The 57423-nt window shown below is 54.2% G+C and carries 53 protein-coding genes, 1 tRNA gene and 5 pseudogenes (1 of these 59 only partly in view); 26 read left to right on the forward strand and 33 right to left on the reverse strand.

Annotated elements, in window-relative coordinates; translation table 11 throughout:
- Positions 1–83: 83 nt before the first annotated feature.
- Both ABIB18_RS00005 and ABIB18_RS00010 read right to left on the reverse strand, forming a co-directional pair.
- Positions 84–591 (reverse strand): annotated as a pseudogene (locus ABIB18_RS00005) (DDE-type integrase/transposase/recombinase); the annotation flags it as partial.
- A 141-nt stretch (positions 592–732) separates the two neighbouring features.
- Positions 733–912, reverse strand: a complete 180-nt coding sequence (locus ABIB18_RS00010) for a hypothetical protein (RefSeq protein ID WP_354473421.1) — start codon at positions 910–912, stop codon at positions 733–735.
- Positions 913–1457: 545 nt separating this feature from the next.
- Between ABIB18_RS00010 and ABIB18_RS00015 the strand changes: the two are divergent.
- The 3 genes and pseudogenes from ABIB18_RS00015 to ABIB18_RS00025 all read left to right on the forward strand — a co-directional run bounded on the left by ABIB18_RS00015 (position 1458) and on the right by ABIB18_RS00025 (position 4205).
- Positions 1458–1816, forward strand: a pseudogene (locus ABIB18_RS00015) (GtrA family protein).
- Positions 1813–2730: a glycosyltransferase family 2 protein gene (locus ABIB18_RS00020; RefSeq protein WP_354473422.1), complete on the forward strand. Its 918-nt coding sequence runs from the start codon at positions 1813–1815 to the stop codon at positions 2728–2730. The pseudogene ABIB18_RS00015 and the gene ABIB18_RS00020 overlap by 4 nt, the downstream one beginning before the upstream one ends.
- 2 nt (positions 2731–2732) lie before the next feature.
- Positions 2733–4205: a hypothetical protein gene (locus ABIB18_RS00025; RefSeq protein WP_354473423.1), complete on the forward strand. Its 1473-nt coding sequence runs from the start codon at positions 2733–2735 to the stop codon at positions 4203–4205.
- A 31-nt stretch (positions 4206–4236) separates the two neighbouring features.
- On the opposite strand, the gene ABIB18_RS00030 is transcribed toward ABIB18_RS00025, so the two are convergent.
- Both ABIB18_RS00030 and fliE read right to left on the reverse strand, forming a co-directional pair.
- On the reverse strand, positions 4237–4536 hold the full coding sequence (locus ABIB18_RS00030) for a hypothetical protein (protein WP_354473425.1): 300 nt from the start codon (positions 4534–4536) through the stop codon (positions 4237–4239).
- 1204 nt (positions 4537–5740) lie between these two features.
- Entirely contained in the window at positions 5741–6052 is a 312-nt protein-coding gene (gene fliE / locus ABIB18_RS00040; protein ID WP_069729200.1) for a flagellar hook-basal body complex protein FliE, read from the reverse strand.
- A 232-nt stretch (positions 6053–6284) separates the two neighbouring features.
- Here fliE and fliF point away from each other — a divergent pair, with 232 nt between their 5' ends.
- The 15 genes from fliF to ABIB18_RS00115 all read left to right on the forward strand — a co-directional run bounded on the left by fliF (position 6285) and on the right by ABIB18_RS00115 (position 20150).
- Positions 6285–8018, forward strand: a complete 1734-nt coding sequence (gene fliF, locus ABIB18_RS00045; protein WP_354473427.1) for a flagellar basal-body MS-ring/collar protein FliF — start codon at positions 6285–6287, stop codon at positions 8016–8018.
- Positions 8015–9007: a flagellar motor switch protein FliG gene (gene fliG, locus ABIB18_RS00050; RefSeq protein ID WP_354473429.1), complete on the forward strand. Its 993-nt coding sequence runs from the start codon at positions 8015–8017 to the stop codon at positions 9005–9007. The genes fliF and fliG overlap by 4 nt, the downstream gene beginning before the upstream one ends.
- A complete protein-coding gene (gene fliH / locus ABIB18_RS00055; RefSeq protein ID WP_089562458.1) occupies positions 9000–9692 on the forward strand; it encodes a flagellar assembly protein FliH in 693 nt (230 codons plus the stop codon). Before fliG ends, fliH begins: the two co-directional genes overlap by 8 nt.
- On the forward strand, positions 9692–11053 hold the full coding sequence (fliI, locus tag ABIB18_RS00060) for a flagellar protein export ATPase FliI (RefSeq protein WP_046288251.1): 1362 nt from the start codon (positions 9692–9694) through the stop codon (positions 11051–11053). The genes fliH and fliI overlap by 1 nt, the downstream gene beginning before the upstream one ends.
- A 28-nt stretch (positions 11054–11081) precedes the next feature.
- Positions 11082–11525 (forward strand): flagellar export protein FliJ, encoded by a 444-nt coding sequence (fliJ, locus tag ABIB18_RS00065; protein ID WP_031377089.1) that lies wholly within the window; start codon positions 11082–11084, stop codon positions 11523–11525.
- The gene (locus tag ABIB18_RS00070; RefSeq protein WP_354473431.1) at positions 11522–12802 is read left to right on the forward strand and encodes a flagellar hook-length control protein FliK; all 1281 of its coding nucleotides are present in this window, start codon (positions 11522–11524) and stop codon (positions 12800–12802) included. Before fliJ ends, ABIB18_RS00070 begins: the two co-directional genes overlap by 4 nt.
- A gap of 129 nt (positions 12803–12931) precedes the next feature.
- Positions 12932–13417, forward strand: a complete 486-nt coding sequence (gene fliL / locus ABIB18_RS00075; protein ID WP_031377091.1) for a flagellar basal body-associated protein FliL — start codon at positions 12932–12934, stop codon at positions 13415–13417.
- Between the two features lie 4 nt (positions 13418–13421).
- The gene (fliM, locus tag ABIB18_RS00080; RefSeq protein ID WP_031377092.1) at positions 13422–14429 is read left to right on the forward strand and encodes a flagellar motor switch protein FliM; all 1008 of its coding nucleotides are present in this window, start codon (positions 13422–13424) and stop codon (positions 14427–14429) included.
- The gene (gene fliN / locus ABIB18_RS00085) at positions 14422–14829 is read left to right on the forward strand and encodes a flagellar motor switch protein FliN (protein ID WP_089562455.1); all 408 of its coding nucleotides are present in this window, start codon (positions 14422–14424) and stop codon (positions 14827–14829) included. Before fliM ends, fliN begins: the two co-directional genes overlap by 8 nt.
- Positions 14830–14831: 2 nt before the next feature.
- Positions 14832–15230, forward strand: coding sequence for a flagellar biosynthetic protein FliO (gene fliO, locus ABIB18_RS00090; RefSeq protein WP_031377094.1), 399 nt, complete (start codon positions 14832–14834; stop codon positions 15228–15230).
- On the forward strand, positions 15230–15961 hold the full coding sequence (gene fliP / locus ABIB18_RS00095; protein ID WP_046288520.1) for a flagellar type III secretion system pore protein FliP: 732 nt from the start codon (positions 15230–15232) through the stop codon (positions 15959–15961). The genes fliO and fliP overlap by 1 nt, the downstream gene beginning before the upstream one ends.
- A gap of 24 nt (positions 15962–15985) precedes the next feature.
- A complete protein-coding gene (gene fliQ, locus ABIB18_RS00100) occupies positions 15986–16255 on the forward strand; it encodes a flagellar biosynthesis protein FliQ (protein WP_031377095.1) in 270 nt (89 codons plus the stop codon).
- Entirely contained in the window at positions 16255–17040 is a 786-nt protein-coding gene (gene fliR, locus ABIB18_RS00105) for a flagellar biosynthetic protein FliR (protein ID WP_031377096.1), read from the forward strand. The genes fliQ and fliR overlap by 1 nt, the downstream gene beginning before the upstream one ends.
- A gap of 627 nt (positions 17041–17667) precedes the next feature.
- On the forward strand, positions 17668–18303 hold the full coding sequence (gene rcsA, locus ABIB18_RS00110; RefSeq protein WP_031377097.1) for a transcriptional regulator RcsA: 636 nt from the start codon (positions 17668–17670) through the stop codon (positions 18301–18303).
- A 140-nt stretch (positions 18304–18443) separates the two neighbouring features.
- Positions 18444–20150 carry a methyl-accepting chemotaxis protein gene (locus tag ABIB18_RS00115; RefSeq protein WP_354473433.1) on the forward strand — a complete coding sequence of 569 codons (1707 nt, stop codon included), beginning with the start codon at positions 18444–18446 and terminating at the stop codon, positions 20148–20150.
- A gap of 153 nt (positions 20151–20303) precedes the next feature.
- Here the strand turns inward: ABIB18_RS00115 and dsrB are convergent, their stop codons facing one another.
- The gene (gene dsrB / locus ABIB18_RS00120) at positions 20304–20498 is read right to left on the reverse strand and encodes a protein DsrB (protein ID WP_031377099.1); all 195 of its coding nucleotides are present in this window, start codon (positions 20496–20498) and stop codon (positions 20304–20306) included.
- 63 nt (positions 20499–20561) lie between these two features.
- Positions 20562–20720 carry a YqaE/Pmp3 family membrane protein gene (locus ABIB18_RS00125; RefSeq protein WP_046288250.1) on the reverse strand — a complete coding sequence of 53 codons (159 nt, stop codon included), beginning with the start codon at positions 20718–20720 and terminating at the stop codon, positions 20562–20564.
- Positions 20721–21034: 314 nt separating this feature from the next.
- On the opposite strand from ABIB18_RS00125, the gene ABIB18_RS00130 reads away from it, so the two are divergent.
- The 3 genes and pseudogenes from ABIB18_RS00130 (at position 21035) to ABIB18_RS00140 (ending at position 23656) form a co-directional block, all read left to right on the forward strand.
- Positions 21035–21268, forward strand: coding sequence for a DUF2525 domain-containing protein (locus tag ABIB18_RS00130; protein ID WP_354473435.1), 234 nt, complete (start codon positions 21035–21037; stop codon positions 21266–21268).
- Between the two features lie 349 nt (positions 21269–21617).
- Positions 21618–22406 carry a mannosyl-3-phosphoglycerate phosphatase-related protein gene (locus tag ABIB18_RS00135; protein WP_031377101.1) on the forward strand — a complete coding sequence of 263 codons (789 nt, stop codon included), beginning with the start codon at positions 21618–21620 and terminating at the stop codon, positions 22404–22406.
- Between the two features lie 30 nt (positions 22407–22436).
- Positions 22437–23656 (forward strand): annotated as a pseudogene (locus tag ABIB18_RS00140) (glycosyltransferase family protein).
- Between the two features lie 99 nt (positions 23657–23755).
- Here ABIB18_RS00140 and ABIB18_RS00145 read toward each other — a convergent pair.
- From ABIB18_RS00145 to ABIB18_RS00165, 5 genes are all read right to left on the reverse strand, one after another.
- Positions 23756–23935: a YodC family protein gene (locus ABIB18_RS00145; RefSeq protein ID WP_031377103.1), complete on the reverse strand. Its 180-nt coding sequence runs from the start codon at positions 23933–23935 to the stop codon at positions 23756–23758.
- A gap of 179 nt (positions 23936–24114) precedes the next feature.
- Positions 24115–24246: a hypothetical protein gene (locus ABIB18_RS00150; protein ID WP_255352405.1), complete on the reverse strand. Its 132-nt coding sequence runs from the start codon at positions 24244–24246 to the stop codon at positions 24115–24117.
- A gap of 32 nt (positions 24247–24278) precedes the next feature.
- Positions 24279–25190, reverse strand: a complete 912-nt coding sequence (locus ABIB18_RS00155) for a DUF808 domain-containing protein (RefSeq protein ID WP_031377104.1) — start codon at positions 25188–25190, stop codon at positions 24279–24281.
- Positions 25191–25200: 10 nt separating this feature from the next.
- The gene (locus ABIB18_RS00160) at positions 25201–25476 is read right to left on the reverse strand and encodes a hypothetical protein (RefSeq protein WP_279810306.1); all 276 of its coding nucleotides are present in this window, start codon (positions 25474–25476) and stop codon (positions 25201–25203) included.
- A gap of 62 nt (positions 25477–25538) precedes the next feature.
- Positions 25539–26015, reverse strand: a complete 477-nt coding sequence (locus ABIB18_RS00165) for a very short patch repair endonuclease (RefSeq protein ID WP_069729192.1) — start codon at positions 26013–26015, stop codon at positions 25539–25541.
- Positions 26016–26204: 189 nt separating this feature from the next.
- Here ABIB18_RS00165 and dcm point away from each other — a divergent pair, with 189 nt between their 5' ends.
- Both dcm and ABIB18_RS00175 read left to right on the forward strand, forming a co-directional pair.
- Positions 26205–27587 carry a DNA (cytosine-5-)-methyltransferase gene (gene dcm / locus ABIB18_RS00170; protein ID WP_031377107.1) on the forward strand — a complete coding sequence of 461 codons (1383 nt, stop codon included), beginning with the start codon at positions 26205–26207 and terminating at the stop codon, positions 27585–27587.
- A gap of 118 nt (positions 27588–27705) precedes the next feature.
- A complete protein-coding gene (locus tag ABIB18_RS00175) occupies positions 27706–29310 on the forward strand; it encodes a methyl-accepting chemotaxis protein (RefSeq protein WP_354473436.1) in 1605 nt (534 codons plus the stop codon).
- A 33-nt stretch (positions 29311–29343) separates the two neighbouring features.
- On the opposite strand, the gene ABIB18_RS00180 is transcribed toward ABIB18_RS00175, so the two are convergent.
- Together ABIB18_RS00180 and ABIB18_RS00185 are read right to left on the reverse strand one after the other, a co-directional pair.
- A complete protein-coding gene (locus ABIB18_RS00180; protein WP_031377109.1) occupies positions 29344–29595 on the reverse strand; it encodes a hypothetical protein in 252 nt (83 codons plus the stop codon).
- 72 nt (positions 29596–29667) lie between these two features.
- Positions 29668–30372, reverse strand: a complete 705-nt coding sequence (locus tag ABIB18_RS00185; protein ID WP_159223433.1) for a phosphohydrolase — start codon at positions 30370–30372, stop codon at positions 29668–29670.
- A 610-nt stretch (positions 30373–30982) separates the two neighbouring features.
- Here ABIB18_RS00185 and ABIB18_RS00190 point away from each other — a divergent pair.
- The 3 genes from ABIB18_RS00190 (at position 30983) to ABIB18_RS00200 (ending at position 32795) form a co-directional block, all read left to right on the forward strand.
- Complete coding sequence (locus tag ABIB18_RS00190) at positions 30983–31660, forward strand: ASCH domain-containing protein (RefSeq protein WP_031377111.1); 678 nt, start codon at positions 30983–30985, stop codon at positions 31658–31660.
- Positions 31661–31839: 179 nt separating this feature from the next.
- A complete protein-coding gene (gene mtfA, locus ABIB18_RS00195; protein ID WP_236566385.1) occupies positions 31840–32616 on the forward strand; it encodes a DgsA anti-repressor MtfA in 777 nt (258 codons plus the stop codon).
- 103 nt (positions 32617–32719) lie between these two features.
- Positions 32720–32795, forward strand: a tRNA-Asn gene (locus tag ABIB18_RS00200).
- A 143-nt stretch (positions 32796–32938) separates the two neighbouring features.
- Here ABIB18_RS00200 and ABIB18_RS00205 read toward each other — a convergent pair.
- The 20 genes and pseudogenes from ABIB18_RS00205 to tagH all read right to left on the reverse strand — a co-directional run.
- Positions 32939–34015, reverse strand: a pseudogene (locus ABIB18_RS00205) (RHS repeat domain-containing protein); the annotation flags it as partial.
- Between the two features lie 149 nt (positions 34016–34164).
- Positions 34165–34392, reverse strand: coding sequence for a hypothetical protein (locus ABIB18_RS00210; RefSeq protein ID WP_354473437.1), 228 nt, complete (start codon positions 34390–34392; stop codon positions 34165–34167).
- 28 nt (positions 34393–34420) lie between these two features.
- Positions 34421–34879, reverse strand: a pseudogene (locus ABIB18_RS00215) (glycohydrolase toxin TNT-related protein); the annotation flags it as partial.
- 752 nt (positions 34880–35631) lie between these two features.
- Positions 35632–36003, reverse strand: coding sequence for a hypothetical protein (locus ABIB18_RS00225; RefSeq protein WP_354473439.1), 372 nt, complete (start codon positions 36001–36003; stop codon positions 35632–35634).
- 5 nt (positions 36004–36008) lie between these two features.
- Positions 36009–40460 carry a glycohydrolase toxin TNT-related protein gene (locus ABIB18_RS00230; RefSeq protein WP_354473441.1) on the reverse strand — a complete coding sequence of 1484 codons (4452 nt, stop codon included), beginning with the start codon at positions 40458–40460 and terminating at the stop codon, positions 36009–36011.
- A 3-nt stretch (positions 40461–40463) separates the two neighbouring features.
- Complete coding sequence (locus ABIB18_RS00235) at positions 40464–40904, reverse strand: DcrB-related protein (protein ID WP_354473443.1); 441 nt, start codon at positions 40902–40904, stop codon at positions 40464–40466.
- Positions 40905–40962: 58 nt separating this feature from the next.
- The gene (locus ABIB18_RS00240) at positions 40963–41325 is read right to left on the reverse strand and encodes a hypothetical protein (protein ID WP_354473444.1); all 363 of its coding nucleotides are present in this window, start codon (positions 41323–41325) and stop codon (positions 40963–40965) included.
- Positions 41326–41412: 87 nt separating this feature from the next.
- The gene (locus ABIB18_RS00245) at positions 41413–41973 is read right to left on the reverse strand and encodes a hypothetical protein (protein ID WP_346555486.1); all 561 of its coding nucleotides are present in this window, start codon (positions 41971–41973) and stop codon (positions 41413–41415) included.
- 84 nt (positions 41974–42057) lie between these two features.
- Positions 42058–42837, reverse strand: coding sequence for a hypothetical protein (locus ABIB18_RS00250; protein ID WP_346555487.1), 780 nt, complete (start codon positions 42835–42837; stop codon positions 42058–42060).
- A gap of 597 nt (positions 42838–43434) precedes the next feature.
- Positions 43435–44151: a hypothetical protein gene (locus tag ABIB18_RS00255; RefSeq protein WP_354473445.1), complete on the reverse strand. Its 717-nt coding sequence runs from the start codon at positions 44149–44151 to the stop codon at positions 43435–43437.
- Between the two features lie 4 nt (positions 44152–44155).
- Entirely contained in the window at positions 44156–46699 is a 2544-nt protein-coding gene (gene tssI, locus ABIB18_RS00260; protein WP_354473447.1) for a type VI secretion system tip protein TssI/VgrG, read from the reverse strand.
- A 16-nt stretch (positions 46700–46715) separates the two neighbouring features.
- On the reverse strand, positions 46716–48218 hold the full coding sequence (locus ABIB18_RS00265) for a serine/threonine protein kinase (RefSeq protein WP_354473448.1): 1503 nt from the start codon (positions 48216–48218) through the stop codon (positions 46716–46718).
- Positions 48219–48245: 27 nt separating this feature from the next.
- Positions 48246–50855, reverse strand: coding sequence for a type VI secretion system ATPase TssH (gene tssH / locus ABIB18_RS00270; RefSeq protein WP_354473449.1), 2610 nt, complete (start codon positions 50853–50855; stop codon positions 48246–48248).
- Positions 50856–50909: 54 nt separating this feature from the next.
- Positions 50910–51956 carry a type VI secretion system baseplate subunit TssG gene (tssG, locus tag ABIB18_RS00275; RefSeq protein ID WP_354473450.1) on the reverse strand — a complete coding sequence of 349 codons (1047 nt, stop codon included), beginning with the start codon at positions 51954–51956 and terminating at the stop codon, positions 50910–50912.
- The gene (tssF, locus tag ABIB18_RS00280) at positions 51953–53824 is read right to left on the reverse strand and encodes a type VI secretion system baseplate subunit TssF (protein ID WP_354473451.1); all 1872 of its coding nucleotides are present in this window, start codon (positions 53822–53824) and stop codon (positions 51953–51955) included. The genes tssG and tssF overlap by 4 nt, the downstream gene beginning before the upstream one ends.
- A gap of 2 nt (positions 53825–53826) precedes the next feature.
- A complete protein-coding gene (gene tssE, locus ABIB18_RS00285) occupies positions 53827–54402 on the reverse strand; it encodes a type VI secretion system baseplate subunit TssE (RefSeq protein WP_354473452.1) in 576 nt (191 codons plus the stop codon).
- Positions 54392–55219 (reverse strand): type VI secretion system accessory protein TagJ, encoded by an 828-nt coding sequence (locus tag ABIB18_RS00290; protein ID WP_354473453.1) that lies wholly within the window; start codon positions 55217–55219, stop codon positions 54392–54394. The genes tssE and ABIB18_RS00290 overlap by 11 nt, the downstream gene beginning before the upstream one ends.
- 16 nt (positions 55220–55235) lie before the next feature.
- On the reverse strand, positions 55236–56210 hold the full coding sequence (locus ABIB18_RS00295) for a hypothetical protein (RefSeq protein ID WP_354473454.1): 975 nt from the start codon (positions 56208–56210) through the stop codon (positions 55236–55238).
- A 10-nt stretch (positions 56211–56220) separates the two neighbouring features.
- The gene (locus ABIB18_RS00300) at positions 56221–57012 is read right to left on the reverse strand and encodes a PP2C family protein-serine/threonine phosphatase (RefSeq protein ID WP_354473455.1); all 792 of its coding nucleotides are present in this window, start codon (positions 57010–57012) and stop codon (positions 56221–56223) included.
- On the reverse strand, positions 57009–57423 hold the end of the coding sequence (tagH, locus tag ABIB18_RS00305) for a type VI secretion system-associated FHA domain protein TagH (RefSeq protein ID WP_354473457.1). The gene runs 1466 nt beyond the window's last position; the window shows 415 of its 1881 coding nt (coding positions 1467–1881); its start codon lies off the right edge, out of view — the gene reads right to left on this strand; the stop codon is at positions 57009–57011. Before tagH ends, ABIB18_RS00300 begins: the two co-directional genes overlap by 4 nt.

Genomic DNA, 57423 nt, shown 5'->3' on the forward strand with positions numbered 1-57423 from the left:
ATGCGGGAAGGTCTTCACTGCATCAGTAATCACACCAATCAGGTTAAACGGCAAACTGAGTGATGATAAAAACTGACACTGGCATTATTACTATCGCTGTGGAACATCACGCCGTCTGGCTTGCTGCAAGCTTCCCTTGCCATTTTCAGCGCTTTAGCCGTCATTTTGCTATCCGGAGAGAACGATATTGCCCAGCCCACCGGTTTCCTCGCGAACAGGTCGAGAACAACTGCAAGGTATGCCCAGCGCTTACCTTTCCAGATATAAGTCACGTCACCGCACCTGATTTGGTTCTGTCACTGCGAACTGCCGCTCAGGATGATTCGGGATGGCGAGGTGTTCATGACAGTCACGTTTATATCGATGAGTCAGCTGCTGGCAACTGACCAGCCCCAGCTCTTTCATCAGTCTGCCAGCAAGCCAGCATCACATCCGATAGCCTCTCTGGATTGCCATTATGGCGATGCTCCTTGGTCCGGCAGAACCATGGCTGATGTTATTCAGTTCCATCACCTGGCTTGGTAATACAGCCCGCCTGCCGACTGGTTTTTCAGGACGGTTTTGCCAGTATTTGTGCGAAGAGGAGCTCACCTTTGTATTCAACCCGACAGTAAACGCGATCAACAATATTAGCGACAGCTATTACGCGGGGTCGTCACTGCCACAAACATGGAGAGCAGCAATTAGGAATGCCGGCCTGACTTACCCTAAGCCATACCATTCCCGGCACACTTATATATGCTGGTCATTTTCTGCCGGCGCAAATCCAGATTTCATCCGGGCAGAACGGTCAATCAGCGTGCCCCCCTCCAGCGTTTCAATACGCATCATATTGGCCGGGTTCGGCATCAGAAGATCGTTCAGGTTAAGCCGCTGCTCAACATAGTCCTGCACAAGAGATGGAAAGCCCATAGTTACCTCACATATCCCATGTTAATCAGTGCGTAAGTGCGGTTATCGCCGCCAATAGTTACCAGCTCTCTGAAGATGTGCTGTTCGCGCCGTATCCACTGATTGCACTGTTGCAGCATCCATATGTGGCTGAACGCCTCAAGTTTTCGCAGGAATGTTCCGGTGGTTACTACCTGCCGGCCCCTGCCGTCTCTGCTTATAGCCTGTAAAAAGGCACCTTTGATTTCGTAGTCGCGTGGCATGCTAAATCCTACCTTAACAAACACTGTATGGATAAGCAGCAATATCGGTGGGGGCGTTTGATCAAGCCGAAACGGCTAGCGGATTTGTAAATGCACGGTTGTGAAAGGGATTTTGGTTGGGCATCTGCGCTGAGGAGTGACTAATCTCAAATTATACCCCGCAGCCTGCTGAGACAGGAGCGGCTGAGTCATTGCCCGGTCGCCGGGCTTTTTTATACAAAATTGTCGGGCGATATATAATCGATTCCTTGATCATATCTTTAAGCAATGAGAAAATTCCGCATCTTTTTTGGGGAGCATAACATGGCTCAGTTGTTTGCCAAGTATATGACCATTGGTGTTTTGAACACGCTGATACATTGGTGTGTATTTGTAATTTGTGTGAAAAATGGTCAGTCACACTCGCTATCAAATTCCATTGCATTCTCTGTTGCGGTTACGTTTTCTTTTTTTGCTAACGCTAAGTGGACTTTTAGCGCTGAGGCAACAACTATCAGATATATGATGTGCGTTTTTTTATGGAATCGATAGCGACTCTAGTAGGTTATTATGGCGATAAAATGAGCATAAATCCTTTGGCCACACTGGTGGTTTTCTCATTCATAAGCCTTGTATGCGGCTTCATTTATTCTAAATATGTTATTTTCAGGGAGAGAAAATGAAAATATCTCTAGTGGTCCCCGTATTCAACGAGGCAGATGCGATTACCATTTTCTATCGTCATGTGAGGTGCTTTAAGCTCTTTGAAAAACATGACATTGAGATTGTATTTGTTGACGACGGCAGCACAGACTTCACTCCTTTTCTTATGGAAGAAATGGAGAAGGAGGACCCATTAGTAAAAAATGTTTTCTTCACTCGTAATTTTGGTAAAGAGCCAGCCTTATTTGCCGGATTAGAAAAATCCACTGGTGAAGTTGTTATTCCTATCGATGTAGATCTGCAGGACCCTCTTGATGTCATACCGCTGATGATTGATAAATGGCGAGATGGTGCGGATGTGGTACTAGCTAAGCGCATGGATAGATCTTCAGATAGCCGTCTCAAAAGGAAAAGTGCTGAGTGGTTCTATCATCTGCACAACCTCATAAGCAAGCCCAAAATTGAAGAAAATGTTGGCGATTTCCGACTAATGTCACGCGACGTTGTTGAGAACATAAAACTGATACAGGAAAGAAATCTATTCATGAAAGGCGTCTTATCCTGGGTGGGAGGCAAGACTGACGTTGTTGAATATGTAAGAGCAGAGCGCATCGCGGGGTCAACTAAATTCAACGGCTGGAAACTCTGGAACCTTGCGCTGGAGGGCATTACATCTTTTTCGACGTTCCCCCTCAGGGTATGGACATACCTCGGGGTATTCGCTGCAGGCCTGTCTTTCATTTACGCCGCTTATATGGTGGCTGACACGTTGATTTTTGGTAACCCTCTAAGGGGCTATCCATCAATCATAACATCAATACTATTCCTAGGAGGGGTTCAGCTAATTGGCATAGGCGTTCTAGGAGAATATATTGGAAGGATATATATCGAGACGAAAAACAGGCCTCGGTATATCATAAAGAAAAAGGATTGACCGTGAATACGAAAAGCTACTTGTATTTAATATCATCGCTGATTGTCGGCTATGTAATAACCTTTATCATTGTAGATAGATATTTCTCTGCCAATGCAGACATGGTTAACTCTGCATTGGCATGGAAGGAGGTCGGTGAGCATGGCCTATCAGTTCTAAAGCTGTGGCAGCCAACGGTGGATAACTGGTATCTTGCTATTTATCCTGTTCACTTTTTGATATTCTATGTTTGTGGTGATCCAAGCATTTTTATGCTAAAGGTGATGTCTGTATCACAAACAGTGCTTACGTCACTAGTCGCATCTTTGATTGTTTATCAAGTTACGAAGAAAAAATCTTCATTCTTGCTGATAATATACCTATCATGCTTATCATATTTCGCTTATGTGATAGGGTTCGTGCATCATCTTTTCTCTCACAATGCCATAAACTTGTATGGTCTTATTTGTGTTTTAATATATATTCGATGGCAAAAAAGTTTCATTGCAACGACTGTAATTTGCGTAATTTCACTTGCTGCAGCAGTTTCTGACCCATGGTATGTCGTTGCTTATTTGCTGCCTCTAGCTCTCTATTCTATATATGCGCAGATAAAGAAGGAGTTAGGCGGATTGACTGCTGTCATTCAGTTTTCAATGTTCATCATAACAATAGTTGTATTCTTTAGTGGGATCGTTCAGAAGTTAATGTATGTCCCCGTAACTCATTTTGAATTAGCCAGTTTAGACGTAATCAAAAATAATATAAAGTGGTTCTTTTGGGATTATGGAAGAATTGTTAATTTATTCTTCGTAGAGAAAAATGCGGCTTATGTAATTTCCGCTATTTTGTTTATAATGCTAACCATATTCGTACTGATAAAAAACTTAGATCGCAGTATAAACATACTCCTGTTATTATCAATTCTTGGCATATCATCTACGTTTATCATTGGAAATCCAGGAAAGGCTCAATATTCTGCAAGATTTTTGGCAAATGTAATTTACCTTGTCCCTGCTATTATTCTCATCAACTATAAAAGGAACATATTAGTAGTTTTAATTCCTGCTTTAATTCTTTCTTTGCTTTCATCTGCATGGTCACACTTTTCTCATGGTAGAAACAATGCTGATAGTGATTCATTGCAGATGATACAGTTTATGAGGGATAACAGTCTTAATTTTGGGTATGGGGATTACTGGGGGCTTAGAGCCAACGATGCGACTTGGAGATCTGGAGGGGATGTTGTAATCAGGCCTGTAATTTTTGATAAAGATACAGGAATGATTAAGTGGAGAAGGAAGCACTCACAGTCATTTAGTACGTGGTATGGACCTTACCAGGGTAAAGCTTTTATCGCTATGACTGAAGTTGGCGAAACATGCCACGATATAAAAAAATGCTTTGAAGGGGTTCAAAAGCAGTATGGTAAACCAGATGTGATTTTGAAGTACAAAAAAATAACATTCTTTGTGTATGATAAATTTAATAAATAAGGATAAGGCCAGTGTATTACTGGCCTTATTTTCAATCCCCAAGCAAAATCGAGATAAAGCGTTTAGATGCTCCAGTCCTGTTTTCAATATAGTAATTTCCATTAATTGCTGCTGATATAGTAAGATTTCCAACAGTTCCGGTTGTTCCTGTCAGTATCCCCGTTGTGTTTGACACATTGATTGTTGTGCTCAATGAAACAGTCGCAGCAGATGGCGATGAGCTGGCTCGTAACCATACTGCTCCTGCAGGATTTCCTGCCGCTGGAACTGCAGTGGGTGTGATATGTATATTAGCAATATAGTCACCTGTTGGCGCTGCTACTAGTGCCACACTATCATCTGTAATAGTAACCTTACGACTATAAAACCTAGCGGGGACACAGCAGAACCAGTCAAATCGTACGCAATCGGGAAAGTGATTGAGCTCACGGAATCCTTAGAATAATAGAGGCCATTACCCGTAGTCAGTTGAGCAGTATTACCTAGTCGTATCGTTCCTCCTCCTGTAACCTTTATAGCATAGGAGCCCGTGGTTACGAATGCCTACCCATTAAGACAAGTCGCCGTAATATAAAGTTGATGTGCCGCGCCAGTGACTAGAAAGGCTTCAGCAGGTGATCGGTTTGAGCGCATCCCCAGTTTAATATTTGATGCAATAACATCCGCCAGAGTAAACGCTGCGCCGTCAGTACCATTGCCACTCACATCAGAATTAAATATGTACGACTCGATAGTTCCGTAAGCAGAATAACAGTTTGAGTTTATTTCGATTCCACCGTCGCCGATGTCAGCATACATGTTTCTCAGGTGGAAATTGGCAAGCCCTGATCCGTCACCGGTAACGTCAGATGCGTAAAAACACGCTTGTAAAAAATGCCAAACGCGCTGTCTACCATCAAGCCATCAGGGTTTACATCACGGAGAGATGTGCGCCCTGGTATGGGAAGATATTGACCTTGAAGCGAAGAAGCTGACAGTCAGCCGTAACCTCACACCACAGGGTTTGTTCACGCCGACAAAGACGGAAGCGGGAAACCGTGTCATATGCCTGATGAATGCAGCGGTTGATATCCTGCGTGACCAGCGAGAGCTGACCCGAATGTACCCTCAGACCCCTTCACTTTTCATACCAGGGAATATGGTGAGCGAATTGAGGAGCCGAAGACGTTCGTGTTCAATCCCAGCGTGAACGCAAGTCAACGGCCGATCGGGAGCATATTACTCAACAGAGTCACTCGGACAGAAATGGACCGGCGCCCTCAGACGTGCAGGACTTCATTACCGGAAAGCCTATCAGTCCCGTCATACGTTCGCATGCTGGGCACTCTCAGCAGGCGCAAACCCGAACTACGTCGCTTCGCAAATGGGTCACTCCGATGCGCAGATGGTGTACCGGGTTTATGGCGCCTGGATGTCAGAGAACAACACGGACCAGCTATCACTCATCAACACGAAAATGAGCGATCTTGTGCTACATACGTGCTCCACCAAAGTGGCAGTATGAGAAACCTCAACAGCTTCAGACAGTTACCCGCCTAAACCTGCATATTCATAATATCGCTATACGCCGACACCAGCTTGTTCCTGACCTGAATCCCCATCTGCATAGAAATAGACGATTTCTGCAGATCGACCATCACATCGTTCAGCGCGATACCGGGTTTCCCCATCTCAAAATCCTGCGCCTGGCTACGGGCGGTGGTTTGCGTCTCGCTGATCTTATCCAGCGCAGCTTTCATGGTGGCGCCAAAATCGATCTGGTTAGGGGCTTCGCTGCTGCGGTTGCTCGCCTGCAGCGAGGTGACCTGAAGCTGTTGCAGTACGCCGTCGATTGCCTGAATGGACATTAACGATACCTCATATAAAAGAGTGGGGTTTTTCTGTGTTCAAAAATCTAACACGTTGTCAATGAGACAAAGGCGCTAAATGACAGCAAAAAACCCGGCTTATCCAGCCATCGAATTTTTGGTTTCAACAAATAATGCCTGGCATTGAAGTGGAAATTTTATCTACGCAGGTCAGGGAGTCTGTTTTGCCATCTCAACTAACCCGGTCAATTACGTCAGGCAGGAATCGGTCATGAATGCGAGTGCAGCCGCCACACAAGATCAAGAAAAGAAAGGCTTCGGTGACCTTCTCGCTCGCCTGCGCGCAAATCCGCGTATTCCTTTAGTCGTCGCCGCCGCCGCCGTTATCGCTATCGTGATTGCGATGGTGCTGTGGGCCAAAGCACCCAGCTACAGCGTTCTCTATAACAATCTGTCGAATGAAGATGGCGGTGAAATCGTCACGCAGCTGACGCAGATGAATATCCCCTATCGCTTCGCCGAAAATGGTGGTGCGCTGATGGTGCCGGATGAGAAGGTGCATGAGCTGCGTCTGCGTCTGGCACAACAGGGTCTGCCGAAAGGCGGCTCGGTTGGTTTCGAACTGCTGGATAAAGAGAAGTTCGGTATCAGCCAGTTCAGCGAGCAGGTCAACTATCAGCGCGCGCTGGAAGGCGAGCTGGCTCGCACCATCGAATCGCTGGGTCCGGTAAAAACCGCCCGCGTCCATCTGGCGATGCCTAAACCCACCTTATTTGTCCGTGAGCAGAAAGCACCGTCGGCATCAGTCACCTTAACCCTGCAGCCTGGCCGTGCACTGGATGAAGGTCAGATTCAGGCCATCGCCCACATGGTTTCCAGCAGCGTGGCGGGTTTACCGCCGGGTAACGTTACCGTGGTCGATCAGACCGGTCGCCTGCTGACCCGTTCCGATAGCGTCGGCCGCGATCTGAATGATGCTCAGCTGAAGTATGCCTCTGATGTTGAAACGCGTTATCAGCAACGTATCGAAGCGATCCTGAATCCGATTCTGGGCCAGGGCAACGTGCATGCGCAGGTTACCGCGCAGATCAACTTCGACACCAGCGAGCAGACGGATGAGAAATATCAGCCTAATGCGAATCCATCTGCTACCGCGATTCGCTCGCGTCAGACCAGCACCAGCGATCAATCAGGCAGCCCTTATCCGGGCGGCGTACCGGGCGCATTGTCCAACCAGCCTGCGCCAGCCAACACCGCGCCGGTCAATGCACCCGCAGCTAACGGCCAGAATGCCAACGGTCAGAACGCCAATGGTCAGAATGCTAACGGACAGAATAATGCCGGCCAGACCACCAGCACCACCGCGGCCAGCAGCACGCCGACCAACTCACGCCGTGATGACACGGTTAACTATGAGCTGGACCGCACTATTCGTCATACCAAGCTTAACGTCGGCGATGTCCAGCGTCTGTCGGTGGCGGTGGTGGTCAACTATCGCGAAGACGATAAAGGGAAAGCGGTTGCGCTGAACGAACAGCAACTGAAGCAGATTGAAGACCTGACCCGTGAAGCGATGGGCTACTCCCAGACCCGCGGCGACAGCGTGAACGTGGTGAACTCGCAGTTCAATACCACCGAACCGACGACCGGTGATCTGCCCTTCTGGCAGCAGCAAGCGTTCTTTGATCAGCTGATGAATGCCGGTAAATGGCTGTTGGTTGCTCTGGTTGCCTTCATTCTGTATCGCAAGCTGGTCCGTCCGCATCTGGTGCGTAAGCAGGCTGCGGAGAAAGCCGCTGCAGAAGCTGCTGCTGCCCGTGCCGCTGAACCGGCAGAAGAAGAAGCCTATAGCGTTCAGCTCAGCAAAGATGAGCTGGATCAGGAACGTAAGTCTAACAACCGCATGAGCGCAGAGGTGATGAGTCAACGCATCCGCGACATGTCTGAAAACGATCCGCGCGTTGTTGCGCTGGTGATTCGCGAATGGATGAGTAAAGAGCTATGAGTCTGACCGGAACCGAAAAAAGCGCCATCCTGATGATGACTATCGGCGAAGAGCGCGCAGCGGAAGTTTTCAAACACCTGAACCAGCGTGAAGTGCAGCACCTGAGCGCCGCGATGGCCAATATGCGTCAGGTCTCGCACAAGCAGCTGACGGAAGTGTTACGCGAGTTTGAAGCCGATGCCGAGCAGTTTGCGGCGCTGAGCCTTAACTCCAACGATTATCTGCGTTCGGTGCTGATCAAAGCACTGGGCGAAGAGCGCGCCTCCAGCCTGCTGGAAGATATTCTCGAAACCCGCGAAACCACCAGCGGGATGGAGACGCTCAACTTTATGGAGCCGCAGGCGGCTGCCGACCTGATCCGCGACGAGCATCCACAGATCATCGCCACCATCCTGGTCCACCTCAAGCGTGGTCAGGCGGCGGATATTCTGGCGCTGTTCGACGAGCGTCTGCGTCACGATGTGATGCTGCGTATCGCCACCTTCGGCGGTGTCCAGCCAGCGGCGCTGGCCGAACTGACCGAAGTGCTCAACGGTCTGCTGGACGGTACCAACCTCAAGCGCGCGAAGATGGGCGGCGTGAGAACCGCAGCCGAGATTATCAACCTGATGAAGACGCAGCAGGAAGAAGCGGTTATCGAAGCAGTACGCGACTTCGACGGCGAACTGGCTCAGAAAATTATCGACGAGATGTTCCTGTTCGAAAACCTGGTGGAAGTGGACGACCGCAGTATCCAGCGCCTGTTGCAGGAAGTGGAGTCCGAGCAGCTGCTGGTTGCCCTGAAAGGTGCCGAACAGCCGCTGCGCGAGAAATTCCTCAAAAACATGTCAGCCCGTGCGGCCGATATCATGCGCGACGATCTGGCCAACCGCGGTCCGGTGCGGATGTCGGCGGTGGAAAACGAGCAGAAAGCAATCCTGCTGGTGGTGCGCCGCTTAGCCGAATCGGGCGAGATGGTGATTGGTGGTGGCGAGGAAACCTATGTCTGATGCATTTTCTGCCCGCCCATGGCAACTGTGGCAGCCGGCCGATCTAGGCCGCTTCGACCAGCCTGAACCGGAGCCGCTGCCCGAGATCACCGAATTTGATTCCGGGGTGGACGAGCAGCAGCTGCTGCTTGAGCGTCAGCAACAGCAGATGCGTAAAGAGGCACAGGCCCAGGGCTACAACGAAGGTCAGCAGCAGGGTTTTGCCGAAGGTCAGAAAAGCGGTTATGAAGCCGGTTTTCAGCAGGGTCTGGCAGATGCTCAGCAGCAGCACGCGCCGTTACAGGCGCGGATGCAGCAGCTGGTCACCGAGTTCCAGAACACGCTGGAGTCGCTGGACAGCGTTATCGCCTCGCGACTGATGCAGCTGGCACTTGAAGCCGCCCGCTCGGTAATTGGCCAGGCGACTGCGGTCGATGGCAGCGCCCTGCTGCGTCAGATTCAGGGATTACTGCAGCAGGAACCGATGTTCAACGGCAAGCCGCAGTTGCGGGTGCACCCGGATGATCTGCAACGTATCGAGCAGACGCTCGGCCCGACGCTCGACCTGCACGGCTGGCGTTTACTGGCGGACAGTACCCTGCATCCAGGCGGCTGTAAACTCAGCGCCGAAGATGGCGATCTGGATGCCAGCGTGGCGACGCGCTGGCAGGAACTGTGCCGCCTTGCCGCGCCAGGAGAAGTGTAATGACCACTCGGCTCAATCGCTGGCTGGGCGCGCTCGACGCGTTCGAAAAGCGAATTGCTCAGGTTCAGCCGGTTCGCCGTTACGGGCGACTGACCCGTGCCACCGGCCTGGTGCTGGAAGCGACTGGCCTGCAGTTACCGCTCGGCGCGACCTGCATCATTGAACGTAATGATGGCAAAACCATCAGCGAGATCGAAAGCGAAGTGGTGGGATTCAACGGACAAAAACTGTTGATGATGCCGCTGGAAGAAGTGGATGGCATTTTACCGGGCGCGCGGGTGTACGCACTGCAGAACGGTGAAAACCCGCAGGCCGGTAAGCAAATGCTGCTGGGTCCGCAGCTGCTGGGCCGGGTACTGGACGGCAGCGGACGCCCGCTGGATGGCCTGCCGTCACCGGATACCGGTTACCGCGCGCCGCTGATCACCCCGCCGTTCAACCCGCTGCAGCGTACCCCGATTACCGATGTGCTGGACACCGGCGTTCGCGCCATTAACGCCCTGCTGACGGTAGGACGCGGCCAGCGTATGGGCCTGTTCGCCGGTTCGGGCGTCGGTAAAAGCGTACTGCTCGGCATGATGGCGCGCTACACCGAAGCCGACGTGATTGTGGTCGGGCTAATCGGCGAACGTGGTCGCGAAGTAAAAGATTTTATCGAGAACATTCTCGGTGCCGAAGGCCGCGCGCGTTCGGTGGTGATCGCCGCGCCGGCTGACGTTTCGCCGCTGCTGCGTATGCAGGGTGCCGCCTACGCCACCCGCATCGCCGAAGATTTTCGCGATCGCGGCAAACATGTGCTGCTGATCATGGATTCCCTGACCCGCTACGCCATGGCGCAGCGTGAGATCGCGCTGGCGATCGGTGAACCTCCGGCCACCAAAGGCTATCCACCGTCGGTGTTCGCCAAGCTGCCGGCGCTGGTGGAACGCGCCGGTAACGGCATCGACGGCGGCGGTTCAATTACCGCCTTCTATACCGTGCTGACCGAAGGCGACGATCAGCAGGACCCGATTGCTGACTCGGCGCGCGCCATCCTCGACGGTCACATCGTGCTGTCGCGGCGGCTGGCAGAAGCCGGTCACTATCCGGCGATCGATATTGAAGCCTCAATCAGCCGTGCGATGACCTCGCTGATTGATGAAAACCACTATGCGCGCGTACGCCAGTTCAAGCAGTTGCTGTCCAGTTTCCAGCGTAACCGCGATCTGGTCAGCGTGGGCGCCTATGCCGCAGGCAGCGACCCGATGCTGGATAAAGCGATCAAACTCTATCCGCAGATGGAAGCCTTTTTGCAACAGGGCATTTTCGAACGCAGCGATTATGACGACGCCTGCCTGCATCTGCATGCGCTGTTCGGCTAATCGACGCGATTAACGCGAGGTAACGGCAATGAAAACTGCAAATGCCATCGACACGCTACGCGATTTAGCGGAACAGGATCTGGAACGCGCCGCCATCTATCTCGGCGATATGCGTCGCGGTCAGCAGGCTGCCAATGAGCAGCTGACCATGCTGCTCGACTACCAGGACGAATATCGCAACAAGCTGAATGACGATATGTCGACCGGGATTGCCAGCACCCGCTGGACCAACTACCACCAGTTTATTCAGACGCTGGAAAAAGCGATCGATCAGCACCGCAACCAGCTCAATAACTGGAACCAGCGTCTTGAGCAGGCGCTGATCAACTGGCGTGAGAAACAGCAGCGGCTGAACGCCTATCAGACGCTGATCACCCGGGCAGCGGAAAATGCATTACGACAGGAAAACCGTCTCGACCAGAAACGGATGGATGAATTTGCCCAACGGGCCGCTTTGAGGAGAGGCGAATGATTACGCTGCCAAACATTGCCATGAAAGCGGCGGTGAAAACCGACGCGAATACATCAGTTTCAACCGATGCAGCTGCCGGCACCGATGCCCTGCCGCACGACTTTCTGACCGCGCTGGGAAACCAGTTGCTGAGCCTGGCGAAACAGCAGGGAAAAGCGGCGCAATCAGCTGATCTCAAAACAGAAAGCGACACCGATGCGCAGCCTGGCGCACCACTGAATGCCCTGATCGCCGCACTGGATAATCCGGCGGCGCTAAGCGCACTGTTTAAGCCGGAAAATATTAAAGCCGGCACAAAATCAGCCGATGATAAAGACAAGCCAGAAGCCGCGCCCTTAAGTGCCAGCGATATGCAAAATGTGCAGGCGCTGTTCGCCATGTTACCGACCACGCCGGCCGCCACCAGCGCAGCCGTCAGCCCGGTCAGTGAGGCGCAGGGTGAACTGGCTGTCCAGAACGACAGCGCGCGCAAAAGCCTGACGTCACTGGCACAGATGCTCACCGGCAGCGATCAGGCGAGCAAAGAACCCGGCGCGGAGAGTTCGCCTGGGGTTAAAACCGCCGCGCTGAATGCGCCCGCGGTGAGTAGCACAGCCAGCCAGAGCAGCACGGCTGCGGTGAACAGTAACAGCCTCAGCCCCGCGCAGACGCTGGATAGCAGTTTTCAGCAGGTGCTGAGCAATTTAACCCGACAGGACGATCAGGCCGCCATCAAAGCCAGTGCCAGCGATAATTCGCTGATCGCCAGCACGCCGATCTCCAGCGCCAGCAGCCTGGCGCCGCCGGTAATGGCGTCGTCGACCACCAGCACGCCCTCGACCCCGATGCTGAATGCGCAGCTGGGCAGCGATGAGTGGCAGCAGGCGTTAAGCCAGCAAATTGTGATGTTCAGCCGCAACGGTCAGCAAAACGCCGAATTGCGCTTACATCCGGCAGACCTGGGCGCCATCCAGATCAGCCTGAAACTGGATAACGACCAGGCACAAATTAATCTGGTTTCCGGCCATAGCCACGTCAGAGCGGCGCTGGAAGCCGCGATTCCGCAGCTGCGCAGTGCGCTGGCAGAGAGCGGAATCCACCTGGGTGAGAGTCAGGTCAGCAGTGACAGTTCCGCGCAAGGCCAGAACTTCCAGCAACAGCAGGAGGCGCGCCGCGATGGACAGTATGGCCGCTTCTCTCTCGCTCAGGATAGTGACACCGACATCACGCCGATTGCCGTTCCCGCCGCTCTTCAGGCACGGGTAAACGGTAATGGCGCGGTCGACACTTTTGCCTGATAGCGACAAACGCTGAAGGTAAGCGTAAAACCCGCGTCTTTTCTTCCCATTGTTTGACTTAAGACGCGGGATAATCTGTCCAGGTGAGCCGAGAGGCTTGCCCATAATTCACAGGAAGTAACTGCAAACATGTCTGATAACGCGAAAGCTAAAGGCCGCAAACGTAAACTCTTAATTCCGGTGTTGCTCATTGTGACTCTGGCCGCTTGCAGCGTGGCAGGCTATGCAGTCTGGCGAATGATGAATAAACATGAGGGCGATAAGCCGGAGGTGGCGAAAGTCGAACCGCCTCCCGCCCCGGTCTTTTTTGCACTTGATACATTTACGGTTAACCTGGTCAATCCCGACAACGATCCTGACCGCGTGCTGTACGTAGGCTTTACCCTGCGTCTGGCCGATGAGGATACACGGCGTCGGTTAAATGACTATCTGCCTGAGGTGCGCAGTCGTCTGCTGCTGCTGCTCTCGCGTCAGAGCGCTGCGGCGCTGGCGACGGAGCAAGGAAAGCAAGCGCTTGTTGAACAAATCAAACAGGCGCTGGCACCACCACTGGTAAAAGGTCAACCTCCGCAGGCCGTGAACGATGTGCTGTTTACTGCCTTCATTTTGAGGTGAATCAATGGGCGATAGCATTCTCTCCCAGGCTGAAATTGACGCCCTATTAAACGGCGACAGTGGCAGCGCGGAAGAAGAAAAGAAACAAAACGGGCCGGAAGGCGATATTCGTCCTTACGACCCGAATACCCAGCGCCGCGTGGTGCGCGAGCGTTTACAGGCGCTGGAGATTATTAACGAGCGTTTTGCCCGTAGTTTCCGTATGGCGCTGTTTAACCTGCTTCGTCGTAGCCCGGATATCAGCGTCGGCGCGATCAAGATTCAGCCGTATCACGAGTTTGCCCGCAACCTGCCGGTGCCGACCAACCTGAACCTGATCCACCTGAAGCCGCTGCGCGGTACGGCGCTGGTAGTGTTTTCACCCAGTCTGGTGTTTATCGCGGTTGATAACCTGTTCGGTGGCGATGGTCGCTTCCCGACCAAAGTAGAAGGTCGCGAGTTTACCCATACTGAGCAGCGCGTTATCCGTCGCATGCTGAAGCTGGCGCTGGACGGTTACAGCGACGCATGGAAAGCCATTTATCCACTGGACGTCGAGTATGTGCGTTCAGAGATGCAGGTGAAATTCACCAACATCACCACTTCACCGAACGACATCGTGGTTAACACGCCGTTCCAGGTGGAGATTGGTAACCTGGTGGGTGAATTTAATATCTGCATTCCGTTTTCAATGATTGAGCCGCTGCGCGAACTGCTGGTCAATCCGCCGCTCGAGAACTCGCGCCAGGAAGATAACCACTGGCGTGACAACCTGGTAAAACAGGTGCAGCACTCAGAGCTGGAACTGATTGCACACTTTGCCGAAACCTCGCTGCGTCTGTCACGGATTTTGCAGCTGAAGCCCGGCGACGTGCTGCCGATTGAGAAACCGGAACGCATTATCGCCCATGTCGATGGCGTGCCGGTCTTAACCAGCCAATATGGCACGATGAATGGCCAGTATGCCCTGCGTGTCGAACACCTGATTAACCCGATTTTGAATTCGCTGAACGAGGAACAGCCCCATGAGTGACAGTAATAAGCCGTCTGACGATATCTCTGCGGACGATCTGTGGGCTGAAGCAATGAATGAGCAGGCCGGCAGCAGCAGCGCCCCGCAAACCGATGACGTGTTTAAGTCATTCGAGAGCGGTAACGTTTCTGGCTCACTGCAGGATATCGATCTGATCATGGATATCCCGGTCAAACTGACCGTGGAACTGGGCCGTACCAAGATGACCATCAAAGAGCTGCTGCGTCTGGCGCAGGGTTCAGTGGTGTCGCTCGACGGCCTGGCAGGCGAACCGCTGGATATTCTGATCAACGGTTACCTGATTGCTCAGGGTGAAGTGGTGGTGGTCAACGACAAATATGGCGTGCGCATCACTGACATTATTACTCCGTCCGAACGTATGCGTCGTCTGAGTCGCTGAGAATGACTAGCCAGAATCAAAGTCTGCAACCTGCTGCGCCACACGCTCAGCCGATTTCCACCGGCTCAATGGTGGTGCAGGTCAGCAGCATGTTAGCGGTGATTATTTTATTGATTCTGGCCTGCGCCTGGCTGGCACGCCGCTTTGGCTTCGCGCCGAAGAAGGTGAGCGGCCAGGAGCTTAAACTGACCGCCAGCGTGCAGGTCGGCCAGCGTGAGCGGGTGGTGATTGTCGATACCGCCGATGCCCGTCTGGTGCTTGGCGTGACCGCACAGCAGATTACCCATCTGCATACGCTACCGCCGGGTGCGCCGCTGGAGAATACGCCAGCGCAGGCTGCCCCACAGGATTTTCGTCAGCTGTTACAGAATCTGGTTAAACGTCCCGGAAAACCCCAATGATGCGTCGACTGCTTCCTTTATTGCCACTGCTGTTGCTGGCACCGGTTGCCCATGCCCAGCTTCCGGGCCTGGTGAGTCATGCGCTGCCAAACGGCGGCCAGAGCTGGTCGCTGCCGGTGCAGACGCTGGTGTTTATCACCGCCCTGACCTTTATTCCGGCGGTGCTGCTGATGATGACCAGCTTTACCCGCATCATCATTGTGTTTGGTTTGCTGCGTAACGCATTGGGTACGCCCTCTGCACCGCCGAACCAGGTTCTGCTGGGGCTGTCGCTGTTTCTGACCTTCTTTATTATGGCGCCGACCTTCGACAAGATTTATCAGGACGCCTACCTGCCGTTCAGCCAGGACAAAATCAGCATGGATGTGGCGATCGAGAAAGGCGCCCAGCCGCTGCGTGAGTTTATGCTGCGTCAGACCCGTGAAGCGGATCTGGCCCTGTTCGCTCGCCTGGCGAATACCGCGCCGATTGCCGGCCCGGAAGCGGTGCCGATGCGCATCCTGCTGCCCGCTTACGTGACCAGCGAGCTGAAGACCGCTTTCCAGATTGGTTTTACCGTGTTTATCCCGTTTCTGATTATTGACCTGGTGGTGGCCAGCGTGCTGATGGCGCTGGGGATGATGATGGTGCCACCGGCGACAATCTCACTGCCGTTTAAGCTGATGCTGTTTGTGCTGGTCGATGGCTGGCAACTGCTGGTCGGCTCACTGGCGCAAAGCTTCTACTCCTGATCCCCCCTATTCCCGGAGCACAACATGACACCCGAATCAGTAATGGTAATGGGCCAGGAAGCGATGCGCGTCGCGCTGATGCTGGCCGCCCCGATGCTGCTGGCCGCGCTGGTCAGTGGATTGCTTATCAGCCTGTTGCAGGCCGCCACTCAGGTCAATGAACAGACCCTGTCGTTCATTCCGAAAATTCTGGCGGTGGCGACCACCGGGATTATTGCCGGCCCGTGGATGCTGAATCTGCTGCTCGACTATATCCGCACCGTCTTTTCCAACCTGCCTTACATCATCGGCTGATGATTACTCTCGACAGCAGCCAGCTGGTACATTGGGTGAGCCAGTTCTTCTGGCCACTGGTGCGTATTCTGGCGCTGCTGGCCTCTGCGCCGCTGCTTAATGAACGATCTATCAGTCACCGGGTCAAAATTGGTCTGGCAGTGATGATCACCTGGCTGTTAATGCCGCTGCTGCCGCCGGTTAACGTGACGCTGTTTTCGCCGGCCGGCTTCTGGCTGCTAATCCAGCAGATGCTGATTGGCATTGCGCTCGGCTTTACCATGCAGTTTGCTTTTGCCGCGGTGCGGACCGCCGGGGAAGTGATTGGCTTACAGATGGGCCTGTCGTTCGCCACCTTTTTTGATCCCGGCAGCCGCCTCAACATGCCGGTACTGGCGCGTTTTTTAGACATGCTGGCGATGTTACTGTTCCTGACCTTCAACGGACACCTGTGGCTGATCTCGTTGCTGGCGGACAGTTTTCATACGTTGCCGATTGGCGGACATCCACTGAATGCCAATGCGTTTATGGCGCTGGTGAAGTCGGGCGGATTAATTTTCCTTAATGGCATGATGTTAGCGCTACCCTTAATCGTTTTGCTCCTCATGCTAAATCTGGTACTAGGTTTGTTAAACCGTGTTTCACCACAGTTATCAATCTTCGCAATTGGCTTCCCGATCACCTTATCAGTAGGCATTTTGACTATCAGTATGCTGATGCCACTGCTCGCCCCGTTCTGTGAGCATTTGTTCGGTGAAGTGTTTGATTTACTCGCCCTGTTCCTGACAGAACTATCCCGTCCCTGAACATTAAGTTTCTAACTATCTTTGCTTACTGATACTTAAGTAACGCAAAACCATCCGTGCATTTTTCAAACCATATTTTCCAGAATGCAACTAAGGAAATTCTGATAAATGTGCTGAGAGTCTGAAAATAATTCTTATTAAACCGGGCTTCGCGTATTTTAGTTGGGCGGTTCACAGCAGCGGTTAGACTGTGAATTTGTTGATAAAAAAGGCAATTCGTTGAATTTGAACAAAAAAATTCTTTAGTGATTTTTCTTGTTAAAAAATGTTTTTTCCGGCATTGTCAACACACGCTGAGACATCACACTTTCGTAAAACAAATGCTTTTAAGATTTGTCCTATCAGAAAACTCCGGGTTTTCAGCGATAGTGACAGCGCTCCCAAAAACAGAGTCTTACTTAACCTCCGGTTTTTCACTGGCATTCCCCGCCATAACCGGAGAATGTGTGACGTCAAAGCAGCACAATATTTTTGCAGAACGGGTCAGGGATGAAGACTTTTACAGGCGTTTGCCTGTTACCACACTGCACGAGCAGAATAAAAAAGTGCCTTAGAAATCTCTCTCGTACCGCAACGCGTAATTCATCGTTGATTTAAACGGATAACAAATTGGTGAGGGTCGCTATTATGCCAACGATTATTATGGATTCCTGCAACTACACACGCCTGGGATTATCGGACTACATGTCTTTTAAAGGAGTTAAGAAGAAAAATATCACTTCTGCCTCCGATATTGAGCAACTACAGCAAAAATGTGAACAATTAAAACCTGGTGTCGTCTTTATTAATGAAGACTGCTTTATTCATGAACCCGACTCCAGCGAACGTATCCGCAGCATTATTACGCAGCACCCTGATACGCTGTTCTTTATATTCATGGCGATAAGCAATATCCATTTTGAGGAATACCTCTACGTTCGTAAGAACCTGATTATTACGTCAAAATCGATAAAGACATCGACTCTGGATTCGTTACTTAGCACCTATTTGCAGAAAAAACTCAATCAGTCTGCGCGTATCTCTTCAGGAATGGATGTTCATCCATTAACGCTGAGCCAGACCGAGTCAAATATGCTGAAGATGTGGATGTCAGGTCATGACACCATTCAGATCTCAGATAAAATGCAAATAAAGGCGAAAACTGTTTCGTCACATAAAGGTAATATTAAACGCAAAATCAAAACCCACAATAAGCAGGTTATTTATCATGTGGTGCGTTTAACTGATAACGTCACGTCGGGTATCTACGTTAACGTAAGATAACGACCCGCAATGAAAACCGGCCAGGATGGCCGGTTTTTTTTTGCCTCAAACTGGGAGCCAGATCTCACTCCTGCCGCTAAGCCTTTCCGCTCTTTTGCCGATGTTAAGCCTTATAACAACAGCCTCAAGAGAGCAAGGATATGAACACTGCATTGGTTAATGATGGACAGAACACCTCGGGTATATGGCAGAACCTCCGCCTTGTCCCGCTGTTTAGCCTGATCTTCGGCGGCATTCTGCTGCTGTTCGCACTCTGTATTGGTGTCGCCAGTTACTTTCTTATTTCAGGTAATCACTCGCTCAGTGACGCCACTGACGAAATTCAGGTGCGGATGGGTATCTCGAACAGTTCAAACCACTTACGTACTGCCCGTCTGACGGTTATTCAGGCCGGCGCCGCGGCGCGTATCGGTGAGATGGATGAGTTTCGCGCTAACCTCGCGTCGGCAGAGAAACGTATTCAGCAGGCTAAAGACGGGTTTAAAGTCTACGCCGACCGCAAGGTGAAGTCGCCCGAGGATGTCGCGCTGGATGCCACGCTGCAGGCACGCTTTAACGACTATATTGAGAAAGGCCTGATACCGATGATTAACGCCGGTAAGCAAGGCAGCTTCGAGGGCATTATCGCGCAGGAAACCGACGTTACCCGCAAACTGGACGCCGACTACAATGCGGTGCTGCTGAAGGCGATCAAAATCCGTACCGACCGCGCCAATGCGATCACCGCAGAAGCCAACCATCAGTCGCGTATTGGCTTTATTGCGATGGCGGTGGCCTTTGGCGCTGCGCTGCTGCTGGTGCTGCTGACCTTTGTCTTCCTGCGTCGGGTGGTGATTAATCCGCTGCGTCAGTCGGTGTCACGCATTGAGCGTATCGCACAGGGCGACCTGACGGCACCACCGCTGCCACATGGTCGCAGCGAAATAGGCACCCTGATCCACAATCTGCAGTTAATGCAGCAGTCGCTGGTGAAAACCGTCGGCACGGTGCGTGAAGGTGCCGTCGCCATTTATCAGGGCTCCAGCGAAATCTCTGCTGGCAATACCGATCTCTCCTCGCGTACTGAACAGCAGGCGGCAGCACTGGAACAGACGGCCGCCAGCATGGAACAGCTCACCGCCACGGTGAAGCAGAACGCCGAAAATGCCCATCACGCCAGCCAGCTGGCCGGCGATGCCTCCGGTAAAGCCCGCAGTGGCGGCGACCTGGTCAGCGGCGTTGTAAAAACCATGACCAACATTTCCGGTAGCTCGAAAAAGATTGCCGAGATCACCAACGTCATCAACAGCATCGCCTTTCAGACCAACATTCTGGCACTGAACGCGGCGGTCGAAGCCGCTCGTGCCGGTGAACAGGGTCGGGGATTTGCGGTGGTCGCGAGTGAGGTCCGTAATCTGGCACAGCGCAGTGCGCAGGCAGCAAAAGAGATTGAGTCGCTGATTGCCGAGTCGGTCACGCTGATTAAAGATGGTTCGCAGCAGGTCGGCGCTGCCGGTAACACTATGGGCGAGATTGTCGAAGCGGTACGTCGGGTCACCGATATCATGGCAGAGATTGCCGCCGCCTCTGACGAACAGAGCCGTGGGATTCAGCAGGTCAGCCAGGCCGTTACCGAAATGGATAATGTCACCCAGCAGAACGCCTCGCTGGTCGAAGAAGCCTCTGCGGCGGCTGCATCGCTGGAAGATCAGGCCGGTAAACTGACTCAGGCGGTATCGGCTTTCCGCCTGCAGGATACACCGGTGCTGGCTGGCACCGCCAGCCGCGCCACCGCGCCGGTGAAAACCCCTGCCCTTGCGCCTCGTCCGGCACTGGCAAGCGGTAATGATAACTGGGAAACGTTTTAAGCGCAGTTGGAGTGCAGACAGAGAGTGCCGACAGGGAAGTACAGAATTAATAGAGCAGTGATGCCGTCGGGTCAGTGACGGCGGTCTGGCTTTGCCTCCTCCCCGCCACGGGGAGGAGGATCGCATCAGCAGTGGCGCGACGTGCCGGCCGGTTTATTCTGTGCTGTAAGGCTCAACAAAAATCCCCTCCGGATGACCATCCTCGTTAAAAAACCAGATGCCTAACGGGTAATCTTCCAGCGCCACCAGAAACATGGTGCCTTCATTAAACGGCTCCATGGCCAGAATAGTTCCGACGCGGCGCGGGCCACCATCGGTTTTAACGCTGACGCGGTCATTCACCTTCATTTCGGTTCTCCTGATTATTTCCTGTTGCACAGTCTAAACGAAGAACCGCAGTGATGCCGAGCGTTAGCGACGGGCAATCACCCATACAGCGTGCACGATACCCGGAATGTAGCCACACAGCGTCAGCAGGATGTTCAGCCAGAAGGCACCACCGAAACCAACCTGCATAAAGACGCCAAGTGGCGGTAACAGGATCGCGATAATAATTCTTAAGATGTCCATAACCATTCCTTTAGGTATTGATAAAAATCAACTTTATCACGAACTATAGCCGATTCTGCTCTCAATGAGCGAAAAGTCAGGTAAATCTGAGTAAGCCTGCGTTTTTTCAATTCCTTAACACTTCGCCGCAAGACTTCTGACGCGCGCCCGCCTTACACTCTCTCTACTGCGCCAACCCCATAGGGGCAGTCAACCTAAAAGTAACAAGGATTTTGCCCGCGCAGCGCGGGCTTTTTTTTGCTGTGATCGCCCCCTCACCCCTTTCTGCACCAGCCACTATACTGATCATTCTGTCCGCGCGCGGGAGTCAGAAAATGACAGGCGAAAAACAGCATACCAAACCGTCTCAGTCAGCGATGAATGTTGATGTTGATCGTTTGCTGGAGGCGTTACAGGCCGGGAATGCCGCTGAGATGCACGAATCTATGGCGCAGCCGCCAGTGGCTGATGAGCGACCAGCACCGCAGCTGTTGCCGCGCGGAACTGAACTGGCCGACGCCTTTGAAATGGATATCTGTGACTGTCGTTCCTGTGAGGCAAACCGCTGAAAACGATTTCAAAAAAATACCCGGCGGGATGGCCGGGTAAAAATTTCAATTCGTTACACCAGGGAATTCTTAACACCCTTGCAGACTACGCCTTCCCTTTTTTAAGACAAGTCTCTGCTATGCACATTTCTGCAACGAAACGGTGAATAAGGCGGCGTATGTTACCGAAAACACCGCAGCAGACAGCGACTTAGCCGCTGCACACTTCATGCATCCCGCCGATCCACAACGTTTCGATTTAAGATTATTCCTGGATTTATCCGGCGGGCGCTTAAGAAAAAAGTGTGAGCCATATTCAACTATAATATTGAAAAATCGCCGCTTTAGCCGTGCTGACAGGAGCTGACCGATGCCCGATCTTCAACAGCCGTTAATGATTATTACCGATCTCGATGGTTCGCTGCTCGACCACCACAGCTATCGCTGGGATGCCGCCACGCCGTGGCTGACCACCCTGAAACAACATGACGTCCCGCTGGTGATCTGTTCCAGCAAAACGGCAGCCGAAATTATCCCGCTACAGAAGAGGCTCGGCATTGCCGGTGCGCCGTTTATTGCGGAAAACGGCGCAGTGGTCCAGAGCGGGGAGCAGCGAACTCATCTGCCCGACAATAGCCTGACTTATGAGGCGATCTGTAGCCGGCTGGCGGCGCTGCAGACGCAGTACCGGTTTACCGGCTTTCATGACTTTACCGATCAGGCGGTCTCATCGATGACCGGCCTGAGTGAAGCGGATGCCGCCCTGTCACGCCAGCGCGATGCTTCTGAAGTGGTGGTCTGGCGCGACAGTGACGAGGCTTTTGACCGTTTCCGCGCCGCGCTGACCGCTGAAGGACTGGCGCTGGCCCAAGGCGGCCGGTTCTGGCACGTCATGCCAGCCGGCAGCGGCAAAGGCGAGGCGGTGCGCTGGCTACTGGCACAACAGTCTGGTTCCGCCTTTACCACTATCGGACTGGGCGACGGGCCTAACGACGCGCCGATGCTGGACGCGGTCGACTACGCCGTCGTGATTAAAGGCTACAGTAAAACACCGGTCACCCTCAGCCGGACCGATCAGCAGCAGGTCTACCATACGGCGCACTATGGCCCTGAAGGCTGGCGTGAAGGGCTGGACTACTTTTTGACTCAACCTCTGTAAGCTGCCCACGGGCATTAAAAGGATGGTGCGATGAGTGATTTTTTTCAGAACGGCGTTATTACCAATTTTCATAATCTCACCCACCGCAGCGTGGAATCACTGGAAAAGGAGATGGTGCGCTTTGCCCGCAAACGCAAGATGGGGCTGATCCTGCCGTCGCTGTTTTCTGAACTGGAAGGACCGGCGCTGACTAAGATTGTCGATGAGCTGGCGAAGGTGCCGTACCTTGATGAGATCGTGATTGGCCTCGATCGCGCTGACCGCGATCAGTTTCTGTTTGCCCGCGAGTTTTTCTCACGCCTGCCGCAGCGGCACCGCATTCTGTGGAATGACGGCCCACGTCTCAAGGCGATTGATGCCGAGCTGGATAAAGAAGGCTTATCGCCTACTAATCCAGGCAAGGGACGCAACGTCTGGTTCTGCACCGGCTATACGCTGGCTTCTGACCGCACCAGCTGCGTCGCGCTGCATGACTGCGATATCGTCACCTATGAGCGCGGCATGCTGGCTCGCCTGCTCTATCCGGTGGCTAATCCGGCGTTTCAGTATGAATTCTGCAAGGGCTTCTATGCCCGCGTCGCCGACGGGAAGCTGAACGGCCGCGTCGGGCGTCTGCTGGTCGGTCCGCTGCTGCGTTCGCTGCAAAAAGTCTATGGCCATTCGGAATACCTCGATTATCTCTCCAGCTTCCGTTATCCACTGTCGGGTGAGTTTGCGATGCGCACGCACGTGCTGAACGGCATCAAAATTCCGGGCGACTGGGGTCTGGAAATTGGCGTGCTTTCAGAGATCTATCGCAACTACACCACCCGTCAGTCCTGTCAGGTGGAAATTGCCGATAACTATGACCACAAGCATCAGCCGCTGGCGGAGGAGGATGGTACCGGCGGCCTGAAACGCATGAGTAGCGACATCGTGCAGTCGCTGCTGCGCAAGCTGGCCACCATGGCGTGCCGCTGACCAGCGACTCGTTCCGGGTGCTGAAAGCCACCTACTACCGTAATGCGCTGGATATGATGGAGATCTACAACCACGAGGCGGCGATGAACGGGCTGAAGTTTGATCAGCACGTCGAGGAAGCCGCGGTGGAAATGTTTACCCAGTCGATTCTGGAAGCCGGTCAGGCATTTATTGAACGACCAAACGATAAGCCGTTTATTCCGAGCTGGAGTCGGGTGCAGTCAGCTTTCCCGGATATTCTGCAGCGCATTTATCAGGCGGTAGAAGAGGATAACGACGGCAACGTCTGAGGAGAACCAGGCACAGGGAGTGTGCCGGAAAAGGTAAAGGGAATGCGGTAAAGCGGGGCCTGTCAGATCTCGCGACCTACAGGCCTGATCGCAGGCCGCTTAACTGGCAAGCTGTCGGGCGGGATTTGAGGCGCTAAGCTCTTCGCTGCGAAATGCTTCACGACGTACCGCGTAGCCATCATACCAGCGACACTCGACCATTCCGCTGGCGTAGCCGGTCACCACCATCGTCTGTCCGTCTTTCTTGTGCTGAACTTCTTCACTGATTGCAAAAACCATGTTGCGCCCTCCTCATTGACCCTGTGGTTTGATTATTTTCTTTATAGCAGTCAAAAAAGGTTTCTGCCTGTTAAGGCACGCAAATAAGCGGCAAATTCAGAATTAAGCAGTTGGATATGTTGAAAATAAAAAAAGCGGATAATAATTATTATCCGCTTTGAATGGGGTTCAGGCTGGAATCAGATTTTGCAGCCTTCGCAATCCGCTTCGTCGCTCAGATCGTCCGGCACTTCGCTGGCCTTTTTCTCTGCTTTCGCTTCAGCCTGCTCAAGTTGCGCGTCGATATCAAATTCAAACATGTCGTCGTTCATCGTCATTCTCCTGACCGTAATTACAGTGCGCTTTATACCGATTTCCCGCGCAGTTTGGCAATAAGGTTCACCACTAACAGCACGATCGACCCAATGATAAAACCGAGCACCAGATTGGCGCCGTTGCTCAGCAGCATGGCGATCCAGCCGCTGAAACCGCTGCTGACTTCTTCAATCAGATGATGCAGCGGCGCAATGCCATGTACCACAATGCCGCCGCCGACCAGGAACATCGCAATGGTGCCAACCACGGACAGAATCTTCATCAGCCACGGTGCCGCTGCCAGCAACACGCTGCCGATGCCCTGAGCGATAGGTGAGGACTTCTCGCGCAGCCAGAAGCCGAGGTCGTCGATTTTAACAATCGCCGCCACAATGCCGTAAACGCCAATGGTGACCAGAATGGCGATGCCCGCCAGAATAATCACCTGATTGAGCAGCGGCGATTCCGACACGATCCCCAAGGTGATGGCCACAATCTCTGCTGACAGAATAAAGTCGGTGCGCACCGCGCCTTTAATCTTCTTCTTTTCAAACTCCGCCGCATCCTGCTTTGCCAGCGACTCGAGGCGCTGCTGACGCGCTTCCGGCGATTTATGCTGCTTGTCGTGTTGCAGACTGTGCATCACTTTTTCCACGCCTTCGTAGCAGAGATAAGCGCCGCCGATCATCAGCAGCGGCGTAATCAGCCACGGTGCGAAAGCGGAAATAATCAGCGCCAGCGGCACCAGGATCAGTTTGTTCAGAAACGATCCTTTGGCGACGCCCCATACCACCGGCAGTTCGCGGTTGGCTTTTACGCCGGTCACCTGCTGGGCATTCAGCGACAGATCGTCACCCAGTACACCAGCGGTTTTTTTCGCCGCCACTTTCCCCATGACGGAAATATCGTCCAGAAGTGTTGCAATATCATCAAGTAAAGTCAGTAAGCTGGTTCCCGCCAAAATCGTATCCTTAGTCTGGTTCGTTATGTTGACAACATGGGCAGCGCTCGATTTCCGTCACCGTCATCTCGGCGATGCCCTCACAATCCCACTCTACCCGCACCGCTTCACCCACCGCGCCTTCAGCATGTAAATACTTACTGACCGGGCTTTCTGTCATGCCGGTGATCTCTTCCGTGGCGATCAGCCTGTCGCCGAGGTAAACACGCGCGGTCGCTTTGGTGTTCACCATGCGCTCGTCGCGCAGCTGGTAGAGGCGTTTAACCGTCAGTTTAATGCTGCTCATGTCAGGCTCCTGGCCACGGAGAAAGCGCAGATCTAACCAATTATGTTGCTGATTAGCAAGGCTCACTCTTCGCGATAATGATGAATACCCTGATGGTCAATCTCGGCACTCTGCGTCATTGCCAGCAGCCACTCTTCCAGCCGCTCCAACAGATCGCCATCCGCCAGCCGCAGTTTGCCGCGCAGGGCGCACTCCCAGATGATCAGGACCTTCCAGCCGCTCTCCTGTAGCTGACGCACATAACGCCGGTCACGTTCGACATTGCTGTTGATCTTGCCGGTCCAGAATTCGGTACGGGTGGCCGGCAGTTTGAAAAGATAGCAGTGATGCCGATGCCAGAAGCAGCCGTGCACAAAAATAATTGCCTGCTGCTCCAGCAGTACAAAATCGGGTCGGCCCGGTAGATTTTTATCCTGTACCCGATAGCTGAATCCGCGATCCTTCAGCAACAGCGCCACACGCTGCTCAATAGCAGTATCCTGCGCGCGAATGGCACGCATATTTTTGCTGCGTGTTTCGCTGGAGTGAACGTCAGCCATAAATTCTCCTTTTTTGCTGGTCCTTCAACTTTAGCCTGCGCCACGAAAAGCGAAAGCAGCAGAGGCTCGCTATCAGATTGCTGCCGTAAAAAATGTCCCTCCGGCCAATCGGTCCGGTGGCACACGCCGCCAATTTCCTCGCTGCGTCAGGAGTGATAGCATAGGCGGCTCACTGTTAAGGAAAAACGCATGCACCCCGCCGCCATTGCTGAACCACTCTCTGCTGCTCTTTCACCGTCTGATGCGTCTCAACTGTTACAGCAAGTGCTCGACATCTATTCGGTCCGGGATGTGACCACCCGACTGCACCAGGCCGGCTTTCTCAACTGGACGCCTGCGTTGCTCAACCGGGTACGCCAGGGCAAAAGCGCGCTGCCGCCGCTGTGTGACGCTGAACTGGCGCTGCTGCAGGACCTGCTGCCAAGCCGGCCGGCTCATTATGACGCGCCTGAGTTTCGCTTTATCGATCTGTTCGCCGGTATTGGCGGCATTCGTAAAGGCTTTGAGGCCATCGGCGGCAAATGCGTATTCACCAGCGAGTGGAATAAAGAAGCGGTCCGCACCTATAAGGCCAATCACTATAGCGATCCGCTCGAACATCACTTCAACACCGATATCCGCCAGGTAACGCAGCCAGAAGGCCTCAGCGATGACGCCGACATTTACCGCGCGATTGATGCGGCGATCCCCGATCATCAGGTGCTGCTGGCCGGTTTCCCCTGCCAGCCATTTTCGCTGGCCGGCGTCAGCAAGAAAAATGCGCTGGGCCGCGCGCACGGTTTTGAGTGCCAGGTTCAGGGCACGCTCTTTTTCGATGTCGCCCGCATTCTGGCGGCGAAAAAGCCACCGTTCTTCGTGCTGGAAAATGTGAAAAACCTCAAGAGCCACGATAAGGGCCGGACCTTCGCCATTATCATGGAGACGCTGGATGAGCTGGGCTATGAAGTGGCCGATGCCGCCGCCAGCGGCCCGGATGCGAAGGTCATTGATGCGCGCCATTTTCTGCCGCAGCACCGCGAACGCATCGTGCTGGTTGGCATCCGCCGCGATATCAAAGGCTGTCAGGATTTCACCCTGCGCGATATCAAAAAGTTCTTCCCGCCGCAGGTGCCGAGCCTGCAAAGCCTGCTGGAACCGCAGCCAGATGAGAAATATATTCTGTCACCGGTGCTGTGGCGCTATCTCTACCAGTACGCCAAAAAGCACAAGGCTAAAGGCAACGGCTTCGGCTTCGGGCTTAACGATCCGCGTAATCCCGACTGCTGCGTGCGTACTCTGTCGGCACGTTACTACAAGGATGGTTCGGAAATTCTGATCGATCGCGGCTGGGATAGCGCACTGGGCGAAGCAGAGTTTCATCATCCGGCCAATATGGCGCGCCGTCCGCGCCGACTCTCACCGCGCGAGTGCGCCCGCCTGATGGGCTTCGACGTACCGGGCAGTGAACCGTTCCGTATCCCGGTGTCGGACACCCAGGCTTATAAGCAATTTGGTAACTCGGTGGTGGTGCCGGTATTTGCGGCGGTCGCTCAGCTTTTGCTGCCCCATATTCGTCAGTTACGCGCTGATTAAGGTGCGCGGTTTCCGTTAAGAAAACCGATTCTGCTGTTCTGCCGTCATCCGGCCGGATTGTCACAAAGATGTCACGTAACCCCTTAATACTGCGCTTTTTCTTATTTCGGGTTGCGTGATGTCACTGCTTACTTTATTGCCGCTGCGCGGTCGTAATCGCCGGTTTTCCCTTACGCTGCCGGGCTGGCTGACCAGCCTGCGTGGCCATTTCATTCTGTTCGTGGTGCTGTTCTGCCTGCTGCAATCGGCCGGTATTGTGCTGCTGACCGCCCAGGTTAGCCAGGCGCAGCGCAGCCTGGCGCAGACCCATGATCTGCGCGAGCGGCTGGCTCTGCTCGATCGCGCCCGCATCGAACTGCTGACCGCCAGTGATAACAGTCATCGGGCGGGAATTTATCTGATGCAGGACCAGCAGAGCGGATCGGTCGACAGCTGGAAAAGCCTGGCGGAGAGTGCGAACGCCTCGCTGAGCGAGGCCGAACGGCTGTTCAGCCGCTACCAGGCTGCGCCTGACAGTGCGCTGCAACAGAGCTTTATTCTGCTGAGCCAGGGACTAACCGAGCAGCTTAAGGGGCTGGCTGCCAGCAGCACCGACGCCTTTTTTATGGTGCCAATGCAAGCCTACCAGCAGCAGTTTAACGATGCCTGGTTCGGCGAGATCAGCCAGGCAAATCGCCAGCTGGCCGCCGTCAATCGCAGTTCGCTGGCGAGCTTAACCGGCACCCGCAATGTGTCGCTGCTGGTGACCGGGCTGCTGTCCGGACTGCTGGTGGCGGGCGGCGTGCTGCTGCTGCGCGGGGTGATTACGCCATTGCAGCAGGCCAGTCGCCAGCTACAGGCTATCGCCACCGGCGATCTGCTGGCGTCTGCCGCCCCACTCCGCAGGCAGTCGCGTGAGACGTTACAGCTGTTCAATGCGATGGATGAGATGCGCCAGGGCCTGCGCCACATCATTCATGAGATTGACGTAGTGGCCGTCAGCGTGACCGCCGCTGCGGGCGAGATGCAGCACGCTAACCAGCAGGCGCGCAAGCAACATCAGGCGCAGAATGCCAGCTTCAGTCATCTGTCACAGCGTCTGCATCGGGTCTCTGAAGAGGTGGAGAACAGCACCCGCTTCTCGCTGCAGGCCACCGATCAGGCGCAATCCGCCGACCGCTTAATGCAGCAGTGCGCCGGTCAGGTCGATCAGATGGAAAGTCAGATGCGGCACATCGTGCGGGCTTCGGGTGACATTGCCGGCATAGTCGATTTGCTGGATAGCCTGTCGCTGCAGACCCGCCTGCTGGCCCTGAACGCCGCCATTGAATCGGCGCACGCTGGCATCTATGGCCGCAGCTTCTCGGTGGTGGCAAAAGAGATCGGCTTACTTTCGACCAAAAGCGGTCACTCGACGCGCCAGATTGATCAGCTAATCCAGCATACCCGACACCATGTTGATAGTGGCTTCAGCAAAGTGAAGTCGCTGGAAACGCTGTTCGGGCAGATCGGGCAGGCGGTCAGCGCAGTAGTGACGCGACTGAATGAGCTGCAACACAACGCCAGCGCGCAAAGCGCCCGGGTGTCGCACATTGCCGCCGAGGTGGAGGCGCTCAATCAGCAGTTACAGGCCAGTGAAGGATTAAGTGTGCAGCAGAGCAACGCGGCAGATGCGCTGCACCAGCAGGCCAGCCGGCTGGCGCAGACGGTGCAGCAATTTCGCCACGGCGGTGAGGCGAGATAAAATAAAAAAACCCGTCAGGCGACGGGTTTGCATTTACTTCTTCTTCTTGCCCTGCTTCTTCAGCAGCAGGCGAATCTGTTTCACTTCCGCACTGGTCAGCCCGTCGGGTGACGCTTCGGTCAGATCCTGATTATCAATCGCCGGATGCGGATGCGTTTCCAGACTGGCCTGCAAACGCTGCACAATTTCCTGGCTCATCGAAATCTGGTTCTCCAGCGCCAACTGTTTAATATTTTCTTTCAGTGCGGGATCAATTTTAATCGTCAAATTAACGGTTTCGGTCATCGTGCTGCTCCTTTTTGTTATTGCTTCCACGCTACCGGATGACCGTTTCGATTAACATACTGTCACAAAAATTTAATATTCGGTCCGTAATGGCGTGAAGTCCCGCAGCACGCCTTCGTCCATCCCGGTCAGATTGCCCTGCAACTCCGCATACAGCTTGGCCATATAGCGCACCAGGAAGTCAGCATTATGTTCCGCCAGCATCCGCCCGGTCTCGGTGTGCATGGTTTCCGGCAGCCGCAGCAGCTTCTTCTGGAAGTGATCCAGCGTCCATTTCACATCATTCAGCTCGCGATCTTTTCCCAGCGGATCGGCACTGTCGAACAGCGGACGATTCAATGCCCCGGCGGTATAGAATACCCGCGCCAGGCCAATGGCGCCGAGCGACTCCAGCCGGTCGGCATCCTGAACGATTTTGGCTTCCAGCGTCTGCGGCGGGATGCCGGCGCTGAAACTGTGGGTTTTAACGGCGTGCATTACCGCCTCAATCAGCTCTGCCGGGAAGTCGGTAAAATCCTGTTGCAGAATACGCTGCGTTTCCGTGGCGGCGTAGGTCGAAGCCAGATGGCGTTCAGGGTGATTTTTCGGCAGGTTGACCACATCGTGAAAATAGCAGGCGGTTAACACCACCAGCGGATTGGCGACGCTGCCTGCCATGATCCGTTGTGCGCTCATCCATACGCGGCGTAAGTGCGCAATATCATGGGCGCCGTCATCGTGGATCCAGTTGGCCTGAAACCAGCTTTCATAGCGAGATTGCCAGAGTGTGAGTGACATAATTTATCTCCCTGTAGTATTCAATCGCAAAACTGCGTCGCGATCGGTGCGCAAACGGCAAGCCATCATAGCGACTGGCTAATGACTCTTTTCTTTCAGTGCTGAGGAAAAGAGCGGCGCTGCCAGGGTTTTCCGGCAGGAAAATGAGATCTGGATCATTTTTATAGCATCTCTTATACAAAATAACCGCAATTTCAGCGCTTTTCGGGCTTTCCTTATCGGATCGTCGCTAAGCGAATTAGTTTAATGGGTGTAATGTTTGTTCCAGCAGAAAAAAATCTGGCTGGCCGCATTGCGCGCGATCAAATTCCTTAAATAACGGAAAAACTGTCAATAATCACAGGTGAACAATTCCGAAAAGGTTCCTATTTTTACCGTTATAACGTACTGTATCCGGGCTATTCAGCGCTTTATGGACGTTGCATGATAAGCTTTGGTGCGGTTTTTGCATTTTGAGGTTTTTTAACACCAAAAGCGGCCATTGTCGCCTGAAGACCCATCGACAAATTATTAAGCAAAATGATTTATACCCTTTATGATAATCCTCTGAAGTGCAGCAAGGGGATGTTTACAGCAGTAACCGGGTTCTACTAATAAAAAGAGGTAATCCATGAAAGAACGGCCGATTCTTTTTTCCGAACAGCGTGTTCGTGCCCTGTTGGTTGGCCAGCAAACGCAAACCCGGCGCATTATGAAAACTCAGGCTTTCGGCCCGGGACAGGATCATCACGAAGGTGTGCATGCTTTCGATGTGAGTGCTAACCATCTGCATGGCTACAAAATGATGTCGATGACGGATATCAGTTATCACTGTCCGTATGGCAAACCCGGCGATGTGCTGTGGGTGCGTGAAACCTGGCGTGGTCCGCTGGTGCCCGAAGATGCGCTGGCAGAGTATGAGCGCGATCCGACGCCATTCCGCCAGCCGGCTTATTGCCAGTATCGCGCGGACAGTAACGAGCTGGGACAGCATATAATGAGCAGTCCGGAAGCCGAGCAGTTTGGCTGGCAGACCGCCATCCACATGCCGCGCTGGGCCAGCCGCATTAACCTGGAAATTACCGGGGTGCGGGCCGAGAAGATTCAGGACATCAGTGAAGATGACATTATGGCCGAAGGGGTGCAGACCGATTCGCACTTCCTCAACAATTTCTTCACTATGAACGTTAATTCGGAATCGCCTAAAGAGGCGTACCGTAAAGCCTGGCAAAAGCAGTACGGTGCCACCAGCTGGGAAGTAAACCCGTGGGTCTGGGTGATTGAGTTCCAGCGCATTGAGCGTAAGTAACACCTCAGGCCTGCGCTTTGCGGGCTGAATCACAGACAACGGCTGCGCTAACGGGTTGAATAGACAGCCTTAAGCCCTGCAGCCAGATCGATGGTGCCAGCATGCTGTTTTCGATGCTGGCATTTTTATATCTGGCGCGCCAGGATAGCGAGATAGTCCGGTTCTGTGCGGGAGTGACGATGTTTAAATGGCCGTGGAAAACGCATAACGACCCTGCACTGGGCGCGCTGCCGTGGCAGCCTGGTCTGGCGCAGCCGATTTTTACTCTGCTCAGTGAAGAGGAGCAGCAGGCGCTGGTGCACCTGGCGCAACGTTTCCTGCAACAGAAAAAGCTGGTGCCGCTCGGAGGGGTTCAGCTGGATGAGTTGCGCAGCGTGCGCATCGCCCTGCTGTTCTGTCTGCCGGTGCTGAAACTGGGGCTGGAGTGGCTGGACGGCTTTCACGATGTGCTGATCTATCCGGGGCCGTTTGAAGTTGACGATCTCTGGCAGGACGAAGCGGGTCTGGTGCACAGCGCGCCCGCGGTGCATGCCGGTCAGAGCTGGACCCAGGGTCCGGTGGTACTGAACTGGCTCGATATTCAGGACTCGTTTGATCTTTCCGGCTACAACTTGGTGATCCACGAAGTGGCGCATAAACTGGATGCCCGCGGCGGCGGTTATACCAGCGGGATTCCGGTGATACCGCTGCGTGAGGTGGCGCTGTGGGAGAAAGATCTGCGGGCGGCGATGGCGGCGATTGAAAGCGAAGTTGATCTGGTGGGCGAACAGGCGGCGAGCATCGATCCCTATGCCGCCAGCGACCCGGCCGAGTGCTTTGCCGTGCTGTCGGAATATTTCTTTACCGCGCCGGACCTGCTGGCCGAGCGCTTCCCGGCGATGTACCAGCATCTGCGCCACTTTTATCAGCAGGACCCGCTGACGAGAATCGTCGCCCTGTCAGCGCAAACTGCTTAAATCGCGATCGCTTTGCGCTAAAGCTAGCCAGTTGAATGATAATGTATTTTTTGCTGTTGACACCTTCGGGCGACGCCGTTAATATTCGCCTCGTTCAAACGATTCCTCTGTAGTTCAGTCGGTAGAACGGCGGACTGTTAATCCGTATGTCACTGGTTCGAGTCCAGTCAGAGGAGCCAAATTTAGAGAAGCCCGCTCAGGGAAATCTGAGCGGGCTTTTTGCATTTTATCTGGCGGTTCTTTTTCTCAGACGTCCACTCTCCTGCAACAAACACTCTTCGGGACCATCGCCTTCTGCTGACAAAAGGCGGGTCATGCCATTTCAATGGAATTTTACCGCCCAATAGTTATCGTTATGTGGCCCCTGCCACTTTGTTGCTTCTTTCGCAGGGTCTTTACACTTCATCAACCCCCACGGATCCACCCACCCCAGCGCATTCGGCGCATACTGGTAGAGGTTGACCCCGCCCGCCAGCCCTATCGGGTCCTGCTGGATAAACCGTCCGCTGTCCGGGTCATAATAACGAAACAGATTGTAGTGCAGTCCGGTTGATTCGGCCCCTGCGGTGCCTCACCCCCTTGGGGCCATCGCTGAAGCGATGTTCAAATTTGCTTATGCAAATTTTTCCCGGTCCAGGTACTGGCCCTGCATACGCAGGTTCTGCTGAACAACTGGCATCCGCTGGCTGGACTCGCGCAGCAGCTTGCCCCACGGGCTGTTGATACCTTCCCAGGCTTTTTGCCCTTCACCGTCAGTCAGCAGTTCCGGCATTCCGTTGGCCGCATTATGGAACCAGTAAATCTCCGGGCTTTCAACACCATCAATACGGGCCAGCGGCTCATAGCTCTGGCTGTCGCTGTAAACGTAGGTCAGCGGGATCCCGTCGTGGATTTCCTGCAGCAGGCGGTAGCCTTCCCACACAAAGCGCGTCGTGACGGCGTTCCCGGACGGCCTGCCCTGTAACAGCTGCTGGCTGGTTTTACTGATGCGGCGTCCCAGCGGATCGTAGCGGAAACTCACCTTTGTACGTGGCCTATTACGGTCACGCGGCTCGCTGATCACATCCGTCAGGCGATGCTCACCATCATAGCGATAACGCCAGCGGGTGTGACCGTCATCTTTCTCAGTGGTACGGCCATGAATATCGTACTGCCAGCGGATACCGTTCAGTCCGGTGACGCGGTTATGCATGACATGAGCGGCACTATGGCGATCCAGCGGGTTGCCTGCGCTATCCCAGCGCCACTGTTCATTACCCGGCTGCGCGCCGTCCTGAGACAACAGCCGGCCGGCGTTATCGTAGTTCCATAATGTCTGGCTGAACGGATTATCGTCGCGCTCTTCACGGATAAGGTTGTTGCCGTAATCGAAGTTAGATCGGCGGGACCAGACGCGCGGCGTATATAGGATAAGAGACGCACGCTTAGCATAAGAACTTAGAGCTTAAACAACGAAAGGGGGAATAATATCCGCCTACCAACTTCACTCTGCCTAAAATTAAAGCCAACAGATTCATCGTGAGAATCTTCCAGCTTTAACATTCTTATTTAACATCCCAGCATGTGTTTCAATCTCGCCAAAAATGCTTTGCATGCAGATTCTTCATCGGCGTAGCATCTTTCGTCAGTACGATGACCTCTTTCACTATAAAATATCTTCCAAAGCAACCCTTCATAGATTAAACATAAAGATTCATTAGATATATCATCAATTGAATAGCTATCCGCTGGAATATCCATAGATGATAACATTTTGATTAATAATTTTTTATCCACATTTTCTCCCTGTTTTAACTTCTTTTAAATGTCCGGAATCAATTAGAGACTGCACTGACTCTGGTAAAAGATATTGTGTACCTAAGCCAATCTCACCAAACCAAGGCGCTATTTTACTTTCGAGCACTCTGGGAATGGGTTTCATAACTTCATATACCGTGTATGGTTTGGTTTCAGTTCCAGGAGCCAGTGCTCGCATAGAATAAGGGGTACCAACCGGAGATGTATACTTACCGCCGGGGTAGCCATAACGATCAATTAATTCTCCTGGATTCAAAATGCTTACTTTTACAGGTCCTAATGCACCATCATTAGGGGGCCAAAATGTTACCAGCTCATTTGTCAGCCCCCAAGGATCCACCCACCCCAGCGCATTCGGTGCATACTGGTAGAGGTTGATCCCGCCCGCCAGCCCTATCGGGTCCTGCTGGGTAAACCGTCCGCTGTCCGGATCATAACAACGAAACAGATTGTAGTGCAGTCCGGTTGATTCGGCCCCTGCGGTGCCTCACCCCTTGGGGCCATCGCTGAAGCGATGTTCAAATTTGCTTAAAGCAAATTAGTCCCGGTCCAGGTACTGGCCCTGCATACGCAGGTTCTGAGAATAGCCTAATACCTGCGTCTCGCTTTCCCCTCCTACAGCAGGCGGAACCCTTCCCAGATAAACAGGGTTGTGACGCCCTGCAGGTTGGCTGTCCGCCCAACATCAGTGGTCGCGTTTTGCAGATGCGTCGCCCGAGTTGTAAATGACCTTCTCAGCTGTGCCGTCGAGCGAGTTATCGTTCCGCTATTCCCGCACCAGGTTATTGCGGTAGTCGTAATCCCAGCGGCGTATTGACGGGCGCTGGGCAATGCCGTTAAAGAGTTCCCATCAATGCAAGCGGCCAAGACGGCCGTACTCACTGCGGGTGGTCAGCAGCCCCTAGATGCGGCTCGTCTTTTGGTGGAGTTCGCCACGGATATACTGGCAGCTTATCGAGGGTAAGGATAAGTAAGGAGTGTAAGAGGAAGGCAAAATGCGTGCGGAAGGTTAAGATTACATCGTTAAAGATCACGACGTGATGAACTTCCTGATTAAGATTTAAATGGCTTCAGTTGTGTCTTGAGACTCTCTAGACCTAATGTCACATATTAAAAACCCACGTAATTGCCTTAGTTTTTTATTGAAAGATTAATAAATATTTGTGTAGATGAGTACTGAAGGCGAGTGACTCCCCTCGCCTTAACCCCTCAAAAATACTATCCAGCTATTACTAAACCTAGCAATATGATTTTATATCTGGCAGGTTGGCTTTCGCCTTCTGCCAGTACAATATGAATATCGTTACTTTCTAACAAACAAGAATAAATATATATATCAAGATTATTATGCTTATAAGAAGGTTCCGAATCATCATGAAATGTCAAAACCTTTATTCCGGGAATATTACTTACAATCTCTTCTTTTAAAGAACTGCTGACATCCCACAGAGGTCTTGCATTTATATTTTTTAATTCGACCTCTTGATTTAAAAATGGAATATATACTTTTTCTGAAAAATCATAAAAAAAATCTTCTTTGCCATCATATAGATTTTTTCTAGGTTTGAAGTTATAAAATTTCAGGCTCATAAATTTCATATCTCTCTAATTTTATTTTCGGCCAAAAGTTGGCTGATAGATTTAGATAGTTCATATTGCGTTCCTCCCCCAGGTTGATCAAACCAGGGGATAGCAGGTCCTGCATCTGCATGTACCGGTGCAATTACTTCATATGTTTTATATGGTCTACCTAACGTATCCAATGGTAACGCTCGACTTTCGAAAGATGCTCCAGCAGGGGATACAAAGGTTCCTCGATCACTGAATACACCGTTGTCGATACGCCCGCCATATCTATCGATCTTAGCACCCGTTTTCAGCGTTATCGGCGTTGCTTTGATGAACCCTCGGTTTGGAGGCCATGCTCCAGGCCCCATGAAGGACTCTAAGTTTTGCCAGTCTTGATTTTTCCATAATTTATATGCTTTGGAAGCATCTGAACGTGTTTTGAAAACACCTCTAGATTTAGATTGAAATCCATTCCATTCGTTTTGACACCTACTCAACCCCCACGGATCCACCCACCCCAGCGCATTCGGCGCATACTGGTAGAGGTTGATCCCGCCCGCCAGCCCTATCGGGTCCTGCTGGATAAACCGTCCGCTGTCCGGGTCATAATAACGAAACAGATTGTAGTGCAGTCCGGTTTCCCGGTCCAGGTACTGGCCCTGCATACGCAGGTTCTGCTGAACGACCGGCATCCGCTGGCTGGATTCACGCAGCAGCTTGCCCCACGGGCTGTTAATTCCTTCCCAGGCTTTTTGCCCTTCAGCGTCAGTCAGCAGTTCCGGCATTCCGTTGGCCGCATTATGGAACCAGTAAATCTCCGGGCTTTCCACGCCATCAATACGGGCCAGCGGTTCATAGCTCTGGCTGTCGCTGTAAACGTAGGTCAGCGGAGTGCCGTCGTGGATTTCCTGCAGCAGGCGGTAGCCTTCCCACACAAAGCGCGTCGTGACGGCGTTCCCGGACGGCCTGCCCTGTAACAGCTGCTGGCTGGTTTTACTGATACGACGCCCAAGCGGATCGTAGCGGAAACTCACCTTAGTGCGCGGCTTATTGCGGTCCCGCGGCTCGCAGATGACGTCTGTCAGGCGATGCTCACCATCATAGCGATAACGCCAGCGGGTGTGGCCATCATCTTTCTCAGTGGTACGGCCATGGATATCGTACTGCCAGCGGATACCGTTCAGTTCAGTGACGCGGTTATGCACCACATGGGCGGCACTATGGCGATCCAGCGGGTTGCCTGCGCTATCCCAGCGCCACTGTTCATTACCCGGCTGCGCACCGTCCTGAGACAACAGCCGGCCGGCGTTATCGTAGTTCCATAATGTCTGGCTGAACGGATTATCGTCGCGCTCTTCACGGATCAGGTTGTTGCCGTAATCGAAGTCGCGCCGGCGGGACCAGACGCGCGGTGCAGGTCGCTGTGAGTCACCCTTAAACACGTCACGGCGGCGCAGTCTGCCTAAGCGATCATACTCACTGCGCATGGTCAGGCCGCCCTGCGTCCGGCTGAGTTCCCGATGCAGCGTGTCACGTGTAAATTCCGTGACCGGCAGGTTGTCTAATGCGATGCTCAGCAGATGGCCGCTACCATAATAAAGCTGCTTCAGGTTGCGGCCATCCGGCAGCGTCAGGGCAGTGCAGTTGCCCAGCGCGTCATACTCCCAGGCCAGTTCGCCCTGCTCCCCCTGTTCAGCAACAATGCGCCCCAGCGCATCATGCTTAAAGGTAATCTCCTGCTCGGCCTGCTGGCTCCACTCGGTGTCAGACAGCGGCAGATGCTGCGACACTTTACCCAGTTGACCCCCTCCGCTGTAGTGATAGCGCGTCTGGCCTTCCGGCGTGGTCCGCGCCAGCAGTTGTCCTGCACAGCTCCAGTGGTAACGATGGGTAATGGACTGAGGATGTCCGGCGGCAAATGTGCGTGATACCGTGCGGCCCGCCGCATCATAGTCATATCGTGTGGCAACGCCATCCAGCCCGACCTGGGCCAGCAACAGAGAATCTGCGCCCCACTCGAACTGATACTGCTCGCCGTTCTCATTTTGCAGCGCCGTCAACCGGCCACGGCTGTCCCAGCGTCGCTGAACCGTCTCACCCTGCGCATTACGGTTGGCGATCAATCGCCCGACATTGTCGTAACGGAATTCACTGCGTTTGCCATCAGCCGACTCATAGGCCAGCGGCATTCCGTTTTCACTCCAGTGCAACCGCTCTTCCCATTCTTCTGCACGTTCCAGCTGAAGAGGACGGCCTGCGGCATCATAGTGATAACGGGTTTCTTCACCATCCGGCGCGATGACACAGCTGAGCCAGCCCAGGGGATGATAACGGTAGCGCGTGGTGAGCCCTGAACAGTCGGTTTCACGGATAACCTGGCCGGCATCGTTAAACTCACGGCGGTAGCTATTACCTGCTGCGTCAGTCTCTTCGACAACCAGTCCGAACTCATCCCGCTGATAGAGCGTGCTTTGCCCGAGCGCATCAACAACACGTTCAAGGCCGTGATGGGGATCGTAATAGTATTTCGTTGTGGAACCGTCAGCTCCGACAACAACCGTGGGCAGCGAACGGTGTGACAGCCATTGCACCGCCTGCACACCACCGTCAGCATCCTTCTTTTCAACACGGTTGCCCAGATCGTCATAGGTAAAGCTCACCGCGTTGCCCAGCGGATCGATGCGACGCGTCAGGAGTTCGTTTTCATCCCACTCATAACGCCATTTCTCACCGCGCTCATCAATAAAACAGGTGATGAGACCCGCGGCGTTCCAGTGGTGTTCGCGCTGCTGACCGTCATAGGTCGACACGCGCGTGATGCCCGCCTCAAGATCGTAATGCATGTGGCAGCCATCACCGCTGTTGGTGCGGTTTTCTACAACGCGCCAGTGATCCAGCTTCTGCCAGCGATATTCGCTTTCCAGTCCGCCCGGCAGCTGATGCCAGACCATCAATCCATCGTTGTTGTAACGGAAGCGTCGTGAGACAACGCCTGCGGCATCAGTAACGCTGGCAAGCTGGCCCCGATCATTGTAGGTCCAGCGCGTGAGAGGCCAGTGCTGATCGCCATCAAAATGGCTGGCTGATGTCGGACGCCGCGCGTGTTGTTTGTCGTCGTAGTGCAGCGTAACGTCAATTGCCAGCGGCGCGTCATGGATACGCACCAGGCGAGCCTGTTCATCCCAGCCCATCTCCAGCGCATTACCGTACTCGTCGCTCAGTGAAGCCAGGCGCAGCACCTGCGGATCAGCGGCCGTGCGCCTGTAAAGACGCCATACCGCACCGTCGTCATCGGCAATGGCGATATCGCCAGACGCGTTGCGCCGCACCATCAGCCCTTCGCTGATGCTGTAGAGCACCTCTTTTTCCCCGGGAACGTCAAAGCTCAGCTCGCGCCCGTTGTCATCAAACCAGGTTGCCCGATTCCCTTCCAGCGTCAGGTAACTGTCAAACACCGTGGCCCAGCCCTGACCAAACAGGCCAGTGCGCTGGGTCAGACTGTTATAGCTGCGCTGAAAACTGAGAGGGAAACGTCCGGGAAGGGAAAAATCGCGCTCGGCATCATCATTAAGGACTTTGACGCCGGTCGCCGCATGAACCGGAAACAGCGACGAGAAGGCCGCATTGATAGCCATGTCCGCCGCCATACCGCCCACGGCACTGGCCAGCGCGCAGGGCATATTCTTCAGGATCTGACTGGGCCGACCACGGATAAGGGAAAGGCCGATCATCATCACGGCCAGACCTGGCACCTTGCCGCTTTTTATCTCTCTTACCGTGACGGTTTCACCACCAATGATGACATTGGGGGAAACATCGTCGCTCACGGTGGCGTCACAGGTGGTTTTATCCTTTGCGCGCACTGCAGGCTGGCCATTGATGAAGACGCTTTTCGACCCCTGAGCCAGATATTGCGGTGCACTGTGTTTTTCACAGGCCACTTTGTCCTGCTCCAGCGGAGAGGTACCCGCATCGGCGGAGGCTACCGTGGGCTGCCACATTGCACTGCCAAACTGGCCGACCGCAGAGAGCAACATGCCGCCGTAGTCGGCGAAGCTCTGCGGCGATTGTGGCTCCGGTGGCGGTGTCTCGCCGGGCGTGAGCATCCCGGCCGCGCGTGCGGCTAATAGACCATTAACGTAGACATTCACTGACCCACTGGCGATTACTCCGGCAGGTGACGGCGGGAATATCATGTTTCCCAGCCCATCGGCCGCTTTGCTGATCTCTTGTGACAGACCAACGGCATTGGCCAGTACACCACCCAGAATACCGCTGAGCAGGCAACTGTTACCCACGGCTGCTACACTCGCCGCTGCCGCCCCTGTACCTAGCAGGGGCGCTGCCGAGACGATAGCAGCACCCACTGCGGCACCAATGACGGCATAGGCCGCACCTTCCGCAACAATGCTCGTGATATCAGCGAAAATGCTGGAGTGAATGATCTCGTCGCCCAGGCGGGCAGCAGGGTTATCCATAGGTTATGCTTTCCGTGGATTGTTCAGACTCAGGCTTTGTTTAAATGCACTCCAGCGCTGTCCGTCTTCTTCATTGAATGGACGCATGGCTGAGAGCGTAAAAATCATTAAGATGTTCGAGTCAGGCACCTGTGTAGCCAGCTGTTTCTGCCACACTGCCTGCCCGTTACGGTCAAATACGGTTTCAACTTCAACCGCGTGTAATGTGTTATCCACACCTGCCATCAAACGTACAAATTCAGTCTGCTGGATATGGCCCATCTGACTCCGCAATGTGTCCCACTGATGCTGAAACTCTTTTTCCGCATCACTGCCCTCAGAAATAACACCACGGCTCACAACCCAGGCCAGCCCGCTGGCTTCATCGCGGAGAATATTCATGGTGGTGTCCTGCCAGGCAGCAGGAAAAAGCGCAAAGGCGCCTTCATTGAATTGGTAATGCATAATAGATATCCATATGGGGAAAGTAAAAATGTAATGTTATTAACAGCAGAGGGAGTAACTATTTATTTGCATCATAATCGGGTGCGATACCCGTGTGTGATTCAATCAATCTTTCTTTTTCTACCCAGCCATTAGCCTGATTTCCGTCATTAGCCACATACATTACGCTGTAATATTTTCCATATTCGACGCAAGCATATAATTCATTGACAGGCACCACAAAAACGTCTTTCTCTACACAACGGCCATCAGGTGCAGAATAAAATTGCAGCCGTCCTGACCCGCCAACCCTGTAGACATTATCTGTATTGTCGAAACGCACGCCTTTTGCGTTAGCAGCATCACTCAAAATCTGGCATGCGTTATTGGCAAACACGGCCAGAGGCAATGAAAATGCTATTAAAGATAAAACTTTGACCATGAAAATCCTGTCATATTTAATAATGCTATTCACATCAGAGGAATATAAAATGATTTAATTCTGCGTTACGCTTTACACAGAATATTTTCAATACTCCGTATTAATCGACATCATAATATGACTGATTTTTTTATTCTCAAGCTGGAAAGAAATACGTTTACTGTCAGCGTCATAGTATAACCAGTGCTGATTGTTACTTTCATCCACTGTGCCCTGACCATACTTGCTGACCAGCACATCCTGACTGTCACCGATTTCTACGCCTCTGGCTGTTTTGATCGCAGGCGTATTGATGGTGATCTGTGCAATGAGGTAGCTATCGATACCACGCTGCTTCTTTTGCCAGAACAGGTTGGCAGTGTAGATTTCAAAACCATCATATTTATGCTGGTAATACTTATAGCTGGTGTCACCGACAGGCACGTCGCCAACGAAGTTTTCACTTATCTGCGCGCCCACCTGCTTCTGAATTTCACTGCTCCAATCGTCACCTAAAGTTAAACCATGATGATTTATTATCACATAAAAGTCAGATTTTTTTAGTTGAGTACTGGAGTTACCAGCCATTACACAGTGAGAATGAAAAGAAAAAATAAATGAAAGCAGCACACCCAATCGAAAATTACGTTTACTTTTAAGATGAGCCATTTTAAAAAACTCCATTTGCATAGAATCTGCAAACATCGTGTTTGATGGTGCGCATACATGACGCACCATCAAATAGTGATTTAATTACTCGGAACCATTCTTCCACTTTCCGTCTTCAGACAGCACGATTTTATTATTAACGACAACCGTAAGGTTACTAATTACATTGTTGATAATATAGGTTGCATCATGATTGCGGAATTTATAACTCAGCACCGCGCAGGATGCTTGACCACAATCACTTTTCGTGGCTTTACCTTTTAATCTGACAACTGCACCATCTGATTTTCTTACACCCTCATAACTAACGTCATTACACTCCGACCCAGCAGCACAGAGCGAAGTTATTTTGATTTTAAATTTTGCGGTCTCAAAAACTTTCTCGCCATCTTTTTGACTATCTTTTTGGTTCTTATCGGGAGTGGTTGACTTATCTTTATCAAAGCGTTTTGTCCACAGTGCAATATCATCCTGCATATTATTACTTGCACGATCATTACTTACATAATGTATTTTATCATCCTCAGGCAGCATCCATGCAGCATAGACTTTTCCGTCAGACTGTATAACAAATGCTGAAGCCTGCTCAAGGTAAAGATCTTTTAGCCAGCCCTCAACGAATATACCACCACTCTCTGTTTTATGAGGCTCGCCAAAAACATCAAAATTCTGGCTGAAGTTATTATACTCACTACCTAGCACAGACTTTAAACTGGAAACGACTTTCTGGTCTTTAAAAATACTTGAAACATTGTTCAGACTATTATATTGAGAGAAAAACGACTGGGTATTGGATGCTGCTGCAACACCTATTGAGCCACTTGTAAAAACAACCAGAAAAAATAACTTAATAAATAAATTCATTTCACTCACCTGAAAACTTTAAAAACTCGGCAATTTCATTAGTATATCGCTTGGTCAAACCGTTTTAATAATGATCCCACCAGTTATATGAAACACCATTTTTCACCGTAGTGGTTGAACCATATATTCACTTGTTATAATTCAACATTGAGCTGACAAGGTCGTCTTAGGCCAAAACTGAACTCAGGGTCTTACCTGCACGTACAAAACTTTCGTTGCTTCAGGTTTTACCGGGAGTGAAAGCATAGTAATTCAGCAGAGCGGAAAAATCGCCTTCATTAAGGATTGGAACGGACGATCCCGTGCTGGATTCGGCCCTTGCACTGCAGGATAAAAAGAGGAGAACATGCACAAAGATAAGACTGGCGAAAAAACGTTTTACAATCACTGTATTTTATCGGAGTAAGTGATAAAAATAAGAGAGAATTTGTATTTATTCACTAATTCAGCGCGATTAAATTAATTTAATATAAATTTAAAATTAAATTATGAGTGCGAGGGGGCAAGACATCACCACCCCGAAAAAACACCATAACATTTATTAACTTTATGCTTATCATTCAAGCTGAAGAAAAAATGGCGTTTTGAAAAATATTATCACTCCCATTTACCACTTTGCTCTACAAGTTTTTTATTACCCTGCATTACCTTTAACGCAAGCGGATTAAAGCGCACAATATAATCTACACCGCTATTTTTAAAAATCATTCCGTCGGCTTTATTTGAATTAACAGGCTGCGTGGTTTTACCTTCAAGAGTGATTTGTTTCCCATCTTTATTTCTCAGGCCAAAGTATTTAACTTTATCACATACAGTATAAAACCCTCCACAACCATTCACTAAAGTAATGGTAAAATCAGATGTTGAAAAAACTTTCATATCTGATTTTAAATTCTCCTGATTTACTTCTTTATCGAGCGTGTAATTTTTAGGCGCATAGAACTCACCATTCTCAGGATCTTTAATTAACGTCCATATAACTTTATTATCTTTAATTTCTAAACTTGCTTTACCTTTTACCCCACCAAAAGCAGAATCAAAATCAATCAAAGCATTATTTCTATTTGCAACACCTTTGAGATTTTTTTGTTCATTATCAGGACAATCTATTTTATTACCGCTTCTGGTAACATAGCAATAGCTACCCATTATGTTATTATTTTTCTGTTTTAACTTTAATGTTAACGTTGAGTATAATGATCCATTATCATTTTTTTCCTGCCCACTCCACTGACCAGTAAAGTCGCTAGCAGCAAACAAGGATAATGAAGATGTTGACAACAAAACCGCTAAGCTAAATCCAACTTTTTTCATTTAATTAACCTTTAAAATCAAGACAATCATTGACCCTATTAATCCAGCCGGTAAGATTAGGTAAGTTTTTAGGATCAGATATAGTCAGGTTAGTATAATATTGCTTTCTGATTTCAGCAATACTATCGGTTAGTTTGCCTGAATCTTCGACACTATTCATAGCTGAAATTGTATCAGGTCCAATGACACCATCAACACTCAAATTTTTTCCATATTGGCTATTTAAGAGTTTTTGAATCTGCTTTCCGGCCCCTCCAGATGTAATGCTCCAGTCATAGGACATTAAAGCTAATTTAGGATCTTGGATGTCATTAAAACCACTTGGGTCCCAATATCTTTTTTTGTAAATAACCTCAGCCTGTTCTGGAGTGATTTTTTTCAGATTTTCTAATGTTGGCTCAACCCCTAAATCTTCTTTTGAATATTTTTTCCATGTATTCCAGGCAATACCATGGTTCGTTGGACCGCCCTTGTCAGATGCACGATTTGCATAGCCTCCTTCATGTCTTAAAATTATTGGCGAAATGGTTGAAAAATTGTCACCATTTTTTGGTGTTGTCGCCTCTTTCGCCGGTGCCGCCGCAGCTTTTGGCGCAGCCGGAGCCGCCTGTCCTTTCTGCTTCGGCGGGAACAGATTCTCTACGGCCTGGCTGATATTCTGTTTATGACTGGATCCCGGTGCGCTTGTGCCCGGCTTCGCGCCATCCGTGTTCAGGTTCAGTTTGCCGCCAGAGGTGGTGATATGACCATCACCCTGCACAAAAATATTGAAGCCCTTGCCCACAATATTAATCTGGCCATTCGCATTCAGTTCGATAGCACTCTCTCCGCATTCAAGGCGAAGTTTAGTCCCCGAACCCACTACATAGGTATCGACCACCGCATCGAGTTTGCTCTTACCGGTCAGCCGCTCTTCGCCCCCTTTTACACCGTGGACACGGTTGGTTTCGACACGGTAGAGCTCATTGCCGCCCGCGTAATGGCTGTGATTGTTGGCGACTGAATGACTGGCGTCATTTTTAACATGGGTATCCATGTTCTTCTGCGCCTGTATCCACAGATGTTCCTCACCCGCCTTATCCTCAAACCTTAACGCGTTCGCGGTGTCCGCCGTGCCATCCTTCGACCGGCTTAAAAAACCCATCTGCGTGGCCGCCGCCGGCAGCGCCCACGGCGGCATGCTCGCCTCGTTGTAAACCCGCCCGATGATCAGCGGACGATCCGGATCGCCGTTGATGAAGTCCACCACCACTTCGTCGTTCACTCGCGGGATCTGCACCCCGCCAAATCCCTGACCGGCCCAGGCGCTGGAGACGCGCACCCAGCAGGAGCTGGTGTCGTCGCCCTCCGCCAGCCGGTCCCAGTGAAACTTCACCTTTACCCGGCCGTAGCGGTCGGTCCAGATCGACTCGCCTTTGGGCCCCACCACCTTCGCGGTCTGCGGGCCGTGCGTTTTCGGCCACGCCGTTTCCGGCGGCGTGCGGTAGGTCACCGACGACGGCAGCACCGTGAAGTGGATGTTGTGACGGCTGTCGCCGGTGTCGCCGCTGGCGTAGGCGTTCTCGGCGAAGTCATAGCTCGCCGAGGTCACCAGATACTCGCCGTTGTCGCTGAAGTGCGGCGCGTTGATGATTGAGAAGGTAAAGCCCGGCGCGATGCCGGTGGCGGTGCCCGACCCGCTGACGCTGTGGTGCTCGGCCTGCCACACCTCCTGACGGATGCGCGCGTAGGACTCGCCGTGGCTGTGGTCGACAAAATGGCCCGGCCAGTCGTAAACGTCCACCGAGCCCGGCACCGGCGACGCCGGATTCTGGCGGGCCTGCAGCATCCAGGCGTTCGGCTTGCGGAAGTCGTAGTCGTCGGTGCTGTAGATGCCCGGCGTCACGCTCTCCGCCAGCGACCACTGGCTGATGCCCTCTTCCGTCACCACGCCGCCCGACGGGGTGACGTGATAGGCGATGGTCTCATAGCCCGGAAACGCCTGATGCTGGTCCGGCGCGTCGCACAGCACCAGCGTGTGTCTGTCCGCCTCGTGGCGGAAGAAGTAGTAAATCCCCTCCAGCTCCATCAGGCGGCTGATAAAGTCCAGGCTGCTCTCCTGATACTGCACGCAGTACTCCCACACCCGGTAGCTGCCCGCCAGGCGCGTCTCCACATTGACCCCGTACTCCTTCAGCAGCGTCTGCACAATCTGCGGCACCGTCTGGCTCTGAAAGATGCGCAGGTTGCGGTCGCGCTTCATCGGCCACAGGTCCGGCTCGACCGTCAGCGCATAGACCGCGTAGCGGGTGCCGCTCAGCTCCTGGCTGCGCACCGCCACCCGGGTGATTTTGCCGTTGAGGTAGCGCGGGTTCAGCGCGTTCATCAGGCCGTCGGTCGGCAGCGTAAACGTCACCGGCTTCCCCAGCAGGGCGTGGCGGTCGATGCGCGCGTCGGTGGCCAGCAGTTCGGCGGTGAGCACAAACGGACGGGACAGCGTCTCGGTGCCCTTAAGCGTATGGAACAGCAGGCCGTCCGCCGGCAGCTGTGCAGTAATGCGTGAGAACATAAGTAATCCCTGACTATTAACTGTGTGGATCGAGCAACCAGACACCTTCTTCACTGATGTTCAGCGTTTGTTCGCGGGTGCCACTCTGGCCGCTGATGGCAAAGGTGTAGTTGCCCGGTGCCAGTTGCAGCGTGGCGAAGCCATTCACCGCGGGGACCAGCGCCTGCGGCTGACCGTTCACCTGAACGCGCTCACCCTGCTGCAGACGGATATAGACCTGGGCGACCGGCGCGGGCGGCGGTGCCGGTTGTGGATCGGGTTCACGCGCGGCGGTCTGCGCAGGCGCGGTAGTCTGAACCGGCGTGCTGGCAACCGTTTCTGGCGGAGCTTCAGCCTGGGTCGGTGGCGCGGCAACCGGCTGGTTAACCGGCGCGACGGTGACGGCAGGCGCGGCGTTTTGCGCGGTCTCAGTTGGAGCCGTCTGCTCATTACCGCGTGACATCAGCAGACCGGCGCACAGGCCGACCAGCACGCCAGCGGCAACCAGGCCCGGCAGTGCAAAGCGATGTCCCAGCAATGTTTTCAGTTTCGAGTCGGTTTTGATCACCTCCTCTTCTTCAATCGGCACCAGCATGGTGCCCGGTCCGCTGATTTTTGCACTGAGCAGCGGTTCCGGCTCGCGTTCCGGCAGCGCCATCAGCGCAGCAAAATCATCAATGCTTTGCGGCCGATCTTCCGGTTTCAACGCCAGCGCGCGATCGACGGCGCTGAGCAGCGCGCTGGAGTAGCCCGCCAGACGACGCTGCACCAGCGGCTGGTAGTTATCTTCGATGCTGCGCACCACGCTGACCGGCGGCGGCGCACCGGTGATCAGCGTATGCAGCACCGCGCCCAGCGCGTAGATATCAGTCCACGCGCCCTGCTCGCTCTCATCGTTGTCGCTGTACTGCTCAATCGGCGCATAGCCGGGACGCAGCATGGTCTCGCTCTCATCCGACAGGTTGCCGATGGTTTTACGCGCAGAGCCAAAGTCCAGCAGGATCGGTTCGCCACTGCTCTGGATCTGGATGTTATCCAGTGAGATATCGCGGTGCAGGTAACCTGCTTCATGGATGGTCTTGATCGCCCCCAGCAGCGGTGGCAGCAGACGGCGGATCCAGGTCTCATTCACCGACTGCGGATTACGTTCGCGGAAGCTGGAGAGCGTGGTGCCGCTGTAGAACACCGTGCCCATGTAGGCGGTGTCGTTCTGCACCCAGAAACGCAGTACGTGCAGCAGGTTGGGATGATTAAAGCGCGCCAGCAGCCGCGCCTCCTGAATAAAACTGTTCAGTCCGGCGTGAAAGGTTTTGCTGAACCGCTCGCTGCGCAGCACCAGATTCAGGTCATCGCTGCGCACTGCCAGCGAGGCGGGCATAAACTCTTTGATGGCGATATCACGTTCCAGCTGATGATCCCAGGCGCGATAGACGATGCCAAAGCCGCCACCGCCGATGACCTCTTTGATTTCAAACTCATTGAAGCGGTAACCCAGCGGCAAGGCGTTGGGGACATTCAGGGGTTGATCATGTTCCGACATATTCAATTACTCTCTGATAGCCAGGCTTTAAACCGCGAACTGGCAGACAAATTCACCCTGCTCACAACGCACATCGACGCGGCGATAGCGTTCATCGCGGGCGTGGGCGCTCAGCAGGATCTGGCTCATCTGTGGCAACAGCGTGTTGGTGAGGATGGCATCCACCATGCGACCGCCCGACTCGACTTCGGTGCAGCGCTGCACAATCTGGCTCACCACTGACTCATCGATTTGCGCCTCAATGCCGTGGTTCTCGGCCAGACGACGCACAATGCGCGCCAGCTGCAGCCGCACAATCTCCGCCAGCATCGCGTCGCTGAGCGGGTAATACGGCACCACCAGCAGACGGCCCAGCAGCGCAGGCGGGAACACCTCCAGCAGCGGCTTACGCAGCGCGGTGCTCAGGGCGTCGGGGTCGGGCATCAGTTCAGGATCGGCACACATCGCGCTGATTAACTGCGTTCCGACATTGGAAGTCAGAATGATGATGGTGTTGCGAAAATCGATATGGCGGCCTTCGCCATCCTCCATCCAGCCTTTATCAAACACCTGGAAGAAGAGTTCATGCACATCCGGATGGGCTTTCTCAATCTCATCCAGCAGCACTACACTGTAGGGGCGACGGCGAACGGCTTCGGTCAGCACGCCGCCTTCGCCATACCCGACGTAGCCCGGCGGTGCGCCTTTCAGCGTCGAGACGGTGTGCGCCTCCTGAAACTCACTCATGTTGATGGTGATAATGTTCTGCTCGCCGCCATACAGCGACTCCGCCAGCGCCAGCGCGGTTTCAGTTTTGCCGACACCGGAAGGGCCGCACAGCATAAACACGCCGACCGGCTTGTTGGGATTATCAAGGCGCGCGCGCGAGGTGCGTACCCGTCTGGCGATCAGATCCAGACCGTGACGCTGACCGATGACCCGCTGGTTCAGGGTGTCGGCCAGATTCAGCACCGCGTCGATCTCATTCTTCACCATTCTGCCCAGCGGAATGCCGGTCCAGTCGGAGACCACCGCAGCCACCACGCCTGCATCGACAGCGGCAAACAGCAGCGGCGTGTCGCCCTGCAGCGCAGTAAGCTGCTGCTGCGTCGCATCGCGCTGTTCACGCAGCGCCGCATCCTCTTCTGTGACACAGCGGGCGCGCAACGCAATCAGCGTCTCAACCAGTTCACGCTCCTGCAGCCAGCGCTGTTGCAGCTCATCCCGCTCGGCTTCCAGCGCAGCGCGCTGCACTGCAATCGCCTGCTGGCGGGTGGCGTCGCCGAGGCCGACCCGGATTTCACGTTCGATGATCTCCGCTTCAATCTCCAGCGCCGCCAGACGGTGCAGGCAATCTTCCAGCGCTGCGGGTTGTGCGCCCTGGCTAACCGCCACGCGGGCGCAGGCGGTATCCAGCAGCGCCACCGCTTTATCAGGCAGCTGGCGCGCCGGAATGTAGCGATGCGACAGTTTCACCGCCGCACTGACCGCATCATCCAGCAACAGCACCCGATGATGTTTCTCCAGCGCGCTGACGGTACTGCGCAGCATCAGAATCGCTTTGGCTTCATCCGGCTCCTGCACCTGTACGGTCTGGAAGCGACGGGTCAGCGCCGGATCTTTCTCAATGTACTTTTTGTATTCCGCCCAGGTGGTCGCGCCGATGGTGCGCAGCTGTCCGCGTGCCAGCGCCGGTTTAAGCAGGTTGGCGGCGTCACCGGTGCCCTGCTGACCGCCTGCCCCGACCAGGGTGTGGATCTCATCAACAAACAGCACAATCGGCGTCGGGCTGGACTGCACCTCATTGATCAGCGCCTGCAGTCGCGCTTCAAACTCCCCTTTCATGCCGGCACCGGCCTGCAGCATGCCGATGTCCAGCAGCCACAGTTGCACATCACGCAGCGGCGCGGGCACATCGCCTGCGGCGATACGTAAGGCGAGGCCCTCGACCACCGCGGTTTTTCCCACTCCCGCTTCACCGGTCAGCAGCGGATTGTTCTGGCGGCGACGCATCAGAATATCGACCATCTGGCGGATTTCGTCGTCACGTCCGGTCACCGGATCGATACGGCCTTCACGGGCGCGCGCCGTCAGGTCCTGTGCATATTGCGCCAGCGTACTGCCACTGGTGGTGGGTGGCGTGCCAGCAGCATCCGCCGGTGCGCTCAGCGCCTGCTGCGCTTCTTTGCTGCTGCTGAGCAGCGCGTCAAACTCCGCCAGCAGCGCATCGGCATTGACCCGGCTGAACTGTCCGGAGATGCCTTTCAGCACGCTGGCGAGGTTGAAGGTTTTCAGCATGCCGATCAGCAAATGGCCACCGCGAATGCGGGTCGCGCCATATTTCAGCGAAGCGTAAACCCACGCGCGCTCGACGGCGCTGTCGATATGCTCGGAGAGGTCGGAGACCGCACTGGCACCGCGCGGCAGGCGATCCAGCGCGGCAACGATGTCCTGAGTCAGGGCCTTTTCATCCAGTGAAAAATGTGTAATGACCTGCTGAAAGTCGCCATCCTGCTGTTGCATCAGCTGATGCAGCCAGTGCACCAGCTCGACATAGGGATTGCCGCGCAGTTTGCAAAAGGCGGTGGCGCTTTCCAGCGAGGTAAATAACAGCGTATCCAGTTTGCCGAACAGTACGGCACGGCTGATTTCTGACATAGGGGGCTCTCTTCAATGAAAGACGCAGGCTGTGTAACAGGGAAAGCGGCTGGGCTAGCGCGAAGCCGCCTCAACCTCAAACATAAAATCTTCACGATGTTGCGGCTGCGGCGCGTGCCCCAGCCAGCTGGTATAGCCGAGTCGTGCATTGCCACCCAGCGCCACACCCTGCACTTCGTCAGCGGCCAGGATCAGGCTGAGATCCCACTGCATTTCGATGCCGAGGTAGTGACGCACCCAGTCGCGAACTTCCTGCGCGCCGCGGGCATCCGGCAGAAAGTGAGCATACTGCGCGGCACTGAGCGGCCCCAGGTGCAGGCGAAAACGGTGCTGCACGTCGCGCACCGCCACCCCGAGAAACGCAGAAGCGCCCAGCCGGGGCATATGGCGTCCCGCGCCCAGTCGGGCCTGATCGCGGCTGTCCAGCGTCAGCCAGTGCGGCAGGTTCTGCGTCAGCCTGACCGGCACGCCAAAGTAGTGGCGCAGAATGCGCACCAGCCCTTCGGCATCATGACCGTGACGGCTGAGGTGGCCCACCAGCATCAGCCGGGCATGAAGGCTGAGCGAGCTGGCCTGCTGCTGCGCCGGTAAACCGATGCCCGCCAGGCAGGCGAGATAGTTCAGAAAGCGACTGTCGTCGGGACGATCCAGCGACACAGTCGGCTGCGCATCGGCCCAGGCGCGATAGAACAGCAGCGTGGCGCGGTGGTGAAACAGGTCGGCAAACGCCGACAGGCTGTGATCCTGATGATGCACGATGCGTTCGTGCACATATTCGGTCAGATGGGTCGGCAGCGGGCCGTTGGGGCCAAACAGACCAAAGCTGTAGATCGAGAGCTCATGACGTCCCGCTTCGTCACGCGGCGTGGCGCTGGCGACGGTGGCGGGCGCAAACGCCAGTGACGGTGTCTGACCGATGCGCACCGATTCGAACTTCGGCAGCGGCGCACGGCCCAGCGGATAGCGCTGACCGCCCTGCGCATCCAGCCGCCGCAGCAGCTGGAACAGATCGTAGCGCCACGGCGCGGCCATCACCCGCTGCCAGAAATCATCCGGCAGTCGGGTGAGCCGTGGCAGCGAAATCACCTTTTCGCCACTCATATCAGCGCTTTCCGGCCCATGCGCGGCGGCCAGTAGCCCACTTCCCCGCGCTGCTGGCTGTTCAGGGTGAACTCCGTGAAGCTGTTGAGCGCCACAAGACGGCCACAGACCCGCTCCAGCACGCTGCCGAACAGCCACGGGCTGGCACCCGAAAACGCCTGCTCATCGACTTCCAGCGTAATGCTGACACCGCGCGCAAACACCACCGGACCCGGCTCCGGCACGCGGCGGTTAACCGCGCTGAGCGTGCAGTGCCGGATGCCGTCAATCTGACGGGCAACCGGCGCTTCCGCCAGGTTGGCGTAGAGGCTCAGCAGCTGACGCAGCGCCGCCGCGCCTTCTCCGTCGCTGCTGTCCATCAGGCTGAGGTAGTTCATCTGCAGATGGCTGATCAGCCGCCAGGCAGATAACCCTTCTGCCAGCGCCGGACGCGGCGGTGTCGGCCCTTTGCACAGCTTCAGCTCTGACACCGGAATCGAGTCCGGCATCACGAAGTTGCCCTGATCCTGCTGCAGCATCAGCGGCAGATCGCGGCTGGTACACATCACCTCAGCGGAGAGATAGCGCACTTCGTCGTGCCACGGGGCATGATGCTCATCGACCAGCGACAGAAAGACTTCTGAACCGATATAGCCGGTGCGCGTGCCGTAGCGCTGCGCCTGCTCTGACAGGGTGCGCTGTTCGCGGCGCAGCGAAAAATAGGCGCCGTAATCGCCCTGGTCACCACTGAAGGTGCTCCAGAACGGACGGAAAACCTGCTCTTCCCGCTTGCCTTCTACGGTGGCGAACAGCCGCTGTACCGAGTGCACCTCATAATCCAGCGGCCGGATGTTATCCACCACCAGATGATATTCATGCTGGCTGTCGCTGACTTTCAGCCGCTCGGCGGTTTTCGGGAACAGGTTAATGACCGGCGTGCAGTGCAGCGCCAGATGACTGTGATCGATCACGCTTTCCAGCGCGCTGTCCGCTTTATCGAGCAGAATGATGATATCGAACGCCATGGCGTTGTCGCAGCGGCGCAGAAACGGGGCCAGCTGACCCAGGCTGATAAACTGGAAGCGTGCCGGAAAGGCGAAATACTCCTGCAACAGACGATAGCCGTCGAAGTTACGCAGGTCATCGGGCAGCAGCGCCTGTTCCGGCGCAAAGCCCTCCTGCTGCAATGCGTCGTCCGTCAGCACCTGACGCTGCGGCCGCTTCTCTACCGACTGCAGCACGATGCCGACCCGGTGCTGCATCAGCAGCTCCAGCAGCTTCAGCGCCTGGATATCCGGACCGCTGAGGAACAGCATCAGATGGTCCAGGTTAAGCTGGCTCAGGGATGAGATCCCGTCGCAGCTGATGCGAATACGCAGCGCACTGGCCGCGCCCAGGCCGCCGAGTTTCAGCTCGCCAGTGGGCAGATCGCCGGGCACGCCGCCGAGACTGGCTTCGCTGATGCGCAGCGGATGCAGCACCACATCGTGTGCGGTGGTGTAGCTGCAGGTCACCCCGGTTTTTTTCAGGTTCTGGCTATCCATCATGGTGCCGCGCGGCACGCGAAAGCCCTGAGTGATGTCGCCTTTGCGGCTGTCCGGCGTCAGCTGAGCGATCGCCATTGACGGGGTTGGCGAGAGATAGGATGGCGCAATCATCTCCAGCAGGCGCTGCGAGAAGCGCGGAAACTCCGCATCCATCTTCAGCTGCACGCGCGACGTCAGGAAGGCAAAACCTTCCATCAGCCGCTCGACATAGGGGTCCGCCACGTCAATACCGCGCATGCCAAGACGCCCTGCCACTTTAGGGTAGCGCGCAGCGAATTCCGCCCCCATCTCGCGCAGGTAGGCCAGTTCACGGTTGTAATAGTCGAGCAGATTGCTGTCCATGATTACCCTGCATCCTGTAGTTCGAAATGGCCGCTCTCCAGATCAACCTGAGTGCGGAACAGAAACGCCAGCGGATAAGGCACGCACCAGAGCCGCCCTTTGATCTCAATCGACAGCACGTTGTGCAGGCTGAGCGAGCCAAGATCGCTGACGCAGCGCACCTGTAAACCCTGCGGCAGAATGCGCGGCTCGAAGTGCAGAATGGCATTGGTCATTTTGCGCTGCATATCCTGCCATTCGATATCAGAGACGTTCTGCCCGGCCAGCGGTGCCACGCCGAAGTTCCAGACTGAGCGCTGCACCTGGTCAAAGCCGCTGAGATCCTGCTGCGCTTCGTTGTTAATGGTGTTGAACAGCCACTGCAGATCGCGCAGTACGTGGCGGCGCAGCGTGCTGTGCGTGATCAGCATGCTGTTCTCCGCCTCTTGCTGTTTGTCCGGCGCGTTATCAGTCAGGCGATCCAGCAGCGAGGATTGCAGCTTGTCGCGGGCGGTTAACGCATCGCGCTTTTTGCGTGAGTGAAAGCCGCCATGCAGCTGAGCATAGCCGTCGTTGTGGCTGCTAAAATCATTGCTCATCGGCGGACCCGACGTTGTCAAACGCGACCTGCTGCAGGCTCAGCAGCGAAAATTCCGCGCTGTCGCTGAGCCACATTTTTTGTCCCTGCCCGATGAACTGATTCGGGTCCTCGCCCAGCGGCTGCCATTCGGTCGCACTGGCGCGCAAAAAACGTTCGTCAGATGCCGCCAGCAGCGGATAGCGCGCCGGGATCTGGCACACCTGCTCGCTGCCATCAACCAGCTGCACCCGCGTGTGACGCCACACCAGATCGGTGACGCTGGCGGGCGCCTGAAACTGCATCTCACGAATCGCAGCAAACGGGATCCAGTAATAACGGCCCTGACTGATGACTTCACACACCGGCCCGAAGCGGCTGTCGCCATCCATCAGCCAGCTGAATGCGGTGGGCTGATCCTGCTGCGTTGCGCTGCCGGGATTGGCAGCCGCGAGCTCAAACGCTTCAGCCCGCAGCGTGCTGCCGCGCGCGACATCACCCGCCGTTTCGGCCTGCAGGGCGGCCAGCAGTGTGTCGCACCAGTGCCAGGCGCTGCCCGGCAGCACCGGGTCGGCTTCGCCACGCAGCGCCGCGTCACGCTGTAATTCACCGGCAATCGCCTGTTGCAGCAGATTAACTGTCGGTTGCGCCTGCGGGCTTAACGCCAGCCAGGATTGCAGCTGCGTCTGCGCGCGCGCCCAGTTGCCGGAAAGACAGAGCAGCTGCACAAAGGCGGCCCGCAGGTCAGCATTCGCCGGATTCGCCTGAATCTGGCGAGTCACGTCAGCGAGCGTCTCGCCGAGGGTGGCGCTGGCCAGACGGTGTTGTAAGGATTCCATGCAAACTCCTTTTGCGTCAGTTAAGGGTGCGGTAGACCGCAGCGGCGGGATCTTTCAGTTCAGGATGCAGTTTTTCCACCAGCTGCACGCTCAGCGCGGCATCGCCGCTAATCCACGGCGACCAGACTTTACGAACTTCCTGCAGACGCGCCTGCAGCGCACTCTGATCGGCCGCTTCGCTGATGGGCATCTGCACCACTACCTGACGCGTTGCCTGCCAGCCGTTAAAGCGGTTGCTGAACGGCAGAATCAGCCAGCTGTCCGGGGATTTTTCGTTGCTCAGCACCATGCGTTCGCTGTTGACCGTGGTGATATGCAGTTCGGCCGTGGCTGATTTGTTACTAAGATCGGCGACCGGGAAGCCCTGCAGGAAGGTGACATTGATGGCGGTGTGCGCGCCATTGCCGATCTGCGTCAGGCTGCTGTGGCCACTCAGCCAGCCATCCTGGCCACAGACCAGGCCCTGCTTTGCCGGAACAAACAGCGCGCTACTGTGCGCCGGATGCTGCCACCACGTCCGAAAATGACAGCCATCAAGCAGACTAAACTGCAGCCACGGCGACGTGTCGGCCTGCGCGGCGTTGCGTAGTGCGTCAGCGGGCACCGCAGCGGTAGCCGGCTGAACCGGCTGAGCCACAGGCGGTGTGACCACGGTTCTCCACTGCTGCGCTTTGGTCGCACTGCCGGTGGCAATTTCGCTGCCCTGCGCATCGGTTAGCTGCCAATGCAGCTGCTGCAGCGGCTTACACTGTGTCGCCATCAGCCCGGCGACCCGTGGCAGGAAACCGTTTAATACCTCTGCGTCTTTCTCACCCTGAGTGACAATCCGCAGATTGATGGTGCTGTCACACCAGCTCGATAGCTGATTGTTTTTTACGTCATCAATCCAGACATCCAGTTTCTGTGCCGGGGACTGAACGATGCGGTAATTTTCAGCATAAGCGTGCGTGCTGAGCAGCAGCGCAGCCAGACCCAGTAATCCATATTTCATGTTGGCGTTCTCAATCTCGCAGAGGGAAAAACTGCGCCGCTTCGGACAGCGAGTGCAGTAAGGTGGTGTCCTGTGGTGATCCAATCCAGACGGCCAGCGCGCTGAAATTATCCTGTTGCCCTTCATCCGGCTGATCGTTTTTGATGATTTGCTGCATCAGCGTCAGCCACTCTTCCGGTGTATTGACCATGTGCAGCGACTGCTGCATCTGTTCCAGCGTTACGCCATGCCAGAACCCGTCGGTACAAAGTAAGAATGCATCGCCATCTTCAATTTCCACCACTTCGCTATAGCTGGCATCCCGCTGTTCATCGCCCATCCCGAGCGCAAAATAGAGCAGGTTGCTGTTGATGCCTTCGGTGCGATGTCCGGCATCCTTCATCTGCTGAACCAGGCTGTGATCGGTGGTGACGTAATAGAGATAACCGCGACGAAACAGATAGAGCCGGCTGTCACCTGCATGTGCCCAACAGGCGAGCTGATAGTCGCGATCGATAAACAGACTGACCAGCGTGGTGCCCATCCGGCTGTGCTCACTGCTGACTTTTTGCTGCTGGCGGATGGCGTGATTAGCGTGGTTGACGTAGTCGCGAATCGACTGTGCATTGAGGTGCGCGTTACCATCAAAAGCCGCTGTCAGCTGGCTGCATGCGATCTCTGCTGCAATGTCACCGCCGGGAAAGCCAGCCACTCCGTCGCACACCACGAAGCAGGCCGATCGTTCTCCGATAACATCACCGATTTGATCCTGATTGCTGGCGCGGTCGCCCTGATTCGACGTCGAAGCAATAGTGATATTCATGCGTCATCCGTGTGAGTTTGTGAGTCTTTGTACTGATTAACTTCCAGGTCATAGGCGTGCAGGAACGCTTCGCCAAACAGGGTATGAAAATCGTCTTCAATTTCACCCGCCGTCTCGCCGTAGCGCTCAACAAAGTGCTCCCAGAGCGCGGCTTTACGACTGCCCGGCAGGCCGAGCCGTGAGACCGATCCCGCCTGACGCGCCTCGGCTTCCAGCTGGTCTGGATTAAAGGATTGCAGCATTGAGGCGATGATGGCGCGGATGCCGGCGATCATGCCAAGCTGGTGCGCCTGCAAATCGATCAGCGCATCACGCACGGCCTGACGCGGCGGCATAAAGCCCGGCATACGGCTGCCAAACATCTGCATCAAGACGGTTTTGCCTGAGGGCAGTAGTTTGAACGGGTTATTC

The organism is Pantoea sp. UYEF8, assembly GCF_040546285.1.
GTDB classification, from domain to species: Bacteria; Pseudomonadota; Gammaproteobacteria; order Enterobacterales; family Enterobacteriaceae; genus Pantoea; species Pantoea brenneri.

Coding starts and splice junctions, on each gene's coding strand:
- fliN (WP_089562455.1), top strand. CDS start 14,422: ATGAGTGACAGTAATAAGCCGTCTGACGATATCTCTGCGGACGATCTG.
- fliF (WP_354473427.1), top strand. CDS start 6,285: ATGAATGCGAGTGCAGCCGCCACACAAGATCAAGAAAAGAAAGGCTTC.
- fliO (WP_031377094.1), top strand. CDS start 14,832: ATGACTAGCCAGAATCAAAGTCTGCAACCTGCTGCGCCACACGCTCAG.
- ABIB18_RS00295 (WP_354473454.1), bottom strand. CDS start 56,210: ATGAAATATGGATTACTGGGTCTGGCTGCGCTGCTGCTCAGCACGCAC.
- ABIB18_RS00135 (WP_031377101.1), top strand. CDS start 21,618: ATGCCCGATCTTCAACAGCCGTTAATGATTATTACCGATCTCGATGGT.
- rcsA (WP_031377097.1), top strand. CDS start 17,668: ATGCCAACGATTATTATGGATTCCTGCAACTACACACGCCTGGGATTA.
- ABIB18_RS00225 (WP_354473439.1), bottom strand. CDS start 36,003: ATGAGCCTGAAATTTTATAACTTCAAACCTAGAAAAAATCTATATGAT.
- fliG (WP_354473429.1), top strand. CDS start 8,015: ATGAGTCTGACCGGAACCGAAAAAAGCGCCATCCTGATGATGACTATC.
- fliI (WP_046288251.1), top strand. CDS start 9,692: ATGACCACTCGGCTCAATCGCTGGCTGGGCGCGCTCGACGCGTTCGAA.
- ABIB18_RS00290 (WP_354473453.1), bottom strand. CDS start 55,219: ATGGAATCCTTACAACACCGTCTGGCCAGCGCCACCCTCGGCGAGACG.
- mtfA (WP_236566385.1), top strand. CDS start 31,840: ATGTTTAAATGGCCGTGGAAAACGCATAACGACCCTGCACTGGGCGCG.
- ABIB18_RS00010 (WP_354473421.1), bottom strand. CDS start 912: ATGGGCTTTCCATCTCTTGTGCAGGACTATGTTGAGCAGCGGCTTAAC.
- ABIB18_RS00230 (WP_354473441.1), bottom strand. CDS start 40,460: ATGGATAACCCTGCTGCCCGCCTGGGCGACGAGATCATTCACTCCAGC.
- fliL (WP_031377091.1), top strand. CDS start 12,932: ATGTCTGATAACGCGAAAGCTAAAGGCCGCAAACGTAAACTCTTAATT.
- ABIB18_RS00265 (WP_354473448.1), bottom strand. CDS start 48,218: ATGTCGGAACATGATCAACCCCTGAATGTCCCCAACGCCTTGCCGCTG.
- ABIB18_RS00240 (WP_354473444.1), bottom strand. CDS start 41,325: ATGGTCAAAGTTTTATCTTTAATAGCATTTTCATTGCCTCTGGCCGTG.
- fliH (WP_089562458.1), top strand. CDS start 9,000: ATGTCTGATGCATTTTCTGCCCGCCCATGGCAACTGTGGCAGCCGGCC.
- ABIB18_RS00115 (WP_354473433.1), top strand. CDS start 18,444: ATGAACACTGCATTGGTTAATGATGGACAGAACACCTCGGGTATATGG.
- dcm (WP_031377107.1), top strand. CDS start 26,205: ATGCACCCCGCCGCCATTGCTGAACCACTCTCTGCTGCTCTTTCACCG.
- ABIB18_RS00150 (WP_255352405.1), bottom strand. CDS start 24,246: ATGAACGACGACATGTTTGAATTTGATATCGACGCGCAACTTGAGCAG.
- ABIB18_RS00245 (WP_346555486.1), bottom strand. CDS start 41,973: ATGGCTCATCTTAAAAGTAAACGTAATTTTCGATTGGGTGTGCTGCTT.
- ABIB18_RS00190 (WP_031377111.1), top strand. CDS start 30,983: ATGAAAGAACGGCCGATTCTTTTTTCCGAACAGCGTGTTCGTGCCCTG.
- fliJ (WP_031377089.1), top strand. CDS start 11,082: ATGAAAACTGCAAATGCCATCGACACGCTACGCGATTTAGCGGAACAG.
- tssG (WP_354473450.1), bottom strand. CDS start 51,956: ATGAGTGGCGAAAAGGTGATTTCGCTGCCACGGCTCACCCGACTGCCG.
- ABIB18_RS00160 (WP_279810306.1), bottom strand. CDS start 25,476: ATGAGCAGCATTAAACTGACGGTTAAACGCCTCTACCAGCTGCGCGAC.
- ABIB18_RS00125 (WP_046288250.1), bottom strand. CDS start 20,720: ATGGACATCTTAAGAATTATTATCGCGATCCTGTTACCGCCACTTGGC.
- ABIB18_RS00255 (WP_354473445.1), bottom strand. CDS start 44,151: ATGAAAAAAGTTGGATTTAGCTTAGCGGTTTTGTTGTCAACATCTTCA.
- tssE (WP_354473452.1), bottom strand. CDS start 54,402: ATGAGCAATGATTTTAGCAGCCACAACGACGGCTATGCTCAGCTGCAT.
- fliE (WP_069729200.1), bottom strand. CDS start 6,052: ATGTCCATTCAGGCAATCGACGGCGTACTGCAACAGCTTCAGGTCACC.
- ABIB18_RS00130 (WP_354473435.1), top strand. CDS start 21,035: ATGACAGGCGAAAAACAGCATACCAAACCGTCTCAGTCAGCGATGAAT.
- fliM (WP_031377092.1), top strand. CDS start 13,422: ATGGGCGATAGCATTCTCTCCCAGGCTGAAATTGACGCCCTATTAAAC.
- ABIB18_RS00165 (WP_069729192.1), bottom strand. CDS start 26,015: ATGGCTGACGTTCACTCCAGCGAAACACGCAGCAAAAATATGCGTGCC.
- ABIB18_RS00185 (WP_159223433.1), bottom strand. CDS start 30,372: ATGTCACTCACACTCTGGCAATCTCGCTATGAAAGCTGGTTTCAGGCC.
- ABIB18_RS00250 (WP_346555487.1), bottom strand. CDS start 42,837: ATGAATTTATTTATTAAGTTATTTTTTCTGGTTGTTTTTACAAGTGGC.
- ABIB18_RS00145 (WP_031377103.1), bottom strand. CDS start 23,935: ATGGTTTTTGCAATCAGTGAAGAAGTTCAGCACAAGAAAGACGGACAG.
- fliP (WP_046288520.1), top strand. CDS start 15,230: ATGCGTCGACTGCTTCCTTTATTGCCACTGCTGTTGCTGGCACCGGTT.
- ABIB18_RS00180 (WP_031377109.1), bottom strand. CDS start 29,595: ATGACCGAAACCGTTAATTTGACGATTAAAATTGATCCCGCACTGAAA.
- tssH (WP_354473449.1), bottom strand. CDS start 50,855: ATGTCAGAAATCAGCCGTGCCGTACTGTTCGGCAAACTGGATACGCTG.
- ABIB18_RS00235 (WP_354473443.1), bottom strand. CDS start 40,904: ATGCATTACCAATTCAATGAAGGCGCCTTTGCGCTTTTTCCTGCTGCC.
- fliR (WP_031377096.1), top strand. CDS start 16,255: ATGATTACTCTCGACAGCAGCCAGCTGGTACATTGGGTGAGCCAGTTC.
- tssF (WP_354473451.1), bottom strand. CDS start 53,824: ATGGACAGCAATCTGCTCGACTATTACAACCGTGAACTGGCCTACCTG.
- ABIB18_RS00175 (WP_354473436.1), top strand. CDS start 27,706: ATGTCACTGCTTACTTTATTGCCGCTGCGCGGTCGTAATCGCCGGTTT.
- ABIB18_RS00300 (WP_354473455.1), bottom strand. CDS start 57,012: ATGAATATCACTATTGCTTCGACGTCGAATCAGGGCGACCGCGCCAGC.
- tssI (WP_354473447.1), bottom strand. CDS start 46,699: ATGTTCTCACGCATTACTGCACAGCTGCCGGCGGACGGCCTGCTGTTC.
- ABIB18_RS00070 (WP_354473431.1), top strand. CDS start 11,522: ATGATTACGCTGCCAAACATTGCCATGAAAGCGGCGGTGAAAACCGAC.
- ABIB18_RS00020 (WP_354473422.1), top strand. CDS start 1,813: ATGAAAATATCTCTAGTGGTCCCCGTATTCAACGAGGCAGATGCGATT.
- dsrB (WP_031377099.1), bottom strand. CDS start 20,498: ATGAAGGTGAATGACCGCGTCAGCGTTAAAACCGATGGTGGCCCGCGC.
- fliQ (WP_031377095.1), top strand. CDS start 15,986: ATGACACCCGAATCAGTAATGGTAATGGGCCAGGAAGCGATGCGCGTC.